The organism is Azospirillum sp. P4_B5 (assembly GCF_056402275.1).
This window is the reverse complement of the sequence record NZ_JBFUHT010000016.1, coordinates 55,947-96,639: the sequence shown is the minus strand read 5'-3', so window position 1 is coordinate 96,639 and position 40,693 is coordinate 55,947. Positions and strand designations below refer to the sequence as shown.

General features: G+C 68.9%; 45 protein-coding genes and 1 pseudogene (1 of these 46 running past the window's edge). 20 read left to right on the top strand and 26 right to left on the bottom strand.

Annotated features, from left to right (window positions below):
- Both eno and AC1DVI_RS14655 read right to left on the bottom strand, forming a co-directional pair.
- A pseudogene (eno, locus tag AC1DVI_RS14660) lies at positions 1 to 148 on the bottom strand (phosphopyruvate hydratase); the annotation flags it as partial.
- Positions 145 to 372 (bottom strand): hypothetical protein, encoded by a 228-nt coding sequence (locus AC1DVI_RS14655; protein WP_476958564.1) that lies wholly within the window; start codon positions 370 to 372, stop codon positions 145 to 147. The pseudogene eno and the gene AC1DVI_RS14655, both read right to left, overlap by 4 nt.
- Before the next feature lie 87 nt (positions 373 to 459).
- Here AC1DVI_RS14655 and pqqA point away from each other — a divergent pair, with 87 nt between their 5' ends.
- The 5 genes from pqqA (at position 460) to pqqE (ending at position 3,713) form a co-directional block, all read left to right on the top strand.
- Complete coding sequence (pqqA, locus tag AC1DVI_RS14650; RefSeq protein WP_014240199.1) at positions 460 to 540, top strand: pyrroloquinoline quinone precursor peptide PqqA; 81 nt, start codon at positions 460 to 462, stop codon at positions 538 to 540.
- A 68-nt stretch (positions 541 to 608) separates the two neighbouring features.
- On the top strand, positions 609 to 1,538 hold the full coding sequence (gene pqqB, locus AC1DVI_RS14645) for a pyrroloquinoline quinone biosynthesis protein PqqB (RefSeq protein ID WP_476958563.1): 930 nt from the start codon (positions 609 to 611) through the stop codon (positions 1,536 to 1,538).
- Positions 1,535 to 2,311 (top strand): pyrroloquinoline-quinone synthase PqqC, encoded by a 777-nt coding sequence (gene pqqC, locus AC1DVI_RS14640; RefSeq protein ID WP_476958562.1) that lies wholly within the window; start codon positions 1,535 to 1,537, stop codon positions 2,309 to 2,311. The genes pqqB and pqqC overlap by 4 nt, the downstream gene beginning before the upstream one ends.
- Positions 2,308 to 2,610, top strand: a complete 303-nt coding sequence (locus AC1DVI_RS14635; protein ID WP_476958561.1) for a PqqD family peptide modification chaperone — start codon at positions 2,308 to 2,310, stop codon at positions 2,608 to 2,610. Before pqqC ends, AC1DVI_RS14635 begins: the two co-directional genes overlap by 4 nt.
- On the top strand, positions 2,607 to 3,713 hold the full coding sequence (gene pqqE / locus AC1DVI_RS14630) for a pyrroloquinoline quinone biosynthesis protein PqqE (RefSeq protein WP_476958560.1): 1,107 nt from the start codon (positions 2,607 to 2,609) through the stop codon (positions 3,711 to 3,713). Before AC1DVI_RS14635 ends, pqqE begins: the two co-directional genes overlap by 4 nt.
- Before the next feature lie 48 nt (positions 3,714 to 3,761).
- Here pqqE and AC1DVI_RS14625 read toward each other — a convergent pair whose 3' ends face one another.
- The 6 genes from AC1DVI_RS14625 to tpiA all read right to left on the bottom strand — a co-directional run bounded on the left by AC1DVI_RS14625 (position 3,762) and on the right by tpiA (position 9,091).
- Positions 3,762 to 4,208: a ComEA family DNA-binding protein gene (locus tag AC1DVI_RS14625; RefSeq protein WP_476958559.1), complete on the bottom strand. Its 447-nt coding sequence runs from the start codon at positions 4,206 to 4,208 to the stop codon at positions 3,762 to 3,764.
- A 106-nt stretch (positions 4,209 to 4,314) separates the two neighbouring features.
- On the bottom strand, positions 4,315 to 5,142 hold the full coding sequence (kdsA, locus tag AC1DVI_RS14620) for a 3-deoxy-8-phosphooctulonate synthase (protein ID WP_145678189.1): 828 nt from the start codon (positions 5,140 to 5,142) through the stop codon (positions 4,315 to 4,317).
- Between the two features lie 102 nt (positions 5,143 to 5,244).
- Positions 5,245 to 5,943 carry a dienelactone hydrolase family protein gene (locus AC1DVI_RS14615; protein WP_476958558.1) on the bottom strand — a complete coding sequence of 233 codons (699 nt, stop codon included), beginning with the start codon at positions 5,941 to 5,943 and terminating at the stop codon, positions 5,245 to 5,247.
- Between the two features lie 142 nt (positions 5,944 to 6,085).
- A complete protein-coding gene (locus AC1DVI_RS14610) occupies positions 6,086 to 7,714 on the bottom strand; it encodes a CTP synthase (RefSeq protein WP_407824877.1) in 1,629 nt (542 codons plus the stop codon).
- Positions 7,715 to 7,874: 160 nt separating this feature from the next.
- Entirely contained in the window at positions 7,875 to 8,207 is a 333-nt protein-coding gene (gene secG / locus AC1DVI_RS14605) for a preprotein translocase subunit SecG (protein ID WP_038528272.1), read from the bottom strand.
- 128 nt (positions 8,208 to 8,335) lie between these two features.
- On the bottom strand, positions 8,336 to 9,091 hold the full coding sequence (gene tpiA, locus AC1DVI_RS14600; protein ID WP_476958557.1) for a triose-phosphate isomerase: 756 nt from the start codon (positions 9,089 to 9,091) through the stop codon (positions 8,336 to 8,338).
- Positions 9,092 to 9,307: 216 nt separating this feature from the next.
- Between tpiA and AC1DVI_RS14595 the strand changes: the two genes are divergently transcribed.
- Genes AC1DVI_RS14595 through AC1DVI_RS14585 form a run of 3 tightly spaced genes read left to right on the top strand, consistent with a single transcriptional unit; the run spans position 9,308 to position 13,548 of the window.
- Positions 9,308 to 11,194: a SurA N-terminal domain-containing protein gene (locus AC1DVI_RS14595; RefSeq protein WP_476958556.1), complete on the top strand. Its 1,887-nt coding sequence runs from the start codon at positions 9,308 to 9,310 to the stop codon at positions 11,192 to 11,194.
- A 37-nt stretch (positions 11,195 to 11,231) separates the two neighbouring features.
- Positions 11,232 to 12,743 (top strand): anthranilate synthase component I, encoded by a 1,512-nt coding sequence (gene trpE, locus AC1DVI_RS14590; RefSeq protein WP_476958555.1) that lies wholly within the window; start codon positions 11,232 to 11,234, stop codon positions 12,741 to 12,743.
- A gap of 7 nt (positions 12,744 to 12,750) precedes the next feature.
- On the top strand, positions 12,751 to 13,548 hold the full coding sequence (locus AC1DVI_RS14585; RefSeq protein WP_476958554.1) for a hypothetical protein: 798 nt from the start codon (positions 12,751 to 12,753) through the stop codon (positions 13,546 to 13,548).
- A 6-nt stretch (positions 13,549 to 13,554) separates the two neighbouring features.
- Here the strand turns inward: AC1DVI_RS14585 and AC1DVI_RS14580 are convergent, their stop codons facing one another.
- Complete coding sequence (locus tag AC1DVI_RS14580; RefSeq protein ID WP_449226035.1) at positions 13,555 to 13,761, bottom strand: heavy-metal-associated domain-containing protein; 207 nt, start codon at positions 13,759 to 13,761, stop codon at positions 13,555 to 13,557.
- A 27-nt stretch (positions 13,762 to 13,788) separates the two neighbouring features.
- Entirely contained in the window at positions 13,789 to 14,937 is a 1,149-nt protein-coding gene (locus tag AC1DVI_RS14575) for a divergent polysaccharide deacetylase family protein (protein WP_476958553.1), read from the bottom strand.
- Between the two features lie 169 nt (positions 14,938 to 15,106).
- On the opposite strand from AC1DVI_RS14575, the gene AC1DVI_RS14570 reads away from it, so the two are divergent.
- The 8 genes from AC1DVI_RS14570 to lexA all read left to right on the top strand — a co-directional run bounded on the left by AC1DVI_RS14570 (position 15,107) and on the right by lexA (position 21,257).
- Entirely contained in the window at positions 15,107 to 15,571 is a 465-nt protein-coding gene (locus AC1DVI_RS14570) for an STY0301 family protein (protein WP_476958568.1), read from the top strand.
- Between the two features lie 168 nt (positions 15,572 to 15,739).
- Complete coding sequence (locus AC1DVI_RS14565; RefSeq protein WP_476958552.1) at positions 15,740 to 16,330, top strand: anthranilate synthase component II; 591 nt, start codon at positions 15,740 to 15,742, stop codon at positions 16,328 to 16,330.
- Positions 16,327 to 17,400, top strand: coding sequence for an anthranilate phosphoribosyltransferase (gene trpD, locus AC1DVI_RS14560; RefSeq protein ID WP_476958551.1), 1,074 nt, complete (start codon positions 16,327 to 16,329; stop codon positions 17,398 to 17,400). The genes AC1DVI_RS14565 and trpD overlap by 4 nt, the downstream gene beginning before the upstream one ends.
- Positions 17,397 to 18,185: an indole-3-glycerol phosphate synthase TrpC gene (gene trpC, locus AC1DVI_RS14555; protein WP_476958550.1), complete on the top strand. Its 789-nt coding sequence runs from the start codon at positions 17,397 to 17,399 to the stop codon at positions 18,183 to 18,185. The genes trpD and trpC overlap by 4 nt, the downstream gene beginning before the upstream one ends.
- A 35-nt stretch (positions 18,186 to 18,220) precedes the next feature.
- Entirely contained in the window at positions 18,221 to 18,682 is a 462-nt protein-coding gene (locus AC1DVI_RS14550) for a GNAT family N-acetyltransferase (RefSeq protein ID WP_476958549.1), read from the top strand.
- Entirely contained in the window at positions 18,679 to 19,173 is a 495-nt protein-coding gene (moaC, locus tag AC1DVI_RS14545; protein WP_476958548.1) for a cyclic pyranopterin monophosphate synthase MoaC, read from the top strand. Before AC1DVI_RS14550 ends, moaC begins: the two co-directional genes overlap by 4 nt.
- Positions 19,173 to 20,390 carry a molybdopterin molybdotransferase MoeA gene (locus tag AC1DVI_RS14540; RefSeq protein ID WP_476958547.1) on the top strand — a complete coding sequence of 406 codons (1,218 nt, stop codon included), beginning with the start codon at positions 19,173 to 19,175 and terminating at the stop codon, positions 20,388 to 20,390. The genes moaC and AC1DVI_RS14540 overlap by 1 nt, the downstream gene beginning before the upstream one ends.
- 168 nt (positions 20,391 to 20,558) lie before the next feature.
- A complete protein-coding gene (gene lexA, locus AC1DVI_RS14535; protein WP_476958546.1) occupies positions 20,559 to 21,257 on the top strand; it encodes a transcriptional repressor LexA in 699 nt (232 codons plus the stop codon).
- A 25-nt stretch (positions 21,258 to 21,282) separates the two neighbouring features.
- On the opposite strand, the gene AC1DVI_RS14530 is transcribed toward lexA, so the two are convergent.
- Positions 21,283 to 23,460, bottom strand: a complete 2,178-nt coding sequence (locus tag AC1DVI_RS14530) for a ComEC/Rec2 family competence protein (protein ID WP_476958545.1) — start codon at positions 23,458 to 23,460, stop codon at positions 21,283 to 21,285.
- 164 nt (positions 23,461 to 23,624) lie between these two features.
- Between AC1DVI_RS14530 and gltX the strand changes: the two genes are divergently transcribed.
- The 3 genes from gltX (at position 23,625) to AC1DVI_RS14515 (ending at position 26,644) form a co-directional block, all read left to right on the top strand.
- Entirely contained in the window at positions 23,625 to 25,037 is a 1,413-nt protein-coding gene (gene gltX / locus AC1DVI_RS14525; protein ID WP_476958544.1) for a glutamate--tRNA ligase, read from the top strand.
- 94 nt (positions 25,038 to 25,131) lie between these two features.
- A complete protein-coding gene (gene gltA, locus AC1DVI_RS14520) occupies positions 25,132 to 26,445 on the top strand; it encodes a citrate synthase (RefSeq protein WP_059398731.1) in 1,314 nt (437 codons plus the stop codon).
- Positions 26,438 to 26,644, top strand: a complete 207-nt coding sequence (locus tag AC1DVI_RS14515; protein ID WP_137114360.1) for a hypothetical protein — start codon at positions 26,438 to 26,440, stop codon at positions 26,642 to 26,644. Before gltA ends, AC1DVI_RS14515 begins: the two co-directional genes overlap by 8 nt.
- 4 nt (positions 26,645 to 26,648) lie before the next feature.
- Here AC1DVI_RS14515 and AC1DVI_RS14510 read toward each other — a convergent pair whose 3' ends face one another.
- Together AC1DVI_RS14510 and AC1DVI_RS14505 are read right to left on the bottom strand one after the other, a co-directional pair.
- Complete coding sequence (locus tag AC1DVI_RS14510) at positions 26,649 to 27,257, bottom strand: glutathione S-transferase family protein (protein ID WP_476958543.1); 609 nt, start codon at positions 27,255 to 27,257, stop codon at positions 26,649 to 26,651.
- A gap of 56 nt (positions 27,258 to 27,313) precedes the next feature.
- Positions 27,314 to 28,234, bottom strand: a complete 921-nt coding sequence (locus tag AC1DVI_RS14505) for a LysR substrate-binding domain-containing protein (protein WP_476958542.1) — start codon at positions 28,232 to 28,234, stop codon at positions 27,314 to 27,316.
- Positions 28,235 to 28,356: 122 nt separating this feature from the next.
- Between AC1DVI_RS14505 and AC1DVI_RS14500 the strand changes: the two genes are divergently transcribed.
- Positions 28,357 to 28,884 carry a GNAT family N-acetyltransferase gene (locus AC1DVI_RS14500; protein ID WP_476958541.1) on the top strand — a complete coding sequence of 176 codons (528 nt, stop codon included), beginning with the start codon at positions 28,357 to 28,359 and terminating at the stop codon, positions 28,882 to 28,884.
- A gap of 6 nt (positions 28,885 to 28,890) precedes the next feature.
- Here AC1DVI_RS14500 and gloA read toward each other — a convergent pair whose 3' ends face one another.
- From gloA to pyrH, 13 genes are all read right to left on the bottom strand, one after another.
- A complete protein-coding gene (gloA, locus tag AC1DVI_RS14495) occupies positions 28,891 to 29,286 on the bottom strand; it encodes a lactoylglutathione lyase (RefSeq protein WP_149166390.1) in 396 nt (131 codons plus the stop codon).
- A complete protein-coding gene (gene lpxB / locus AC1DVI_RS14490; protein ID WP_476958540.1) occupies positions 29,283 to 30,503 on the bottom strand; it encodes a lipid-A-disaccharide synthase in 1,221 nt (406 codons plus the stop codon). The genes gloA and lpxB overlap by 4 nt, the downstream gene beginning before the upstream one ends.
- Entirely contained in the window at positions 30,500 to 31,342 is an 843-nt protein-coding gene (locus tag AC1DVI_RS14485; protein WP_476958539.1) for an LpxI family protein, read from the bottom strand. Before AC1DVI_RS14485 ends, lpxB begins: the two co-directional genes overlap by 4 nt.
- Before the next feature lie 53 nt (positions 31,343 to 31,395).
- Positions 31,396 to 32,184 carry an acyl-ACP--UDP-N-acetylglucosamine O-acyltransferase gene (lpxA, locus tag AC1DVI_RS14480; RefSeq protein ID WP_476958538.1) on the bottom strand — a complete coding sequence of 263 codons (789 nt, stop codon included), beginning with the start codon at positions 32,182 to 32,184 and terminating at the stop codon, positions 31,396 to 31,398.
- Complete coding sequence (gene fabZ / locus AC1DVI_RS14475) at positions 32,181 to 32,651, bottom strand: 3-hydroxyacyl-ACP dehydratase FabZ (protein ID WP_035673111.1); 471 nt, start codon at positions 32,649 to 32,651, stop codon at positions 32,181 to 32,183. The genes lpxA and fabZ overlap by 4 nt, the downstream gene beginning before the upstream one ends.
- A gap of 217 nt (positions 32,652 to 32,868) precedes the next feature.
- Complete coding sequence (locus tag AC1DVI_RS14470; RefSeq protein ID WP_149166394.1) at positions 32,869 to 33,447, bottom strand: OmpH/Skp family outer membrane protein; 579 nt, start codon at positions 33,445 to 33,447, stop codon at positions 32,869 to 32,871.
- A 1-nt stretch (position 33,448) separates the two neighbouring features.
- Positions 33,449 to 35,767 (bottom strand): outer membrane protein assembly factor BamA, encoded by a 2,319-nt coding sequence (bamA, locus tag AC1DVI_RS14465; RefSeq protein ID WP_476958537.1) that lies wholly within the window; start codon positions 35,765 to 35,767, stop codon positions 33,449 to 33,451.
- A gap of 80 nt (positions 35,768 to 35,847) precedes the next feature.
- Positions 35,848 to 36,981, bottom strand: a complete 1,134-nt coding sequence (rseP, locus tag AC1DVI_RS14460; protein WP_476958567.1) for an RIP metalloprotease RseP — start codon at positions 36,979 to 36,981, stop codon at positions 35,848 to 35,850.
- Between the two features lie 54 nt (positions 36,982 to 37,035).
- The gene (locus AC1DVI_RS14455; protein ID WP_476958536.1) at positions 37,036 to 38,226 is read right to left on the bottom strand and encodes a 1-deoxy-D-xylulose-5-phosphate reductoisomerase; all 1,191 of its coding nucleotides are present in this window, start codon (positions 38,224 to 38,226) and stop codon (positions 37,036 to 37,038) included.
- Positions 38,227 to 38,233: 7 nt separating this feature from the next.
- Positions 38,234 to 39,082: a phosphatidate cytidylyltransferase gene (locus AC1DVI_RS14450; RefSeq protein WP_476958535.1), complete on the bottom strand. Its 849-nt coding sequence runs from the start codon at positions 39,080 to 39,082 to the stop codon at positions 38,234 to 38,236.
- Positions 39,027 to 39,764 carry an isoprenyl transferase gene (locus tag AC1DVI_RS14445; RefSeq protein WP_476958534.1) on the bottom strand — a complete coding sequence of 246 codons (738 nt, stop codon included), beginning with the start codon at positions 39,762 to 39,764 and terminating at the stop codon, positions 39,027 to 39,029. The genes AC1DVI_RS14450 and AC1DVI_RS14445 overlap by 56 nt, the downstream gene beginning before the upstream one ends.
- Before the next feature lie 4 nt (positions 39,765 to 39,768).
- The gene (gene frr / locus AC1DVI_RS14440; RefSeq protein WP_114858465.1) at positions 39,769 to 40,338 is read right to left on the bottom strand and encodes a ribosome recycling factor; all 570 of its coding nucleotides are present in this window, start codon (positions 40,336 to 40,338) and stop codon (positions 39,769 to 39,771) included.
- Between the two features lie 3 nt (positions 40,339 to 40,341).
- Positions 40,342 to 40,693, bottom strand: partial view of a UMP kinase gene (gene pyrH / locus AC1DVI_RS14435; protein ID WP_476958533.1) — the 3' end only. 404 nt of this gene lie beyond the right edge of the window; 352 of the gene's 756 nt are visible here — the last part of the coding sequence; its start codon lies off the right edge, out of view; it ends in the stop codon at positions 40,342 to 40,344.

Sequence of the window (40,693 nt, the reverse complement as noted above, 5' to 3'; positions counted from 1 at the left end):
CCACCGCCTCGTGCGCGCCGGTCGAGGCGCCCGACGGAACGGCGGCGCGGCCGAAGGCGCCGGATTCGAGCAGGACGTCCACCTCGACGGTCGGGTTCCCACGGCTGTCGAGGATCTCGCGGGCGTGGATTTCGGTAATGGCGCTCATGTTTGTCCTTCCTCCGCGTTGCGCGCGTCCACCGGATGATCTTTCCAGGCGGATGATCTTTCCAGGCGAAAAAGAAGCGCGCGGGCTTGATAGCCTTGCCTGATGGGGGATGCAAGGCCGCTGGGGCGCAAACACTCGGGGAAAGACGCCCAGACGGCGAAGCACCCTATCCGGTTGTGCAGCGCACCTGCTTCCAAAGTCGCATAGACCATCTTGTCCAGCACTCGTAGCGTTCTAACGTTCGCTAGCGGGGACCGCCCGCTGCGGGCGGGACACACCCCAAGGCCAATCCAAGTGCGGAGGACCCATCCATGAAGACCTGGCGCAAGCCCCAGATCGTCGAAATCGCCGTCGGTACCGAAATCAACGCCTACGCCTGCGCCCGCCTCTGAGCGCCGGCCAATTTCCATGCGTGACGACCGCCGCCTGATTCGGGCCGCCTGATTAGGAAGGGCATACCATGCTGACGATCCTCGTCCTTGGCTCCGCGGCGGGCGGCGGTTTTCCGCAATGGAACTGCAACTGCGACGGCTGCCGCCGTGCCCGCTCCGGCGACCCGGCAGCCCGCCCGCGCACCCAGTCGTCGCTCGCCGTCAGCGGTGGCGACGGACGTTGGCTGCTGCTGAACGCATCGCCGGACATCGGCCAGCAGATTCTCGCCAACCCGGCGCTGCACCCGCAGACCGCTGTGCGCCACAGTCCCATCGCCGCGGCGGTGCTGACCAACGCCGACATCGACCATGTGGCGGGACTGCTGACGCTGCGCGAAGCCCAGCCGCTGGCCGTCTACGCCACCGACCGGGTGCACGGCGTGCTGGAGGCGAACGCAGTCTTCCGCGTGGTCAATCCGGAGCTTGCGCCGCGCCGCGCCATGGCGCTGGACCGCCCCTGGGTTCCCGCCGACGCCGCCGGCACGCCCTTCCCCTTCGAGATCGAAGCCTTCGCCGTGCCCGGCAAGGTCGCGCTCTATCTGGAGGACCCGTCCGCCGCCGGCTTCGGCTCGGTGGCGGAGGACACGGTGGCGCTGCGCATCCGCGACCGCAACGGCGACGGGGAATTCTTCTACATCCCCGGCTGCTCGGCCATGCCGGACTGGCTGGCCGACCGGCTGCGCGGGGCGCCGCTGGTGCTGTTCGACGGCACCACCTGGACCGACGACGAGATGATACGTGCCGGCACCGGCAGCAAGACCGGCCAGCGCATGGGCCACATGGCGATGTCCGGCCCGGACGGCTCCATCGCCGCCTTCACGGGGCTGGGCGTGCGGCGCAAGGTCTTCGTCCACATCAACAACACCAACCCGGCCCTGCTGGACGACTCGCCCGAACGGGCCGCCGCCACCACCGAAGGTTGGGAGATCGCCCACGACGGGATGGAGTTCACGCTATGACATCAGCGCTGTCGCGCGAGGACCTGGAACGCGAGCTGCGCGCCATCGGCGAGCGCCAGTACCACGACCTGCATCCCTTCCACAAACTGCTGCATGGCGGGAAGTTGAAGCGCGGGCAGGTCCAGGCCTGGGCGCTGAACCGCTTCTATTATCAGGTCTGCATCCCCAAGAAGGATCTGGCCCTGATGGCGCGGATGGACGATCCGGCGCTGCGCCGGATCTGGATTCAGCGCGTGCTCGACCATGACGGCATCGGCGAGAGCCGGCAGCGCGAGGAGGGCAAGGTCGGCGGGATCGAGCGCTGGCTGCGCCTGACCGACGGGCTGGGGCTGGACCGAGATTACGTTACCTCGCTGAAGGGCATCCTTCCGGCGACCCGCTACGCCGTCGACTCCTACGTCAACTTTGTGTCGAGCAAGTCGACGCTGGAGGCCATCGCCTCGTCCCTGACGGAGCTGTTCGCCCCGGCCATCCACCGCGAGCGCATCGCCGGCTTCGAGGCCTATTACGCCTTCGCCAACGACGCCACCCTGTCCTACTTCCGCAAGCGGCTGGACGAGGCGCCGCGCGACGTCGAGTTCGGGCTCGAATATGTGCTCGACAACGCCCGCACGCCGGAGCAGCAGCAGCAGGTGATCGCCGCGCTGCGCCACAAGGCGGAGCTTCTCTGGGCGCAACTGGACGCGCTGCACCACGCCTATGTGTCCCCCGGCCTGATCCCGCCCGGCGCCTTCGTGCCGGACGACATGGAAGCGCCGGTCTACACGCGATGACGGACGGCGTGCGCGAGGAGGACCGGGTTCGGCTGGCCCCCGGCGTCATGCTCCGCCAGGACCGGGTGCGTGGCCACTGGCAGCTTCTGGGGCCGGAGCGCGTGCTGATCCTGGATGAGGTGGCGCTGGAGGTGGTGCGGGCCGTCACTGCACAGTCTCCGGAAGGACAGCCTCCGGTGACGGTGGGCGCAGCCATCGCGACGCTGGCCGCGCAATTCGACGCGCCGCGTGAGGAGATCGCCGCGGACGTGTTGGAAGTGTTGGGCGACATGATCACGAAGGGGTTCCTGAACCGATGACCTTCTGTGGCGCCACGACCGGACTCGAACCGCCGCTGGCCCTGCTGGCGGAGCTGACGCACCGCTGCCCGCTGCGCTGCGCCTACTGCTCCAACCCGCTGGCGCTCGACCCGGCCAGCCGGGAGCTGGACACCGCCGCCTGGTGCCGCGTGCTCGACGAGGCGGCGGAGCTCGGCATCATCCAGGTGCATTTCTCCGGCGGCGAGCCGACGGCGCGCAAGGATCTGGAGGCGCTGATCGCCCACGCCACCGCGGCCGGGCTGTACGCCAACCTCATCACCTCGGCGGTTCTGCTCGACCGGACGCGGCTGGAGCGGCTGCGCGACGCCGGGCTCCAGCATGTGCAGATCGGCTTCCAGGACACGGTGCCGGCCAAGGCCGAATTCATCAGCGGCTTCCCCGGCGGCCAGCCGAAGAAGCTGGAGGTGGCGCGCGCGGTCACCGACGCCGGCATGGCGCTGACCGTCAACGCCATCGTGCAGCGCCACAACATCGACCGGGTGGACGACTTCATCGACATGGCGCTGGAGCTGAAGGCCGGCCGGATCGAGATCGCCAACGTCCAGTATTACGGCTGGGCGCTGAAGAACCGCGCCGCCCTGATGCCGACCCGCGACCAACTGATCCGCATGGACGAGCGCGTGCGCGCCCGCCTGCCGGAGCTGAAGGGCCGGCTGGTCGTCGATTACGTTGTGCCTGACTATTACGCCAAGCGCCCCAAGGCCTGCATGGGCGGCTGGGGCCGCAAATTCCTGAACGTCACGCCCAGCGGCTCGGTTCTGCCCTGCCACGCCGCCGAGACGATCCCCGGCATGACCTTCGACCGGGTGACGGAGCGCCCCCTGGCCGACATCTGGGCCAACTCCGCCGCCTTCCAGCGCTACCGCGGCACCGACTGGATGCCGCAACCCTGCCGGAGCTGCGACCAGAAGGAGATCGACTGGGGCGGCTGCCGTTGCCAAGCGCTGGCGCTGACTGGAAACGCCGACAACACCGACCCAGTATGCGACCTGTCCGAGCATCACGGCCGACTGGCGGATATCACCGGGACGGACGGCGGCACGGCCGAGGTGCCGATCACCTACCGCAGCTTCAGTCTTTAGGAGCGGCCCCCTTCCCGGCTTCGCTCGGTGAAGAGGGCCGGTTTGGCCTCATTTCTTCGGAGCGGTCGTCGCCGACGCGTTGGTCTTTGAGCCGCCGACCGCGGCTATGTGGCCCTTGATGTCGTCGTAGACGTTCTGCGGGACGATCTTCTTGCTGACCAGTTCGTCCTTGGAGCGGTAGGGGCGGTTCTTCACAATGGCCTCGGACCGCGCCTCGCCGACTCCCGGCAAGGTCTGAAGCTCATCCTTGCCGGCGGTGTTGAGGTCGATGACCTTGGCCTTCGCCGCCCCCGTGGACGAGGACGCCCCGCTGCCCATCGGCGGGGCCGTGGTGGTGCCGCTGGTGCCCGGCGGCATGGCCGGCTTGGCCTGCGGCATCGGCGTGGTCGAGTGGGTGGATGAGGACGGCGCGGTCGATTGCGCGAGGGCGGGAACGGCGATCATCGCGCCGACACTGGCGAAAGCGGCGACGGCGCACAGGCGGATCGGCTTCATGGCGTTGCTCCATGGCTTTATCCGCGGGCGCTCCACCATAAGCGCGGCGCCCACGGTGCCTGGGCAACGCCGAGACCGACACGCCGTTCCCGAACCTGTCCTTTCGTCAGGCCTTCGCCAGACGGTCGAAGGCCTGGAGCCGCGCCAGCAGGGCCGGCATGTCCTTCAACGGGACCATGTTCGGGCCGTCGCTGGGCGCGCAGTCCGGATTTTCATGGGTCTCCATGAAGACGGCGGCGACGCCCACGGCGATGGCGGCGCGGGCCAGCACCGGAACGAACTCGCGTTGGCCGCCGGAGGTGGTGCCCTGCCCGCCCGGCTGCTGCACGGAATGGGTGGCGTCGAAGACCACCGGGAAGCCGGTTTCCGCCATGATCGGCAGGGACCGCATGTCCGAAACCAGCGTGTTATAGCCGAAGCTGGCGCCGCGCTCGCACAGCAGCACCTTGTCGTTGCCCGACGCCACCAGCTTCGCCGCGACGTTCTTCATGTCCCAGGGGGCGAGGAACTGGCCTTTCTTCACGTTGACCGCCCGGCCCGTCTTCGCCGCGGCGATCAGCAGGTCGGTCTGGCGGCACAGGAAGGCGGGAATCTGGAGGACGTCCATCACCTCGGCCACCGCGGCGCACTGGTCGGCCTCGTGCACGTCGGTGATCACCGGGCAACCGAACCGCTCCTTGATCTCGGCGAAGATCGGCAGCGCCTTGTCCATGCCGAGGCCGCGCGCCGTGCTGATCGAGGTGCGGTTGGCCTTGTCGAAAGACGACTTGTAGATCAGCCCGATGCCCAGCGCGCCGGTCATCTCCACCAGCGCCGCCGCCGTCTCCAGCGCGTGGTCGCGGCTCTCCATCTGGCACGGCCCGGCGATCAGGGTGAAGGGCCGGTCGTTGGCGATGGTCAGGGTGCCGATCTGGACGGTCTTGGCGGTGGTCATCCCGTGCTCTCCAAAAAGCAATGCGAGGGGACGCATGCCGATGCCCCCTCGCGCTGCCCATTCCTTCCCAGATATCGGCGATCCCGGTCAACCGGAATGGCGTCAACCCAGATGCTGCTTGAAGAAGGCTGCCGTGCGTCCGTTGGCGAGATTCGCCGTCTCGGCGTCGAAATGGGCGCCGCCGGCGCGGGCGAAGGCGTGGTCGACGCCGGGGTAGACATGGGCGGTGACGTTCGGGTTGCCCTTCACCGCGGCCAGGATGGTCTCCCGCGCCTCCGCCGGGACGAACTGGTCCTTCTCGGCGATGTGCATCAGCAGCGGCTTGGTGATGCTCACCGCCTCGCCGGCCAGACCGTCGAGGCCGACGCCGTAATAGCTGACGTTGGCGTCGGAGTCGGAGCGCGCCGCCATCATGTAGGCCAGCCGCCCGCCCAGGCAGTAGCCGACCGACCCGGCCTTGCCGGTGCAATCCGGATTCTGGCGCAGCCACGCGAGCGTGGCCTTGAGGTCGTCCACCGCCTTGTCCTGGTCCATGCCGTTCATCAGGGCGAAGGCGCGGTTCCATTCCTCCTGGGTCTTGTCGGTGATCTGGACGCCCGGCTCCTGCCGCCAGAACAGGTCCGGGGAGACGGCCAGCCAGCCCTGGGCGGCGAAGCCGTCGCACAGGTCGCGCATGACCTGATTGACCCCGAAGATTTCCTGGATGACGACGAGCCCCGGCGCCGGTCCGCCGCCAGCCGGCTTGGCCACATAGGCGGAAAAGCTGCCGCCGTCGCCGGCGGGGATGCTGATGTCGGTCATGGTTGTGTCCCTTCCCTTGGTTTTTCCCTGGTCCGCAACGCAAAAGCGGCGACCGTTGGCTCGGCCGCCGCTGTCACTATACCCACCGAAACCCAGGAACCGGAACACGCGGGGGAGGAACTCCCTCCCCCGTATGGTCACATCAGACCAGCCGGCTCTGCTCGATCGCCGCCTTGATGAAGGAGGTGAAGAGCGGGTGCGGGTCGAAAGGCTTGGACTTCAGTTCCGGGTGGAACTGCACGCCGATGAACCAGGGATGGTCCGGGATCTCGACGATCTCGGGCAGCTCGCCGTCCGGCGACAGGCCGGAGAACAGCAGGCCGACCTTCTCCAGACGGTCCTTGTAATAGACGTTCACCTCGTAGCGGTGGCGGTGCCGCTCGGTGATGTCGGTGGTGCCGTAGACCTCCGCGACCTTGCTGCCGGGGACCAGCTTCGCCGGGTAGGTGCCGAGCCGCATGGTGCCGCCGAGATCGGTGCCCTCGGTACGCTTCTCCAGGCTGTTGCCGCGCATCCATTCGGTCATCAGGCCGACCACCGGGTTGCCCGGCTTGCCCAGCTCGGTCGAACCGGCGTCGACGATGCCGGCCATGTTGCGGGCCGATTCGATCACCGCCATCTGCATGCCGAAGCAGATGCCGAAATAGGGCACCTTGCGCTCGCGGGCGAACTGAGCGGCGCGGATCTTGCCTTCCGTGCCGCGCGAGCCGAAGCCGCCCGGCACCAGGATGCCGTGGACATTCTCCAGCCGCTGGACGGCGCTGTCGTCCTCGAAGATCTCCGAGTCGATCCAGTCGAGCTTGACCTTCACGTTGTTGGCGATGCCACCGTGGGTCAGCGCCTCGGCCAGCGACTTGTAGCTGTCGAGCAGGCTGGTGTACTTGCCGACGACGGCGATGGTCACCTCGCCCTGCGGCTTGCGCACGCGCTCGACGATGCTGGTCCAGCGCGACAGGTCCGGCTTGCCCTCAGTCGGCAGGCCGAAATAGGCCAGCACCTGGGTGTCGAAGCCTTCCTCGTGGTAGCTGACCGGCACCTGATAGATCGAATCGACGTCCAGGGCGGCGATGACGCGCTCCGGCCGGATGTTGCAGAACAGCGCGATCTTGCGGCGCTCGTTGTCCGGAATCGGGCGGTCGGCGCGGCAGAGCAGGATGTTGGCCTGGATGCCCATGCCCAGCAGCTCCTTCACGGAATGCTGGGTCGGCTTGGTCTTCAGTTCGCCCGCCGTCGGGATGTAGGGCAGCAGGGTCAGGTGGATGAACAGAGCGTTCTCCGGACCGACCTCGTTGCCGAACTGGCGGATGGCCTCCAGGAAGGGGGTCGACTCGATGTCGCCCACCGTGCCGCCGATCTCGCAGAGGATGAAGTCCTCGTCGGTCGTGTCGGCACCGATGAAGTCCTTGATCTGGTCGGTGACGTGCGGAATCACCTGCACGGTCGCGCCCAGATAGTCGCCGCGCCGCTCCTTGGCGATCACGGTCGAATAGATGCGGCCCGTGGTGATGTTGTCGCCACGGCGCGCGGCCACGCCGGTGAAGCGCTCGTAATGGCCGAGGTCGAGGTCGGTCTCAGCGCCGTCGTCGGTCACATAGACCTCGCCGTGCTGGTACGGGCTCATCGTGCCGGGGTCCACGTTCAGGTACGGGTCCAGCTTGCGCAGCCGCACCTTGTAGCCGCGCGCCTGGAGAAGCGCCCCAAGCGCCGCCGACGCCAGACCTTTGCCCAGCGAGGAAACGACGCCACCGGTGATGAAGATGTAGCGAGTCATGTCCGTCCGAAGACCTTCAGAGCCTGATCCGTTCCCCGAATTCGGACCGTCCCCCGGGCGCTGCCCAGATCGACGATCCTCAAAAGAAAGAGGCGGCTTCGGGGGAGGCCGCCTCACGTCCGACCCGGCCGGAGCCGCGTCGCGTTTTGCCGGTCCGCTGTTACTGGGCGACCGGCGGAGCGGGCTGCGCCGGCGCGGCCGGCTGGGCGGGGGCCGCCGGGGCGACGGGCTGGGCCGGCATCGTGTCGATGATCGAGGTCGGCGCCCTGTGCGCGCCCGCCAGGACCGCCAGGACCAGGCTGGTCGCCATGAAGCAGCCCGCCAGGATGCCGGTGGTCCGCGTCAGCAGATTGGCGGTGCCGCGGGTGGACATCATACCCCCCATATTGCCGCCGCCGATGCCGAGACCGCCGCCTTCCGAACGCTGGATCAGGATGACCCCGACGAGCGCCAGGGCGATCAGCAGGTGAATGACCAGAAGCACCGATTCCATGCAACCCGTTCCCTTGATCCCTTCCCGGAGCGATCCGCAGGGACCGCCCAAACCAACAGCGCGCCACGGACCTTGGCAAGGGCCCGTGGCGCGCGCCCACTGTTTTTAACGCGGTCCTGCGCGATATGCTAGCGGCAACTGGTGGCGATCGCCCAGAAATCGTCCGCCTTCAGCGCGGCGCCGCCGACCAGCGCGCCGTCCACATTCTCCACCGCCATCAGTTCCGCCGCGTTGCCCGGCTTGACCGAGCCGCCGTAGAGGACGCGCACCGCGTCGGGATCGGCGGTCTTGCCGGCCAGCTCCGCCCGGATGTGGGCGTGCATCGCCTTGACGTCGTCGGGCGTCGCGGTCTTGCCGGTGCCGATGGCCCAGACCGGCTCATAGGCGATGACGGTGTTCGCCGCGGTGGCGCCCTCCGGAATCGAGCCCTTGAGCTGGCTGGCAACGACGCTGTTCGCCTGCCCGGCGTCGCGCTGGGCCTCCGTCTCGCCGACGCAGATGATGGCGACGAGGCCCGCCTTGTGGGCGGCGGCGGCCTTGGCGGCGACCTGCGCGTCGGATTCGGCGTGGTCGGCGCGGCGCTCCGAATGGCCGAGGATGACGTAGCGGCAGCCGGCGTCGGTCAGCATGGCCGGGCTGACGTCGCCGGTGTGCGCGCCGGAGGTCTTGGCGTGGCAGTCCTGCGCGCCCAGCGCCAGCGGGCTGCCGGAAATCGCGTCGCCCACCGGGAACAGCAGCGGGAAGGGCGGGCACACCAGCATGTCGAAGGCGACCGTCCCGGCCCCCGTCAGGCGCCCGGCGAGATCCGAGGCCAGATCCAGCCCGTCGGCCTTCAGCCCGTTCATCTTCCAGTTTCCGGCAATCAGTTTGCGGCGTGCGGCCATGGCGTTTTCGTCCTCCGGCTCTCGTTTGTTGGTGCGGGTGTTCGTTGGCAAAGTGCGCCCCCTGTCTAGCAAGGAGCGCCGGGCATTTCCACCCGTCCAACGGGTTCTTTCCAATGGCGAATCGCGGGGGAAATGGGGTGTTGCCGGGCTTTCGCGGGGTGCCTATGATGCCGCCCCGGCCGCAGGGCCGCCCATTGCGCACTCACTTCGGGTCCCATGCTTCAGTTCATCCGCACTTACGCCGGTTCGTGGGTCGTCAAGATCCTGTTCGTGCTCCTCATCGTCAGCTTCGCGGCCTGGGGCATCGGCGACATGATCCGCACAGGCGGAATCTCCAGCACCGTCGCCTCCGTCGGCAAGGTGGAGATCGATCGGGCGGAGCTGGACCAGGAGTTCCGCCGCCAGATGGAGCGGCTGCGCCCGATGGTGGGCGGCAACCTGACGACGGAGCAGGCGCGCCAGTTCGGTCTGCTCGACCAATCGCTGTCGGCGCTGGTGCAGCGCGCGCTCTACGATCAGGCGGCGCGCGACGCCGGGATCTCGGTCGGCCCGGACGTGGTGCGCCAGCGCATCGCCGAGGAGCCGGCCTTCCGCAACGCGCAGAACCAGTTCGACGCGGCCCAGTTCCGCAGCGTGCTGCGCAACAACCAGTTGACCGAGGACGGCTACGTCGCCCTGCTGCGCCGCGAGACCGCGCGCGAGCTGGTGGCCGGTGCGGTCGGCGCCGGGGTGACCCCGCCGAAGCCGCTGGTCCAGGACCTCTACCGTTTCCGCGGGGAGCGCCGCGTGGCCGAGGTGGTCACCCTGCCCAACGCCGCCATCGGCGACGTCGGCGTGCCCGACGAGGCGGAGCTGACCCGCTATTACGAGGACCATCAGGTCCGCTTCACCGCGCCGGAATACCGCGCGCTGAGCATCGCCCAGCTCTCCGCCGACGAGATCGCCAAGGACATCCAGATCCCCGACAACGAGCTGCGCGCCGCCTACGACGAGCGCGCCGACGAACTCGGCACGCCGGAGCGCCGCACGGTGGAGATGGTTCTGGCCGACGACGAGGCGAAGGCCAAGCAGATCGCCGAGGCCGCCAAGACCAAGGGCCTGACCGCCGCCGCCAAGGACGCCGGGACCGACGTCATCACGCTCGACAACGTCACCCGCAACGAGCTGCCGGAGATCGGCGACGCCGCCTTCGCCCTGGCCCAGGGCGCGGTCAGCGACGCGGTGCGCAGCGGGCTGGGCTGGCACGTCCTGACGGTCACCGCCATCCAGCCGGGCGCCACCAAGAGCTTCGAGGAGGCCCGCGACCAGCTCCTGGCCGAGCTGCGCAAGGAGAAGGCGATGGATTCGCTCTACTCCATCGCCAACCGGGTCGAGGACCAGCTCGCCAGCGGCGCCCCGTTGGAGGAGGTCGCCCAGGCCCAGTCGCTGCCCATCGCCAAGATCGCCGCGGTCGACAGCAGCGGCAAGGCGCCGGACGGTAAGGACGCCGCCCCCGGCCGCCCGAACTTCGCCGCCATGGTGCAGACCGCCTTCCAGCTCGCCTCCGGCGCCACCTCGAACCTGACCGAGGCGCCCAACAACGTCTTCTACGCCGTGCGCGTCGACGGCGTGACGCCGGCCGCGCCCAAGCCGCTGGCCGAGGTGCGCGATCAGGCCGTCGCCGGCTGGCAGGACGACAAGCGCGCCAAGCTGGCCGCCGAGAAGGCCCAGGACATCGCCGCCAAGCTGAAGCAGGGCTCGGAGGCCGCGGCGCAGGACGTCGCCAGCCAGTCCGGCGCCAGCTTCGCCATGACCACGCCCTTCACCCGCGACGCCCGTTCGGTCGAGGGCCTGCCGGGCGATCTGGTGCGCAAGCTGTTCGAGGTGAAGCCCGGCGAGACGGTGACCGGCGCCACCGCCGACAGCCAGGTCGTCGCCCGCCTGAAGGAGATCATCCCGGCGGACCCGGCGGCCAGCGACGCCACGCTGGCGACCGTGGAGAGCACCGTCGCCCAGGGGCTGGAAAGCGACATCATGGCCCAGTTCGGCAACGCGCTGCGCAACAGCTACCCGGTCGAGGTTCACCGCAACCGCATCGACCAGTTCTTCGCCAGCGGCAACTAACCACACTCAGTCGCCCCACTCACTCGAGGCCCGTCCCGTGAAGGTTCAGCCGGAATTCGCCGCCTTCCACACCGCTTATGAGGCCGGCAAGCCGCAGGTGGTGTGGACCACGCTGGTCAGCGATCTGGAGACCCCCGTCTCCGCCTACATGAAGCTGGCCGACGGGCGGCCCTTCGGCTTCCTCTTCGAGTCGGCGGAGCGCGGGGCGGGGTCGCGGCGCGACCGCTACTCGGTGATCGGCTTCAAGCCCGATCTGGTGTGGCGCTGCCGTCGCGACCGGGCGGAGGTGAACCGCAACGCCCTGCACGACCGCGACGCCTACGAGTCCATCGACACCGCCCCGCTGGAGTCGCTGCGCGCCCTCATCAACGAGAGCCGCATTGACCTGCCGGACGCGCTGCCGCCGATGGCTGCCGGCCTGTTCGGCTACCTGACCTACGACATGGTCCGGCTGATGGAACGGCTGCCGGACGACAACCCGGACGAGCTGGGCATCCCCGACGCCATCCTGTCCCGTCCCAGCATCGTCGCCATCTTCGACAGCCACACCGATTCGGTGACGCTGGTCACCCCCGTCTGGCCGAAGCCGGGCGTCGATGGCAACGCCGCCTATGGCGACGCCCGCGAGCGGCTGATGGACGCGGTGGCCGATCTGGAGCGCCCCCTGCCCTACCGGCGGGAGCCGCGGACCAAGGACGGGCTGCCGCTCGCCTGGACCTCCAACACGACGCGCGAGGAGTATCACGCGATCGTGGAGCGGGCGAAGGAGTACATCCGGGCCGGCGACATCTTCCAGGTCGTGCCGTCCCAGCGCATCCGCTTCCCCTTCAAGCCGTCGCCGCTGGCGCTGTACCGCACGCTGCGCCGCCTGAACCCGTCGCCCTTCCTGTTCCACTGCGACTTCGGCGAACTGTCGGTCGTCGGCTCCAGCCCGGAGATCCTGGTGCGCGTGCGCGACGGCAAGGTTACCGTCCGCCCCATCGCCGGCACCCGCAAGCGCGGCGCCACGGCGGCGGAGGACCAAGCGCTCGCCGAGGATCTGCTGAGCGATCCCAAGGAACTGGCCGAGCATCTGATGCTGCTCGACCTCGGGCGCAACGACGTGGGCCGCGTGGCGCGCACCGGCACCGTCAAGGTGACGCAGAAGATGATCGTGGAGCTGTACAGCCACGTCATGCACATCGTCTCCAACGTCGAGGGCGACCTCGACCCGAAGCATGACGCGCTGGACGCGCTGATCGCCGGTTTCCCGGCCGGCACCGTGTCGGGCGCGCCGAAGGTCCGCGCCATGCAGATCATCGACGAGCTGGAGAAGGCCCGCCGCGGCGTCTACGCCGGCTGCGTCGGTTATTTCGGCGCGTCGGGCGCCATGGACACCTGCATCGCGCTGCGCACCGCCGTTCTGAAGGACGGCATGATGTATGTGCAGGCCGGCGGCGGCGTGGTCGCCGACAGCGATCCGGAGGCCGAGTATCAGGAGACCGTCAACAAGTCGATGGCCCTGATCCGCGCCGCGGAGGAAACCGTCCGCGAGACCTCCGCCCGGTAAGGACCGAATGCCCCTCGATGCGCTGCTGCTGCCGCTGCTCGTCAAGATCGTGGCCGCGGCCCTGGTCGTCGTCGCCGCCTCGCTGGCGGCGGAGAAGGCCGGCCCCTTCTATGGCGGCATGATCACCGCTCTTCCCGTCTCGACCGGCCCCGCCTTCGTGATGCTCGCGATGGAGCATGGCGACGGCTTCGTCGCCGACGCCGCCCTGTCGGGGATGGTCGGGAACGCGACGATCGTCCTCTATCTGGCGCTTCTGGTGCGGATCGCCCCGCTCTGGAGCATGCCCGCGACGGTCGTCACCAGTTCGGCCTTCTGGATCGTCGTGGCGGCCACCCTGCGCTCCGCCGTCGACTGGACGCTGCCGCTGGCGCTGCTGCTCACGCTGGCCTGCTACGGGATCGCCGCCTGGGCGGTGTCCGCGCCGATCCCGCAGGACAAGACGGTCCGGGTGGCGCGGTCGCGCTGGTACGACATCCCGGCCCGCGCCGGTCTGGTCGGCCTGCTAGTCGCCACCGTGACCACGCTCAGCCACAGCATCGGCCCGGCGGCCACCGGCATCGCCGCCGTGTTCCCCATCGCTCTGACCAGCCTGACGGTGATCCTGCACGGCCGCCTGGGCGGCGGCGTGGTCGCCGCGGCGATGCGCAGCGCGCTTCTGACCAACCCCGGCCTCGCTTTGGCGCTGACCACCGCCCATCTGCTGGCCGAACCCGCCGGACGGTTCGCGGCGCTCGGCGTCGCCCTGGCGGTGTCGCTGTCCTGGGCGGGCGGCCTGCTGGTGTGGCGGCTGCGCCGTCCCGCCTGACGCGCTTTAGCCGGCCTGACCGCCGAAGTCGAAGCCGGCGCCTTCCACGGCCGTCTTCACCGTCTCCGGGGCGACTCCGCCCTCCACCGCCACGGTGCCGGCGTCGAGGTCCACCGTCACGGCGGCGCCCGGCGCCAGCTTGCCGATGGCGTTGGTGACGGAGCGGGCGCAGCCGCCGCAGGTCATGCCACCGACCTTGTAGGTGTCAGCCATGGAACTCTCCTCAAGCGGGACCGGCGGTCACCCGCCGGTGTGATGGGCGCGCACGACGGCGCTGACCGGAACCAGGACGAAGCCGCGTTTCTGCACCTCCGGCATCCAGGAGGCCAGTGCGTCGATTGTCGCATCGTGCGGGTGGCCAATGGCGATGGCGTAGCCCTGCTTGCGCGCCACCTGCTCCGTCTTGGCGAGCTGTCCGCGCACCGCCGACACGGTCATCTCGTTGTCCAGGAAGATGTCGCGTCCGGCGAAGGGCATCTGAAGTTCCCGCGCGAGGGTCAGGCCGGCGCTCTTCGCGGTGGTCCGGCTGTCCAGCCACAACAGCCCGCGCCGCGCGATCTCCCCCAGCACGGGCGCCATGGCTGCCGAGTCGGCGGTGAAGCGGCTGCCCATGTGGTTGTTCACTCCGACATAACCGTCGAAGCTGTCCAGCGCCGCCTTGGTCCGGCGCAGGATCTCCCCCTTGTCGAGCGACACGCGCAGCGCCAGCGGCCCCGGATCGGCGGAGCCGCTGGGTTCCATGGGAAGATGCAGCATCAGCTCGTGCCCGGCGGCGCGGGCGGCGCGGGCCTGGGCCGGCAGCTCGTGGGCGTAGGGCAGCCAGGCCAGCGTCAGCGGCGCCGGCAGCGACACCGTGCGGTTCGAGCGCTTGCGGTCCACGCCCATGTCGTCGATGACGATGGCGATGGCCGGCTTGCCCGGCGGGGCGCGGAAGGGCAGCGCGTTCTTCTTCCACAGCGGCGAGCCGGGAGCCACCTTGGGCGGGTCCAGCGGGGCGACGGGAGGCGGCAGCATCGCCACCACCGGCTTCGGCGTCAGGGCCGGCGGCGGGGGTGGTGCGGGGACCGGAACGGGTGTAGGGGCCTCGGTCACCTGCGGAGCCGGCGCGGGAACGGGCGCCGGAGCGGGTTCGGCCTCGCGAACCGGCGGAGGCGGAGGCGGCGCTTCGGCGACCTTGGGCGGCGGCGCCTTGATCGGCGAAGCGGGGGCGATGACCGGCGCCTCCCGCTCGACCACGGTCCCCGTCTCCGGTGCGTCGCGCCCGATGATGAAGCGCGCGCCGAGCGCCACTGCGAAGACCGCGATCACCCCGGCCAGCGCCAGCAGGATCGGGGAGACGGCGCGCCCCGGCGCCGGCCGTGCGGGTGCGGCGGCCGGTGTTTTCGGCAATGGCTTCCGTGCCGCCGCCTTTTGGGGCTTGCGCGGCGATTTTCTGGCCATGGGAAGGAATCTCGAACCCTGGTTTCCGGTTTGTGCGCAAGGTGGCACCCCCGCTCCGTCCCTGCAACAGCGGAGCGGGGTGGAGGCCTCCACCGGCTGGGACTATGCTGTGACCGCCATGCTCCGCACCCTGATCCTCCTGACGGTCCTCGCCGCCGCCACCGCCGGCCCCGCCCTCGCGAACGAGGTCCGCTGCCCGCCCAACCTGACCGTGCAGGCCCAGCCGGAGGCGCCCGGCGGCTGGTCGCCCTACCCGGCGAAGGACCAGCACGCCTTCGCCGGCGTCTCGCTGGTGGAGGGCGACCGGGCGGCGCAGATGTCGTCTCCCGCCCTGGCCCCCGCCCCGGCAACGCTGGAGCCGGACCGCAGCCTGCGGCGGGGTCGCTCGGAAATCCGGCAATGGGATTTCCCCGCCGCGCGGCGCTACAACGTCTTCCTGATCTGCCGCTACGGCGGGACGCAGGCCACGCTGGCCATCGACCTGCCGCGCACCGTGCGGCGCTGCCAGATCACCGAGGAGACCGACACGCGCGGCGTGGTTCTGGACAAGCCGGCGACGGCGCCGCAGTTCCTCTGCCGCTGATTCTCCGCCGAGTCGAGGTTCGGACGGGCTGGAAATCCACCGCTCCAGCCGCTAGGGTACCCGCCTTGGAACAAGGCCGGAACGGTGTTCTGGGACGATCGGGCCGGGAACAATGACCCGAGACCGACGGACCGGAAACGACAGGCCGGAAGGATGCCGGGGCGCCCCATGCTGCTGCTCATCGATAATTACGACAGCTTCACCTACAACCTCGTCCATTACCTGGGCGAACTGGGCGCCGAGTTGGACGTCCGCCGCAACGACAGCCTGACGGTGGAGGAGGCCATGGCGCTCCGCCCCGAGGGGATCGTGCTGTCGCCCGGCCCCTGCGACCCGGACAAGGCGGGCATCTGCCTGCCGCTGATCGCCGCCGCCGCCAAGGCCGGCGTTCCGCTGCTGGGCGTGTGCCTGGGCCATCAGGCCATCGGGCAGGCCTTCGGCGGCACGGTCCTGCGCGCGCCGGTGCCCATGCACGGCAAGGTCGACCGGATGTTCCACCAGGGACGCGGCGTCCTGAAGGACCTGCCCTCGCCCTTCCGGGCCACCCGCTACCATTCGCTGATCGTCGAGCGCGCCACCCTGCCCGCCTGCCTGGAGGTGACCGGCGAGACGGAGGGCGGCCTGATCATGGCGCTGTCCCACCGCGAGCTGCCGATCCACGGCGTGCAGTTCCACCCGGAAAGCATCGAGAGCGAGCATGGGCACAAGATTCTGGAGAATTTCCTGAACACGACCCGCCGGCTGGAGACCGCCGCATGAGCACGCCGTCCGCGCCGCACGGCGACCTGACCGACATGAAGGCCATCCTCGCCAATGTCGCCGCCGGCAACGCCCTGAACGAGGCGGAGGCCTCGCTCGCCTTCGACATCATCATGTCGGGCAACGCCACCCCGTCGCAGATGGGCGGCTTCCTGATGGCGCTGCGCGTGCGCGGCGAGACGGTGGACGAGATCACCGGGGCCGCCCGGGTCATGCGCGCCAAGGCGATCCCGGTGGAGGCGCCGGACGGCACCATCGACACCTGCGGCACCGGCGGCGACGGGTCGGGCACCTACAACATCTCCACCGCCGCGGCGGTCGTCATCGCCGCCTGCGGCGTGCCGGTGGCCAAGCACGGCAACCGCGCCATGTCGTCCAAATCGGGCGCCGCCGACGTGCTGGGTGCCTTGGGCGTCAATCTGGACTGCGACATGGGTCTGGTGCGCAAGGCCCTGTGGGACGCCCGCATCGGCTTCCTGATGGCGCCGCGCCACCACCTCGCCATGCGCAACGTCGGCCCGACCCGCGTGGAGCTGGGCACCCGCACCATCTTCAACCTGCTGGGCCCGCTGTCCAACCCGGCCAGCGCCAAGCGCCAGCTCCTCGGCGTCTACGCCAAGCAGTGGGTGGAGCCGCTGGCCCACGTGCTGAAGCGCCTGGGGTCGGAGGCCGCCTGGATCGTCCATGGCTCCGACGGGCTGGACGAGATCACCACGACCGGCCCGACCACCGTCGCCCAGCTCAAGGACGGCGAGGTCACCGTGTTCGAGATCGAACCGGAACAGGCAGGCATCTTCCGCGCCCGGCCGGAGCTTCTGAAGGGCGGCGACGCCCATGTGAACGCCGAGGCCATCCGCGCGCTGTTCGACGGCGTCCAGGGCGCCTACCGCGACATCGTGCTGCTGAACGCCGCCGCCGCGCTGCATGTGGCGGGCAAGGCCGGCGACCTGAAGGAGGGCGTCGAGCAGGCCCGCCACGCCATCGACAGCGGCGCCGCCCGCGCCGTGCTCCAGCGCCTCGTGTCCATCACGAATTCGTCCATTACCAACGAACCGGTTGCCGCGCCATGAGCGACGTCCTGACCCGCATCTGCGACGACAAGCGCGCGCTGGTCCAAGCCCGCAAGTCCGCCCGCCCGCTGTCCGCGGTGGAGGACGCCGCCCGCACCGCCGACCCGGCGCGCGGCTTCATCCGCGCGCTGCGCCGCACGGTGGACGGGGGCCGCTACGGTCTGATCGCCGAAATCAAGAAGGCCAGCCCGTCCAAAGGGCTGATCCGCCCGGACTTCGACCCGCCGTCGCTGGCCCGCGCCTACCGCGAGGGCGGCGCCACCTGCCTGTCGGTGCTGACCGACGAGCCCTATTTCCAGGGCTGCGACGACTATCTGCTGGCCGCCCGCGCCGCGGTGGACCTGCCGGTGCTGCGCAAGGACTTCATGGTCGATCCCTACCAGATCGCCGAATCCCGCGCGCTGGGCGCCGACTGCATCCTCATCATCATGGCGGCGCTGAGCGACGCGCAGGCCGCAGAGATCGAGGACGCCGCCATCGCCTGGGGCCTGGACGTGCTGGTCGAGGTGCACAACCGCGAGGAGCTGGACCGCGCGCTGGCGCTGAAGACCCCGCTTCTCGGCGTGAACAACCGGAACCTGAAGACTCTGGCGGTCGACATCGCCACGACCGAGGAACTGGCCGCCCATGTGCCCGCCGACCGCATGCTGGTCGCCGAAAGCGGTCTCTACAGCCCGGCGGACCTGTCGCGCATGGCGGCGGTGGGCGCGTGTTGTTTCCTGGTCGGTGAATCGCTGATGCGGCAGGAGGATGTGACCGCGGCCACCCGCGCCCTGCTCGCCTGATATCAAATAAAAAAGCAATGGGGAGGAGCGACGCCGTGCCGAACGTGACCATTGCCCGTGAAAGCCCGCTCCAGGACGAGGTGGTCCAGCTCATCGAGGAGTTGGACCGCTATCTGGGCGACTTATACCCAGCCGAGAGCAACCATCTGCTCGACCTGCAGTCGCTGGCCAAGCCGGACATCCGCTTCCTTGTCGCCCGGCGTTCCGGAACCGTGGTCGGCTGCGGCGCTATGCGCATCGACATCGAGGGCGGCTATGGCGAGGTCAAGCGGATGTTCGTCCAGCCGACCGCGCGCGGTGGCCAGATCGGGCGGCGCCTTCTGGAACGCATCGAGGACGAGGCCCGCGCCGCCGGCCTGTCCCTGCTGCGGCTGGAAACCGGCGTCTATCAGGACGAGGCCATCGCGCTCTACCGCAAGCAGGGCTTCGCCGACCGCGGTCCCTTCGGCCCCTACGGCCCGGACCCGTTGAGCCTGTTCATGGAGAAACCCCTATGACCGACCAGCCCGCAAGCGGCTTCACCCATTTCGACGCCGAAGGCCGCGCGGTGATGGTGGACGTGTCCGGCAAGGCCGACACGGAACGCACGGCGACCGCCCGCGGCTCCGTCCTGATGCAGCCGGAAACGCTGGCGCTCATCCTCCAGGGCGGCGTCAAGAAGGGCGACGTGCTGTCGGTGGCCCGGCTGGCCGGCATCATGGGGGCCAAGCGCACGCCGGACCTGATCCCGCTGTGCCACCCGCTGATGCTGACCTCGGTCAAGGTGGACCTGACCTGCGACCCCGAGCGCAACGCCGTGGACATCACCGCCACCTGCAAGCTCAGGGGGCAAACCGGCGTGGAGATGGAAGCGCTGACCGCCGTGTCGGTCGCCGCACTCACCGTCTACGACATGTGCAAGGCGGTGGACCGCGGCATGACCATCACCGAGGTCAAGCTGCTCCACAAGGCCGGCGGCAAGAGCGGCGAATGGGGGAGCGCGGTCTGATGCTGCAGGTCGGTGAAGCCCGCGCCCGCATTCTCGCCGCCTTCACCGCCCTGCCGGCGGAGACGGTGCCGCTGCCCGACGCGCTGGGGCGCGTCCTGGCGGAGCCCGCCGTCGCCCGGCTGACCCAGCCGCCTTTCGCCGCCGCCGCCATGGACGGCTGGGCCGTCCGCGCCGCCGACATCGATCCGGCGTCGGCGGATGCGCCGGTCACGCTGCGCCGGATCGGCGAGTCCGCGGCCGGCCACGCCTTCGCCGGAACGGTCGGCGCCGGCGAGGCCGTGCGCATCTTCACCGGCGCCCCACTGCCCGCCGGGGCCGACGCCGTGGTGATGCAGGAGGATTGCGAAGACGCCGGGGACCGCGTGCGCGTCGGGCGCGCCGTGCCCGCGGGCCGCTTCATCCGCCCCGCCGGTCTGGACTTCACCGCCGGAGAGAACCTCCTTCCCAAGGGACGGCTGCTCACCGCCCGCGACGTCGCCCTGGCCGCCGCGGCCAATCTGCCCTGGCTGCGCGTCCACCGCCGCCCGCGGGTCGCCGTGCTCGCCACCGGAGACGAGATCGCCCTGCCCGGCGATCCGCTGGGGCCGAGCCAGATCGTCAGTTCCAACGCGATCGGCCTGTGCGCACTGGTCGCCAGCCAGGGCGGCGTCGCGCACAATCTCGGCGTGGCCAAGGATGACCCGGAGCATCTCGCCGCCATGGCCGTCGGGGCGGCCGGCTGCGACCTGCTGGTGACCACGGGTGGCGCCTCGCAAGGTGAGCACGACCATGTGCGCGATGTGCTGGGCGGGCTGTCTCTGGACTTCTACCGGGTCGCCATGAAGCCCGGTAAGCCGTTGATTTTCGGGACGGCGAACGGCGTGCCGCTGCTCGGCCTGCCCGGCAATCCGGTGTCCACCGGGGTGGCCGCCGTGCTGTTCCTGGTGCCTGTCCTTCGCCGTCTCCAGGGGCTGCCCGCCGAGAACACCACGCTCACGGTCCGGCTCGGCGCGCCGCTGAGGGCCAACGACGACCGCACGGATTTCCTGCGCGCCACGCTGTCCATCGGACCGGACGGCGAGCCGGTCGCCACCCCCTTCCCGCGCCAGGACAGCGCGATGATGTCCCGGCTGGCCCAAGCCGACGCTTTGATCGTCCGCGAGCCTCAGGCCCCCGCCGCAACCGCCGGCGACCGCGTGACGGTGATCCCATTGAGCGGCGGTGTACTGTCGCTTTAATCCATTCTGCACCCCCAATCCCTTTGGCAATCGCTTTGGGAGTCCTGTCCGTCGATTTGCGATTGATTTCATCCGTAGGGCTTGACGGGGGTTAAGAACCAAACTAGAACATAAGGGAACGTTTTGCTTTTGTTCCATATCTAGTGCGGAACCGGTCGGGAGGCACAAATGCTCACGCGCAAGCAGCATGAATTGCTGCTTTTCATCAACGAGCGGCTCGGACAGGGCGGTGTGTCCCCTTCCTTCGATGAAATGAAGGACGCTCTCAACCTGAAGTCCAAGTCGGGTATCCACCGTCTGATCACCGGGCTGGAAGAGCGCGGCTTCATCCGCCGCCTGCCCCACCGCGCCCGCGCGCTGGAGGTGCTGCGGCTGCCGGAGGGGCTGGAGACTGCCCGGACCCGGCCGCCGCGCGCCAAGTTCCAGCCCAACGTCATCAAGGGTGACTTCAGCTTCGCGGGACGGGAGGCGAACCCGGCGTCCGAATCGGTGCAGCTTCCGCTCTACGGCCGCATCGCCGCGGGCACGCCCATCGAGGCGCTGCGCGACGGTTCCGCCTTCGTTGACATTCCCGCCGCCATGCTCGGCATGGGCGACCACTACGCGCTTGAGGTGGCCGGCGATTCGATGGTGGAGGCCGGCATCCTCGACCACGACACGGTGGTCATCCAGCGCTGCGACAGCGCGGACAACGGCTCGATCGTCGTCGCCCTGGTGGACGACGCCGAGGTCACGCTGAAGCGCCTGCGCCGCAAGGGCAACACCGTGGCGCTCGAACCGGCCAACGCCGCCTACGAGACCCGCATCTTCGGCGCCGACCGCGTCCGCGTGCAGGGCCGCCTTGTCGGTCTGGTGCGGAAGTACTGACGGCGGGATGCTCCGGGGCGGCGGTTCAGCGCGCCCCGGTCTTTCCATCGGAGAGCGTTCCTCCCATCGTCCACGGGCGGTCGCCACGCTGGCCACGCACGCTCTCGACGCGGATGCCCTTGTCCGTCAGGGTGAGCGCGTGCGCGCCCTCCCGCCGCAGGCGCCAGCGGTCGATGACCAGCGGCGCCCGACATCCGCGCGACGGGACCACGGTCACCACCGCATCGGCCAGCGCGCAATCCTCCGGCAAGGCGTCCGGCTGGCGCAGCAGCGCCACCGTCTTGCCCTGTGCACGGTAGAGGCATCCCAGAGCGTCACAGCGCAACCGCCCGTCCAGACTGACCCCGGCGAGCGGCCAGACATCCTGACCGCCCTTCTCCTCCGGCTTCTCCATGCCGTCACGCCGCCGCCAGCTGTTGGCGACCCGCCCGTCGCTGACGGTGGAGAGGCTGAGAATCCCCTCCGCGCCGCGCACGGCCATCAGCTTTCCGTCCTCCGACACCAGAATGTCGGGCCGCGACGCAAAGACCGGGGCGACCAGTCCACCGGTCAAGGCGACCAGCCCCAGCCAGCGCCAGCGCCCCGTCCAAATCGCCAGCCACAGACCGCCCAGCGTGACGGCGGCGATGGCGGCGTCGGGCATGGCCGGCAGAAACGCGGTGGCGCCGGGCAGCGCCGCGGTTCGCTCCGCCGTTTCGATGACCAGCCGGACGCCCCAGCTCATCGCCGTCACCGCCGGCCCCTCCAGCCCGAAGGGCAGCAGCAGGTAGGAGAGCAGGCTGAAGGGCATGATCCACACCGTCGTGATGGGGATCGCCACCATGTTGGACAGCACGCCGTAAAAGGCGACCTGCTGGAAATGGTAGAGCCCATAGGGCGTCGTCGCGACCGTCGCCACGACGCTGGAAAAGGCGATGCCGCCCAACGTCATCGTTCCTCGGCCGAGCCAGCCCAGCTCGCGCCGCCGACGCACCGCCCAGGGCGTGAACCGCTCGAAGGCCGCGATCAGGGCGACGACCGCCGCGAAGGACATCTGGAAGCTCGGCCCCAGCATTCCTTCGGGATCGTACAGGACGGTGACGATGCCGGCGAAGGCGACCAGCCGCATGCTGATCGGCGACCGGTCGGCGATGACCGCGCCCATGACGAGGCCGGTCATCAGCACCGACCGCAGCGTCGGCAAGGGCGCGCCCACCAGCAGCGTGTAGAGGATGGCCGACAGGATGCCGGCCAGCGCCGCGATCTTCTTGATCGGCCAGCGCAGGGCCACCCAGGGAACCAGCGCCAGAAGCGCGCGCACCACCCAGAAGACGATCCCCGCGGCGATGCCCACATGCAGGCCGGAAATGGACAGGAGATGCGCCAGCCCGCTGTCGCGGAAGGCGTCCATCATCGGCTCGGGAATCGCCGCCGCGTCGCCGTTCAGCAGGGCGGCGGTGACGCTGGCCCCCGCGGGGTCGGTCACGACGGCACGCACCCGCTCGGCGATGGCAGCACGGGCCCGCTCGAAAGCCACGGTCACCCGGCGCCAGCCACCGGGCAGTGGCGCCTCCTGTGCGACGGGAGCGCCCATGACGAAGCCGACCGCGCCGAAGCCTTCGAAATAGGCGCGCCGCTGCAGGTCGAACGCTCCCGGCTCCGCCGGGGCGGCCGGCGGGTGGAGCATGGCCCGCAGCTGGACCACCGTCCCGGCCTCCGGCGGAGTCACCTTGGCCGGCAGATGCAGTCGGACCCGCGCCGGTGTCGCCTCCGGAGCCAGCCGCTCCACCGTCGGTTCCCCGATCATCAGCCGCGTGCCGGTTGGTTGCCGCTCGACCGCCAGCACCCGCCCGGTCACCTGCACCGGTCCAAGCTCGCGCGTCAGCATCGGCGCCATCGCCGCCACGCTGTGCAGTTGCGCCGCGGCGAAGCCCAGAGCGACGCTCAGCAGCCCCAGCAGCAGGACGACCGGCGCCAGACGCCGCCGCGCCAGCCACAGCAGAGGCAGACAGCCCGCCGCAGCGCCCGGCCCCAGCCAGAGCGGGGGCTCGGCGGACAGGCCGAAATACAACGCCACGCCCGCCCCGGCCCCCACCGGCAGCCACAGCGCCCAGCGCTCCCGCTCCGCGGCGAGGCACTCCAGTGCCGCCGCGGAAAGGCGCGCGCCGACGCCGCGACGGACAGGACCGGCATCGCCCTCCTCCGCCGCCAAACCCCCGGCCATGCCCTCTTCAACCCCGTGGGCCATACTGTCGCCTATGCGCGCAAGGCAAATGCCTCCGGCGCCGTTAATGTGTTACACCACCGCACCACCGCAGTCGCACCGCCGCAGCCGCCGCGCGGCCGCCGCAGCACTGTAGCAGCGCCGAACCCGGAATTGAGCCACCCATGACCGTCGTCACCCGTTTCGCCCCGTCGCCCACCGGCTTTCTCCACATCGGCGGCGCCCGCACCGCGCTGTTCAACTGGCTGTACGCCCGCCACCACGGCGGCACGTACCTGTTGCGCATCGAGGACACCGACCGCCAGCGCTCGACGGACGCCGCGGTGGACGCCATCCTCGACGGTCTGTCCTGGCTCGGCCTCGACTGGGACGGCGACGCGGTCAGCCAGTTCGCCCGCAAGGACCGCCACGCCGAGGTGGCGCAGCAGATGCTGGCGGCCGGCCGCGCCTATCACTGCTACGCGAGCCCCGAGGAGCTGGAGGAGATGCGCGCCGCCCAGAAGGCCGCCGGCCAGCCGGTGCGCTACGACGGGCGCTGGCGCGACCGCGACCCGTCCGAGGCGCCGGCCGGCGTGAAGCCGGTGATCCGCCTGAAGGCGCCGCAGGAGGGCGAGACGGTCCTGAAGGACCGCGTCCAGGGCGAGGTGACGGTGCAGAACGCCCAGCTCGACGACCTGATCCTGCTGCGCGCCGACGGCACCCCGACCTATCTGCTGGCGGTGGTGGTGGACGACCACGACATGGGCGTGACCCACGTCATCCGCGGCGACGACCATCTGACCAACACCTTCCGCCAGATCCAGATCTACAACGCCATGGGCTGGGACCTTCCGGAGTTCGGCCACATCCCGCTGATCCACGGTCCGGACGGCGCCAAGCTGTCGAAGCGCCACGGCGCGCTCGGCGTCGACGCCTACCGCGACATGGGCTACCTGCCGGAGGCGATCCGCAACTACCTGCTGCGGCTCGGCTGGGGGCACGGCGACGACGAGATCATCGCGACCGAACAGGCCGTGGAGTGGTTCAACCTGGAAGGCATCGGGCGCTCCCCCTCGCGCTTCGACTTCGCCAAGCTGGAGAATCTGAACGCCCACTACATGCGGCAGGCCGACGACGCCCGCCTCGTGGGTCTGGCCGCCCCGCGGCTGGAGGCCGAGCTTGGCCGCGCGCTGACCGAGTCGGAGCGCGACCTGCTGACCCGCGCCATGAACGGGCTGAAGCAGCGCGCCCGCACCGTGGTCGATCTGGCGCAGAGCGCCCGCTTCTACCTCGCCGCCCGTCCGCTGGCGATGGACGAGAAGGCCGCCGCGCTGTTGGACGAGAAGGGCCGCGGCGTCCTGACCGACCTCGCCGCCCGCTTCGAGGCGGAAGCGGACTTCACCGCCGCCACCCTGGAAGGGCTGGTCCGCGCCTTCGCCGAGGAGCGGGGCGAGAAGCTGGGCAAGATCGCCCAGCCGCTGCGCGCGGCGCTCACCGGTTCCACCGTGTCGCCGCCCATCTTCGAGGTGGCGGAACTCCTCGGCCGCGCGGAAACGCTGGCCCGGATGAAGGATGCCGCAACTGCAGCACGGGGATAACTTCCGTGCGTTGATATCCGCCCGGCATAGAACTATGCTGCGCGCATTCGAAAAGGGCGTTAAGCCCCAACCCTAAAGATAAGGACGTGCCGAGATGACCCAAACCGCGGACAAGGCCGATACCTTCACCCTGATCGACAACCGGACTGGCAAGCAGGTCAGCCTGCCCGTGATGAAGGGAAGCACGGGTCCGGACGTGATCGACATCCGCAAGCTCTACGCCGAGACCGGTTGTTTCACCTACGATCCGGGTTTCACTTCGACGGGCAGCTGCGAGTCCAAGATCACCTACATCGACGGTGACGAGGGTATCCTGCTGCACCGCGGTTATGCCATCGACGACCTTGCCGAGCACGCGACCTTCCCGGAGGTCTGCTTCCTCCTTCTCAACAACCACCTGCCGAACGCCGCCGAGAAGGAAGAGTTCGAGGGCATACTGCGCGGCCACTCGATGGTGCACGAGCAGCTGACCCGCTTCTACAGCGGCTTCCGCCGCGACGCCCACCCGATGGCGGTTCTCTGCGGCGTCGTCGGCGCGCTGTCGGCCTTCTACCACGACTCGACGGACATCGAGGACCCGGTGCAGCGCAAGATCGCCGCGCACCGCCTGATCGCCAAGATCCCGGCGATCGCCGCGATGGCCTACAAGTACTCGGTCGGCCAGCCGTTCATGTACCCGCGCAACGACCTGTCCTACGCCGAGAACTTCCTCTACATGACCTTCGGCACGCCGTGCGAGCCGTACAAGGTCAACCCGGTCCTGTCCAAGGCCATGGACAAGATCTTCATCCTGCACGCCGACCACGAGCAGAACGCTTCCACCTCGACCGTCCGTCTGGCCGGTTCGTCGGGCGCCAACCCGTTCGCCTGCATCGCCGCCGGCATCGCCTCGCTGTGGGGTCCGGCCCATGGCGGCGCCAACGAGGCCGTGCTGAAGATGCTGGAGGAGATCGGCTCCGTCGATCGCATCCCGGAGATCGTCCGCCGTGCCAAGGACAAGAACGACAACTTCCGTCTGATGGGCTTCGGCCACCGGGTCTACAAGAACTACGACCCGCGCGCCCAGGTCATGCGCAAGACCTGCCATGAGGTTCTGGCCGAGCTGGGCATCAAGGACGAGCCGCTCCTCGACATCGCGATGGAGCTGGAGAAGATTGCCCTTGAGGACCCGTACTTCGTCGAAAAGAAGCTGTACCCGAACGTCGACTTCTACTCGGGCATCATCCTGAAGGCGATGGGCTTCCCGACCAGCATGTTCACCGTGCTGTTCGCCGTGGCGCGCACCGTCGGCTGGATCTCGCAGTGGAAGGAGATGATCGAGGACCCGGTCCAGAAGATCGGCCGTCCGCGTCAGCTCTACACCGGCGCGACCAAGCGGGACTTCATCCCGCTGGCCGAGCGTGGCTAACCGGCCGACAGCACACATCGGGACGGGTGGCTCCGACGGAGCCGCCCGCAGCCCGGCTGCGTTCATCGTTCCGGCGCGGCGGGTCCGTCAGGGCCAGCCCGTCGCGAACGACAACAAGCCGCCGCTGTCGCGGCGGCTTCGCCGCATCCTCTTCTATGCGGTGATTGTGGCGATGATCGCCGCGGTGGTGCTGATCTGATCGTCTAGCCCTGGGTGATCGGGATGTGCGGCCCTTCCGCCGCCACACGCTCCATCCATGCGCGCACCGCCGGATAGCCGGACAGGTCGAACCCACCCTCCTCCGCCACATGCGTGTAGGCGTAGAGCGCGATGTCGGCGACGCTGAAGCGCTCGCCCACGAAGAAGCGTCGCTCCGCCAGATGCCCTTCCATGACGCCCAGCGCGTCGTAACCGAGCCGGCGCTTGGTCACCAGCCCCAGCTTGCGCTCCTCCGTCATCTCCACGTGGTGCGTGATCCAGAAGCGCACGGTGGCAATGTTCGGTTCGTGGCTGTACTGCTCGAAGAACATCCATTGCAGGACCCGCGCGCGTCCCTCCCGGTCGTCGGGCAGATAGGGCGTGCCTTCCGCCAGATACCAGAGGATCGCGTTGGATTCCGGCAGGTGGCTGCCGTTTTCCAGTTGCAGGGTCGGGATGCGGCCGTTCGGATTGCGGGCCAGGAATTCCGGAGTGCGGGTCTCCTCCCGGTCGATGTCCAGCTCGACCCGTTCATAGGCAAGGCCCAGCTTGTGGAGCAGCAGCCGGCACTTGTAGCCGTTTCCGGAAGACAGGTTGTCGTAAAGGCGCAGCATGGGGGCGTGTCTCCACTCCAAATCCATCCGATGGCGGATATAAACACGAAACGGAGTCAGGTGCCAGCGTGGCCCTGCGGAAGCAGTATGCCGAGCCGCTCCAGCCGCGCCCGATCCGCAGCGGCCTCCGCCAGCAGCCAGTGCCGGAAAGCGCGGAGCACACCACGCCCGCACCCTTCGGCCGGCGCCGTCAGCAGGTAGCGGTCGCCGCAGGGCACCGCGGGCCCGAAGGGGCAGACGAGCCGTCCCGCTTCCAGCGCCTCCAGCACCAGCGACGGGCGCCCCAGCGCGATCCCCTGCCCGGCCATGGCCGCCTGGATCACCATCACCGATTCCGAGAAGCTCAGGCCCCCCGCCCCATCCAGTTCCACCCCGCTGCCAGCGCGCCAAAGGCTCCAGTCCGGAGATGCCTGATAATGCAGCAGCGTCTGGCGGAACAGGTCGGCCGGTCCGGACAGCCGTTCAGCCAGCGCCGGAGCGCAAACCGGAAACAGCGGCTCTTCCGACAAAAGCGCCCCCGCGGGGCCGGGATCGCCGCCGCGCACGTAGCGGATGACCGCCCAACCCGCCTCGGCCTCCGACGCGCGATCGGTGTTGCCCCCCTCGATGTCCAGCCGCAGGCCCGACCGGCCGTCCAGGAAGCGACCCAAGCGTGGCACCAGCCACAAGGCCGCCCAGGTGCGCGGCGCAGCGATGCGCAGCCGTTCCGGCCCTTGCCCGGCGATGCGGTCCCAGCTTTCCTGAACCCGCCCCAGCCCCGCGGTGCAGGCCTGTGCGAGGTCGCGTCCGGCGTCGGTCAGGTGAAGCCCCTGCGGGGTGCGGTCGAACAGACGGACCTTCAGCCGCTTTTCCAGATCGCCCACCTGACGGCTGACCGCGCCGTGAGTCAGGCCAAGCTCGTCGGCGGCGCGCGTCATGCTGCCGTGGCGGGACGCCGCTTCGAAAGCGGCCAGGGCGGTGAAGGGAAGGCGCGGCATCGGCGGCGTCTCTGGAGGTCGATGTGAGGATTCCTCACACCCATGCCCTACGAAGTCAATTGTGGACCGCGGGAGCGGCGGGCAGGCTTGGGCGCAGAAACCGAACCATCCCGGCACCTCACATGACGATGACCTTGTCCATCACCGACATCTCCACTCTCGATGACGGACGCCTGCGCGTTGAACTGGAAGCTCTTCTGGAGGACGCGGTGAACAGCGGCGCTTCAGTGGGGTACCACGCCCCGCTGGCCCCTTACTGGAAGCGGGCCTTCTGGGACGGTGTGGCCGGGCTGCTGTCCGGCGGTGCGCACCATCTGCTGATCGCGCGAGGACCAGCGGGAGAACTGTTGGGAAGCGTCCAGTTGGCACTGTGCACCAAGCCGAACGGTGCGCACCGCGCCGAGGTGCAGAAACTGCTCGTCTTCACCCGCCACCGGCGGAGCGGAGTCGCGCGGCGGCTGATGGCGGCGGTGGAGGACACCGCCCGTGGTCTGGGGCGGTCGCTTCTGGTGCTCGACACGCTGAAGGGCGACCGTGGCGAGCCCTTCTATGAAGCGACGGGCTGGCGGCGGGCCGGGGTGATCCCCGGCTACACGGTGGAAGCGGACGGCGCCCTTCACGACACCGTCCTCTTCTACAAGACGCTGTGAGACCGGTTACTTCGTCTCGATCAGCTCGACCTTGTAGCCGTCCGGGTCCTCGATGAAGGCGATCACGGTGGTGCCGTGCTTCATCGGGCCGGGCGGACGCGGAATTTTGACGCCTTCCTTGGCGAGCTGCTCGCAGGTGCCGTAGATATCGGGAACGCCCAGCGCGATGTGGCCGTAGGCGGTGCCGATGGCGTAAGGCTCGGCCTGGTCCCAGTTGTGGGTCAGTTCCAGGACGGCGGTGTCCTTCTCGTCGCCGTAGCCGACGAAGGCCAGCGTGAAGCGGCCGCCCTCATAGTCGTTGCGGCGCAGCAGCTTCATGCCGAGCAGGCGGGTGTAGAAGTCCAGCGACTTCTCCAGGTCATAGACCCGGAGCATCGTGTGCAGCAGACGGAATTGGCTCATGGTCTCTTCTCCCAAGCGGGTTCTTGCGCTCTCGTCTTATCCGGCCTCGCCTGATCCAGCTGGCCGGCGGCAACCTCCAGCACGACCTGGGCGGCGCGTTCGCTGGGCGGCGTTCCGCCCTGCCCCAACCAGCGCGCCACCTCCGCCACCCCGTCGATCTGCGTCGCGCGGGCCGCGGGATCGTCGAGCAGGCGGCCCAGTTCAGTGGCCAGCCGGTCCGGCCGGCAGTCCTCCTGAAGCAGTTCCGGCACCAGCATGCGGTCGAGCATCAGATTGACCAGATTGACGTATTTGACCCGGATCAGCCGCCGGTACAAGGCCACCGTCACTGGGTTGAGGCGGTAGGCGATTACCGTCGGCAGGCGCGCCAGCGCCAATTCCAGCGCCACCGTCCCGGACGCCGCCAGCGCAGCCTCCGCCGCCGCGAAGGCGTCGTACTTCGGGCCGTCGCCCTCGACGAGAATGCTGCGCATGGGCCAGCCTGCCACCTCCGCCGCAACGCGTTCGCGCACCGTCGCCACGGTCGGCACCACGGCGACCAGCCCCGGATGGTTCGGGAGCAAGCGTTCCAGCGTGGCGCGGAAGTCGGGGAGAAGGCGCGACACCTCGCCTTTCCGGCTGCCCGGCAGAACGGCGACGATGCGCGCATCCGGGGTCAGCCCATGGGCGGCGCGGAAGCGCTGCGCATCGCCATGCCCGGCGCCGCTCTCCACCACCGAATGGCCGACGAAGGTGCAGGGAAGCCCTTCCTTCTCGAAATAGGGCGGCTCGAAGGGCAGGATGGCCAGCAGGTGATCGTAGATCGCCGCGTATTTGGCGGCGCGCTTCGGCTTCCACGCCCAGACGGTGGGCGCCACGTAATGAATCAGCGGGATGTCCGGCGCCTGCGCCTTGACCCGCTTGGACACCCGCACGGTGAAGCCCGGCGAATCGATGCCCACCACCGCGTTGGGGCGCAGCCGCAGGATCTCGGCGACCGTCTGGTCGATGCGGCGCAGCAGGTTCGGCAGATGGGGCAGCAGCTCGAACACGCCGAACAGCGTCAGTTCGCCCATCGGGAACAGGCTGTCCAGCCCCTCCGCGACCATCTTCTCGCCACCAATGCCGGCGAAGCGCACCCGTCCGCCGGTCAACCGCTTGCAGGCGGCCATCAGCCGCGCGCCCAGCGCGTCGCCGGAGGGCTCCCCGGCGATCAGGAAAATCAGCGGATCGCTCACAGCCGATGCTCCGATGAAACGGTGATGCCGACCACGAACAGACCCAGCCGGTCAGCGACCTCGGCCACCGCGCCGCGGTCCACCAGCAGGCTGCCGCCTGCCTCCACCGCGATGCCACGCAGACCGGCGCGGGCAGCGTTCTCCACGGTCGTCACCCCCATGGTGGGCAGGTCGAGGCGGCGGTCCTGCTGCGGCTTCTTCACCTTGACGAGCACGCCGCCCGGCCCGGGCCGCGCCAAGCCGGCGCAGCGGGCCAGCATGGCGTCGGTGCCCTCGATGGCTTCGACGGCGAGCACGATCCCCTGCTGCACCACGGCGCCCTGCCCGACGTCGAGCGTACCGAGCGCGCGGGCGACCTCGACGGCGCGGGCGATGTCGCGCTCCGCCTCGGCGTCCGGCCGCAGCCGTCCCACCGGCCCCGCCGGAGTCAGAAGCTCGCCGAGGAGATCGTGCAAACCAACGACGCGGAACCCCTCCCCTTCGAGTTCCCGCGCGACGGAGCGCAGCAGCCCGTCGTCTCCGAGCGCGCGGGTGCCGACCTTGGCGAGGAACTTGGTGGTGTACCAGTCGGGAAGAAGCTCGGTGAAGGACGGCCGGCGCACCGGCCCGGCAAAGACCAGCTCCGCGACCTTTTCCCTCTTCAGCCGGTCGATGATGCTGCCGGCCGCACCGAAGCGGCTCCACAGATGGGGAAGGCCCTCGACGGTGGCGGGATCGGTGTGGCCGTTGAAGGCGACGACGAAGACCTCGCGCCCCTGGCCGCGCACCGCGGCGGCGATGCGGGCCGGCAAGGTGCCGCCGCCCGCCAGGATGCCGAGCTTGGGAAGAGGCTGCGACATGGCCGGGACTCTCCCAGACTACGGAACAGAAGAAACCGGAGCGCGACCGCTCCTCAGCCCTCGCGCGGCTGGCAGAGCGACCGCGAGGCCCGTGCGAAGGTCAGCACGTCGGCGACCAGCGTCTGCTGCCCCATGTCTCGCCCGACCTCCTCCATGCGCTCGGCGAAGGTTCCTTCGTTGCCGAACAGCAGGCGGTAGGCGGCGCGCAGGGCGTGGATCTCGTCCTTCTGGAAACCGCGGCGCTCCAGCCCGACGAGGTTCAGACCGGCCAGACGCGCCCGGTCGCCCATGACGAGGCCATAGGGGATCACGTCCTTCTCCACACCGGACATGCCGCCGATCATGGCGTGCGACCCGATGCGGACGAACTGGCGGACCGCCGACAGCCCGCCGATGGTCACGAAATCGCCGAGTTCCACATGGCCGGCCAGCGTGGCGTTGTTCGCCAGAACCGCGTTGTTGCCGACGACGCAGTCGTGGGCAACATGGACGCCGACCATGAACAGCCCGTTGTCGCCGATCCGCGTGACCATGCCGCCACCCTCGGTGCCGGGGCTCATGGTGACATGCTCGCGGATCTGGTTGTTGCGCCCGATGATCAGTTCGGACGGCTCGCCCTTGAACTTCAGGTCCTGCGGGCGGTGGCCGATGGACGCGAAGGGATAGATGACCGAGTCCTCGCCGATGCGCGTGCGTCCCTCGACCACCACGTGGGAGGTCAGGCGCACGCGGTCGCCAAGTTGGACATCCGGACCGACCACGCAAAAGGGACCGATGGAAACGCCTTCGCCCAGCCTGGCGGCCGGATCGACGACCGCCGTCGGGTGAATGGAAACGCTCATTTCTCGTCCAGGATCATGGCGGAATAGACGGCTTCAGCGACCAGGACACCGTTGACCTTGGCCTCGCCCTTGAACTTCCACACGTTGGCGCGCTGGCGCTGCTTGGTCACGTGGATGTGGATGGTGTCGCCGGGTGTGACCGGACGGCGGAAACGCGCCTCGTCCACGGTCATGAAATAGACCAGCTTGCCCTCGGACTCCTTGCCCAACGTGGCGACCACCAGCACGGCGGAGGTCTGCGCCATCGCCTCGATGATCATCACGCCCGGCATCACCGGTCGCGACGGGAAGTGCCCCTGAAAGAACGGCTCGTTGATGGTGACGTTCTTCACGCCGGTGGCGCTCTCGCCCAGAGTGATGTCGATCACCCGGTCGATCATCAGAATCGGATAGCGATGCGGGATCATTTCCATGATCCGCATGATGTCGAGGTCGGCTATCTTCTTGTTGTCCGCCGTCACATCCATGGTCCGGCCGCCCGCCTTTCAAAATCCACGAAAACGCCCCGCGCCACGCCTGCGGCGGCCCGGGACGAAGCCCCTTGTGCCCCATTTCCAGGGATTTGGCAATCCCGACGCCGCCAGGGTTCCAGCCTCGCTTGCGTCCGGCGCATACGAGAAGCCGCCACGCCTCCCTGAGGAAGCGTGGCGGCTCGGCCGCTGATTCCTTGCCGCCGTTCGTGCCCTACTGCTTGGGAACGGTCAGCGCGACCTGGGGCAGCTTCTTGTTCACGCGCTCCAGCACCACGTCGGTGACGTCGAGCTGGGTGTCGACCAGGACGAACTGCTGACGGGCGAGGACCAGGTTGGCCCCGCGCTCGCGCGCGACGTCGGCGACAATCTCCACCATGCTCTTGTGGACAACGGCCATCGCCTCGTTCAGCGCGTTTTCCAGGGCGCGCTTGCGGCTCTGCACCGTCTTCTGGACCTCACCGACCTGCTTCTCGAAGTCGCGGCGCTTGTTGGCCAGCGCGTCCGGAGCCAGCACGGTCTGCTGCTTGCGCAATTCCTCCTCGGACTTGCGCAGCTTGTCCTCGAGCGAGGCGATTTCCTTCTGATAGGTCTCGCGCAGCGATTCGAAGGACTTCGAGACGCCCTTGGAGGCGTTCGACTCCTGCATGATCTTCTGAACGTCGACCACGGCGATGACCGGCGCCTTGAGGTTGTCGGTCGGCTTGTCCTGGGCGAAGGACGGCGTCGCCATCGCGACGCCCGCCATCACCGCACCGGCGGCGACCAGCGCCCTGAGCTTGCTGAACTGCATGTTAGAACCTGGTTCCAAAGCTGAAGCGGAAGATCTCTTTCTTGTCGTAATCTTCCTTGAGAATCGGGACCGCAAAGTCAAGGCGGATCGGCCCGAAGGGCGAGCGCCAGGACAAGCCGGTGCCGACCGACAGGCGGACCGATTCGTCGTCGGGGACGAGCGGATCGTTGATGTCGACCTTGCCCAGCGTGCCGACGTCGGTGAAGGCGTGCCCCTTCAGCCCGAACTCCTCGGGCAGGCCGACCGGGAAGCTCATCTCGACCGACCCGCGGTAGTAGCGGGTGCCGCCCAGGGCGTCGCCGGTGCGCAGGTCGCGCGGGCCGATGCCGGCGGTGTTGAAACCACGCAGCGTGTCACCGCCGATGAAGAAGCGATCGGACAGGGCAATGCCGTCGTCACCGATGCCGACGATGTAGCCGACCTCGCCGGTGGCGCTGACGACCCAGCTCTCGTCGAACAATGGCAGGTAATAGCCAGCGCCGAGACGGTTGCGCAGGAAGCGCGCGTCGCCACCCAGGCCCGCGAGATCGTTCGTCAACCGGATATAATAGCCTTCGGTCGGGTTCAGGCGGCTGTTGCGGCGGTCGTAGGTCAACTCCTGCCCGATCAGCGAGGTTAGGCGTGCGCCCTTCTGGTCCTGGATGTACTGCGACGCGCTGCTCGGGACGCTGGTGATATCGGTGTTCTGGAGCTGGTAATAGACGCGCTGGCGCAGGTTCTCCGTCAGCGGGTAGCCCATGCGCAGGGCCATGCCGGTGCTCTTCTCGTCGAAGGAGCTTTCGTCCTGATAGTCGCGGGTGATGCGGAACAGGTCGAAACCGGCGGACAGGTCGCGGTCGAGGAAGTACGGCTCGGTGAAGGAGACGTCGTATTCCTGGCGGCTGCCCGACACGGTGGCGCCGAAGCGCAGATCCTGGCCACGGCCCAGCAGGTTGCGCTCGCGGATCGAGAAGTCGGCCAGCGGACCGTCGGAGGTCGAGTAACCGGCGCCGATGGAAATTTCACCGGTGGACTGCTCGGTCACCTCGACGTTCATCACCGTGCGGTCGGGCGCCGAGCCTTCCGCGGTGGTGATGTTGACGCGCTCGAAATAGCCGAGATCCTTGATGCGCTGCTCGGAGCGGCGCAGCTTGGTCGTGCTGAACGGGTCGCCTTCGGACAGCAGCATCTCGCGCCGGACCACCTTGTCCAGCGTGCGGACGTTGCCGGTCACGTCAATGCGCTCCACGAAGACGCGCGGTCCCTCGACGATGTCGTAGACGATGTCGATGGTCTGGTTCTCGCGGTTGCGCGAAATCCGCGGCCGGACGTCCACGAAGGCGTATTGCAGATCGCCGACCGCGTTGGACAGCTTGGTGATGGTGTTCTCCACCTCCTGCGCGTTGTACCAGTCGCCCTCGCGCGTGGTCAGCACGCTGCGCAGCTGCTCCGGGTCCAACGCCTTCAGAGAGGTGCTGATGTCCATCTTGCCGAACTTGTAGCGCTCGCCCTCGTCCACCGTGAAGGTGATGACGAAGTCCTCGCGGTCCGGCGTCAGCTCCGCCACGGCGGAGACGACGCGGAAGTCGGCGTAGCCTTCCTTGAGGTAGTAGCGGCGCAGCAGGTCGCGGTCGTAGTTCAGGCGGTCGGGATCGTAGTTGTCGTCCGACGTCATGAAGCGCCACCAGGCGCTTTCCCGCGTCTGGATCGCCTCGCGCAGCGTCCCGTCGGAGAACTTCTCGTTGCCGATGAAGGCGATGCTGCGCACGCCGGTGCGCACACCCTCGTTGATCTCGAACACCAGATCGACGCGGTTCTGGTCGAGCTGGATGATCTTCGGCTCGACGGTCGCGGCGAAGCGGCCCTGGCGGCGGTAGATGTCCAGGATGCGCTGCACGTCGCTCTGCACGCGGGTGCGGGTGTAGACGACGCGGGGACGGAGCTGGATTTCCTTCTCCAGGTTCTCCTTCTCGATGCGCCGGTTCCCCTCGAAGGCGATGCGGTTGATGATCGGGTTTTCCGCCACCTGCACCACCAGCGCATCGCCGTCGCGCTTCAGCACGACGTCGGCGAACAGGCCCGTGTTGAACAGGGCCTTCAGCGACTGGTCGATGCGATCAGGATCGAAGGGATCGCCGGGCGCCACCGCGAGGTAGGAGCGGACCGTCGTCGGCTCGATGCGCTGAACGCCCTCCACCCGGATGTCCCGGATGGTGCCGCCCGAGAACATCTGGGCGACCAGCGTCCCGTCGCCGAACGCGGCGGATTTCGCCGCGCCCGGTTTGGGCGCGCCCGCCTGGGCCCAGGCTGCGTGGGAAAGGGCAAGAGAAACCGTCGTCATGGCGCACCCGGCCATCAGGCCGAACGCCAGAACCCTGCTCGACACCCGCAAAGCTCGCTCCCTGGCTTTGGGGGCATCCCTCAGGATATCAGCCCCCTAAAGAAATCCACCACGCGAAGCTGAACGAGATCGTTCCACGTGGCGAAAACCATGAGCGTTAATACCAAAGCAAGACCGATGCGGAAACCGTATTCTTGCGCTTTAGGTCCGAGAGGACGCCCACGGAGTCCTTCCAGGGCGTAAAACATCAGATGGCCGCCGTCAAGCAGCGGAACCGGAAACAAATTGATCATGCCGAGGTTCACCGACAGGAACGTCATGAACCAGATCAGCGGGTACCAGCCGGATTGGGCGACCTCGCCGGACATCTGGGCGATGCGCAACGGCCCACCCAACTCCTCGGTGCCGCGCGAGCCCTCGATCATCTGGCCGAGCGCCACGAAGGTGCCCGACACCATCCCGACGACCTCCCGGCCCGCCTGCCATGCGGCGGTCAGCGGGTCGTGACGCTTCGTCTCCGCTCCGCCGCGCATGATGCCGAGCTGGCCGATGCGGTGGGTGTTGCCGAGTCGGTCGGTAACCTCGCGCACATCCGGAGTCGCCGTCAGATTGACCGGGCGCCCGTCGCGCTGCACCACCATCTCCAACGGCGCCCCCGGCTGCATCGAGACGATCTGCCGGATTTCCTCGAATCGCTGGATGCCGCTGCCGTTGATCGAGACGATCAGGTCGCCCGGCTGCAGCCCGGCGCGCTCCGCGGCGCTGCCCGGCTGCACGCCGCCGACGTCCGGCGGGGTGAAGGACTGGCCGGCGGTGGCGAAGAGGATGGTCAGGGCGACGATGGCGAACAGGAAATTCGCGATGGGTCCCGCCGCCACGATGGCCGCCCGCTGGCCGAGCCGCTTGTGGTGGAAGGACACCGCCTGCTCTTCGGCGCTCATGCTCTGCGTGTGGGCGCCGGGCGTGCTTGCCGGGTCGGCGTCGCCGAACATCTTCACATAGCCGCCGAGCGGGATGGCGCTGAACTTCCAGCGCGTTCCGGCCCGGTCGGTCCAGCCGAACAGCTCAGGGCCGAAGCCGATGGAGAAGACCTCGATCCGCACGCCGTTGCGGCGCGCGACGAGGTAGTGACCGAGTTCGTGCACAAACACGAGCACGGTGAGGACCAGCAGAAAAGACAGAAGCGTGGTCCCGAAGCCGCCCATGACGTCCATCACATCCTTTGCATCCCGGAACGGCTCCTTCGCGGTCCGCGTCCGGAAAAAGACTCAGCGTGCCAGCGCCGCGACCCGGTCCGCCGCCACGCGGCGCGCCTCGGCGTCGGTGTCGCGCACCGCGCCCAGGTCGCGGAGCGGTCGGTGCGGCAGCGTGCCCAACACCCCCTCGACGATCCGTTCGATGTCGAGAAAGCCGATCCGGCGGTCGAGAAACGCCTGCACGGCCACCTCGTTGGCGGCACTGAGAATAGTAGGAGCGCCCCCACCGCTTTGCAAGGCGGCCCGGGCGAGCCTCAGGGCTGGGAATCGCTCGGGGTCCGGCGCCTCGAAGGTCAGGGTGGCGGCCTTGACCAGGTCCAGCCGTTCGGCGGGCGTCGGGATGCGCGCCGGCCAGCCAAGCGCGTAGGCGATCGGCGTGCGCATGTCCGGCGTGCCGAGCTGCGCCAGGACGGAACCGTCCACATACTCGACCAGCGAATGCACGACCGACTGCGGGTGGACCAGCACGTCGATCTTCTCTTCGGGAACGCCGAAAAGGAAATGCGCTTCGATGATCTCCAGCCCCTTGTTCATCATGGTGGCGCTGTCGACGGAGATCTTGGCGCCCATCTCCCAGGTCGGATGGGCGACCGCCTGCTCGCGCGTCGCCGCGGCCATGAAGGCGCGGTCCCTGGTCCGGAAGGGGCCGCCGGAGGCCGTCAGGATCAGGCGCTGGACGCTGTCCAGACGGTCGAAATCGAAGACCTGATAGATCGCCGAATGCTCGCTGTCGACCGGCAGCAGGTTGGCGCCGTGGCGGCGCACCTCCTCCATCATCAGGGCGCCGGCGCAGACCAGAACCTCCTTGTTGGCGAAGGCGACGCAGGCGCCGCGGCGCACCGCGGCCAGCGTGGGCTCAAGCCCGGCGGCGCCGACGATGGCGGCCATCACCCAGTCGGCGGGACGCTCCGCGGCCTCGGCGACGGCCTGCGGCCCGGCGGCGGCCTCCACGCCGGTTCTGGCCAGCGCCTCCTTGAGGTCGGCGTAGGCCGCAGGGTCGGCGACCACGGCCAGCTTCGGGCGGAGCTGCCGCGCCTGCTCGGCGAGAAGGGCGACGTTGCGGTTGGCGGTCAGCGCCTCCACCGGGAAGCGCTCCGGATCGCGGGCGACGAGGTCCACCGTCTGAGTGCCGACCGACCCGGTCGAACCGAAGATCGTCACACGGCGCGGCGCGTCCCCCGCCCCTTCTGACTTCACAACCATAACCCCGTCACCACCATGCGATTGCCGTGCCGATGGTCGCGTGGAACAGGGCCAGCACCGGGGCGGCGGCGAGCAGCCCGTCGATGCGGTCCAGGATTCCGCCGTGACCAGGAATGAGATGGCCGCTGTCCTTCACGTTGTAACGGCGCTTGACCGCGGATTCGAAGAGGTCGCCCGCTTGCGCCACCACGGCCAGGACGGCGCCCACCGCAAGAGCCAGCAGCGGCCGTTGCGCGCCCGCCGCCAGAGCCACGCCCCACCCCACCAGGGCGGAAGAGGCCATGCCGCCGATCAGCCCGGCCCAGGTCTTCTTCGGGCTGATGCGCGGGGCCAGCTTCGGCCCGCCGATGGTGCGTCCGGCCGCGTAGGCGCCGATGTCGGTCGCCCAGACCCCGAGCATGGTGAAGAGGAACAGCGCGAGGCCGGAGTCCGGATCGTCGCGCAGCCACATCAGGCCAGCCAGCCCGGCCACGACGTAAAGGATCCCGCCCCCGGACAGACCGCGGTCCGGCCCGCCCGAGGCCACGGCCACACCAGCGGTGGCCAGGATGGCGACGACGACGGCCGCCCACGGCCCGGCGGCGATCTGCGCCGCCAGCGCCAGCAGGACACCGGCCACCGATAACGCGATGGCAGCAGCCTTGCGGCGGCAGGGTACGAGGTTGCTCCACTCCACGGCGGAGGCCACGGCGCCAAGCGCGATCAGAACGTGAAACACCCAACCGCCGGCCCAGACGGCCGCCAGGACGAGCGGAGCCAGGACGAGCGCCGAGATGGCGCGCGTCTTCAGGTCGCCGGATTTAGCGGGTGCCGGTGGTTGCGCCGAAGCGACGTTCCCGTCGGTGGAACTCTTCAATCGCCGCCTCCAGGTCACGCTTGGAAAAGTCAGGCCAGAGCGTGTCCACGAAGACCAGCTCGGCATACGCCGCCTGCCAGAGCAGGAAGTTGCTGATGCGCTTCTCGCCGCTGGTGCGGACGATCAGGTCGGGGTCCGGGATGTCGGCGGTGAACAGGCGTTCGGACAGCCGGTCCTCGGTGATGTCCGCGGGATTGAGCGTCCCCGCCTTCACCTCCTCGGCCAGACGCCGCGCCGCCAGCGTGATCTCCTGGCGGGAGCCGTAGCTCAGCGCCACCACGAGGGTCAGCTTGCGGTTGTCGCGCGTGAGATTCTCGGCGTTGTCGATCAGGCCGACAATGTCCTTGGACAGGCGGGCCCGGTCGCCGATGACGCGCAGGCGCACACCGTTCCGGTGGAGGTCGGCAATCTCGCTGCGCAGGTAGAAGCGCAGGAGCTGCATGAGGTCGGACACCTCCTCCTCCGGCCGACGCCAGTTCTCGGACGAGAAGCTGAAGATCGTCAGATAGCCGATCCCCAGTTCACCCGCGGCTTCGACCGTCCGGCGGACGGCGTCCACGCCCTTTTTATGGCCGGCGGTGCGGGGCAGTCCTCTGGACTTCGCCCAACGCCCGTTGCCGTCCATGATCACGGCCACGTGCGCGGGCGGGCGCAGGGGGCGGCTGTCTTCCGCGTCGCGCATGCCGTCAGACCTGCATGATGTCCTTTTCTTTCGCCGCAAGCGCATCGTCGACCAGCTTGATGTACTGGTCGGTCAGCGCCTGGACCTTCTCGCCGAGCCCCTTGTGCTCGTCCTGCGAGATGTCGCCGGCCTTCTCGGCCTTCTTCAGGCCGTCCATGCCGTCGCGGCGCACGTTGCGCACGGCGACGCGGGCCTGCTCGGCGTATTTGTGGGCGACCTTGGCGAGTTCCTTGCGGCGTTCCTGCGTCAGGTCGGGCAGCGGCACGCGGATCGATTGGCCTTCCGTCTGCGGGTTCAGGCCGAGGCCCGAGTCGCGGATGCCCTTCTCCACGGCCTTGACCATGCCGCGGTCCCACACCTGCACGACGATCAGGCGCGGCTCCGGCACGCTGACGGTGCCGACCTCCTTGAGGTGCATGCGGGCGCCGTAGGCCTCGATGGTGACGGGCTCAAGCAGGCTGGCGGAGGCACGGCCGGTGCGCAGACCGCTCAATTCCTTGCGAAACGCCTCAAGCGCTCCTTCCATGCGGCGCTTGAGATCCGACTGGAGGTCCGATGTGTCAGGCGCAGCCACGGCTCACTCCGTTTCTTCGTTGATGATCGTAAACTTGCCCCGGCCCTGCATCACCTCGGCAAAGGCGCCGGGGGTGTGGATCGAGAACACGAGTATGGGGATGTGGCTCTCGCGCGCCAAGGAGATCGCGGAAGCGTCCATCACCTGCAGATCGTTCGCCAGGACGTCCAGGTAGCCCAGGCGCTCGTAACGCTCGGCGTCCTTCACCTTCTTCGGGTCGGCGGTGTAGACGCCGTCCACCTGCGTGCCCTTCAGCAGAGCGTCGCAGCCCATCTCCGACGCGCGCAGAGCGGCGGCGGTGTCGGTGGTGAAGAAGGGGTTGCCGGTGCCGGCGGCGAAGATCACCACGCGGCCT

What these genes read in the sequence shown, in the direction of transcription:
- AC1DVI_RS14625 (WP_476958559.1), bottom strand. Translation starts at nt 4,208, where the DNA reads ATGAAGCCGATCCGCCTGTGCGCCGTCGCCGCTTTCGCCAGTGTCGGC.
- AC1DVI_RS14500 (WP_476958541.1), top strand. Translation starts at nt 28,357, where the DNA reads ATGACGATGACCTTGTCCATCACCGACATCTCCACTCTCGATGACGGA.
- AC1DVI_RS14615 (WP_476958558.1), bottom strand. Translation starts at nt 5,943, where the DNA reads ATGACCGACATCAGCATCCCCGCCGGCGACGGCGGCAGCTTTTCCGCC.
- pqqE (WP_476958560.1), top strand. Translation starts at nt 2,607, where the DNA reads ATGACCTTCTGTGGCGCCACGACCGGACTCGAACCGCCGCTGGCCCTG.
- AC1DVI_RS14505 (WP_476958542.1), bottom strand. Translation starts at nt 28,234, where the DNA reads ATGCCGCGCCTTCCCTTCACCGCCCTGGCCGCTTTCGAAGCGGCGTCC.
- AC1DVI_RS14540 (WP_476958547.1), top strand. Translation starts at nt 19,173, where the DNA reads ATGCTGCAGGTCGGTGAAGCCCGCGCCCGCATTCTCGCCGCCTTCACC.
- AC1DVI_RS14565 (WP_476958552.1), top strand. Translation starts at nt 15,740, where the DNA reads ATGCTGCTGCTCATCGATAATTACGACAGCTTCACCTACAACCTCGTC.
- gltA (WP_059398731.1), top strand. Translation starts at nt 25,132, where the DNA reads ATGACCCAAACCGCGGACAAGGCCGATACCTTCACCCTGATCGACAAC.
- AC1DVI_RS14455 (WP_476958536.1), bottom strand. Translation starts at nt 38,226, where the DNA reads ATGGTTGTGAAGTCAGAAGGGGCGGGGGACGCGCCGCGCCGTGTGACG.
- AC1DVI_RS14510 (WP_476958543.1), bottom strand. Translation starts at nt 27,257, where the DNA reads ATGCTGCGCCTTTACGACAACCTGTCTTCCGGAAACGGCTACAAGTGC.
- lexA (WP_476958546.1), top strand. Translation starts at nt 20,559, where the DNA reads ATGCTCACGCGCAAGCAGCATGAATTGCTGCTTTTCATCAACGAGCGG.
- kdsA (WP_145678189.1), bottom strand. Translation starts at nt 5,142, where the DNA reads ATGACCACCGCCAAGACCGTCCAGATCGGCACCCTGACCATCGCCAAC.
- AC1DVI_RS14530 (WP_476958545.1), bottom strand. Translation starts at nt 23,460, where the DNA reads ATGGCCGGGGGTTTGGCGGCGGAGGAGGGCGATGCCGGTCCTGTCCGT.
- AC1DVI_RS14570 (WP_476958568.1), top strand. Translation starts at nt 15,107, where the DNA reads ATGCTCCGCACCCTGATCCTCCTGACGGTCCTCGCCGCCGCCACCGCC.
- fabZ (WP_035673111.1), bottom strand. Translation starts at nt 32,651, where the DNA reads ATGGATGTGACGGCGGACAACAAGAAGATAGCCGACCTCGACATCATG.
- AC1DVI_RS14445 (WP_476958534.1), bottom strand. Translation starts at nt 39,764, where the DNA reads ATGCGCGACGCGGAAGACAGCCGCCCCCTGCGCCCGCCCGCGCACGTG.
- AC1DVI_RS14470 (WP_149166394.1), bottom strand. Translation starts at nt 33,447, where the DNA reads ATGCAGTTCAGCAAGCTCAGGGCGCTGGTCGCCGCCGGTGCGGTGATG.
- AC1DVI_RS14580 (WP_449226035.1), bottom strand. Translation starts at nt 13,761, where the DNA reads ATGGCTGACACCTACAAGGTCGGTGGCATGACCTGCGGCGGCTGCGCC.
- AC1DVI_RS14610 (WP_407824877.1), bottom strand. Translation starts at nt 7,714, where the DNA reads ATGACTCGCTACATCTTCATCACCGGTGGCGTCGTTTCCTCGCTGGGC.
- rseP (WP_476958567.1), bottom strand. Translation starts at nt 36,981, where the DNA reads ATGGACGTCATGGGCGGCTTCGGGACCACGCTTCTGTCTTTTCTGCTG.
- lpxA (WP_476958538.1), bottom strand. Translation starts at nt 32,184, where the DNA reads ATGAGCGTTTCCATTCACCCGACGGCGGTCGTCGATCCGGCCGCCAGG.
- AC1DVI_RS14635 (WP_476958561.1), top strand. Translation starts at nt 2,308, where the DNA reads ATGACGGACGGCGTGCGCGAGGAGGACCGGGTTCGGCTGGCCCCCGGC.
- bamA (WP_476958537.1), bottom strand. Translation starts at nt 35,767, where the DNA reads ATGACGACGGTTTCTCTTGCCCTTTCCCACGCAGCCTGGGCCCAGGCG.
- gloA (WP_149166390.1), bottom strand. Translation starts at nt 29,286, where the DNA reads ATGAGCCAATTCCGTCTGCTGCACACGATGCTCCGGGTCTATGACCTG.
- secG (WP_038528272.1), bottom strand. Translation starts at nt 8,207, where the DNA reads ATGGAATCGGTGCTTCTGGTCATTCACCTGCTGATCGCCCTGGCGCTC.
- pqqB (WP_476958563.1), top strand. Translation starts at nt 609, where the DNA reads ATGCTGACGATCCTCGTCCTTGGCTCCGCGGCGGGCGGCGGTTTTCCG.
- trpD (WP_476958551.1), top strand. Translation starts at nt 16,327, where the DNA reads ATGAGCACGCCGTCCGCGCCGCACGGCGACCTGACCGACATGAAGGCC.
- tpiA (WP_476958557.1), bottom strand. Translation starts at nt 9,091, where the DNA reads ATGGCCGCACGCCGCAAACTGATTGCCGGAAACTGGAAGATGAACGGG.
- gltX (WP_476958544.1), top strand. Translation starts at nt 23,625, where the DNA reads ATGACCGTCGTCACCCGTTTCGCCCCGTCGCCCACCGGCTTTCTCCAC.
- AC1DVI_RS14485 (WP_476958539.1), bottom strand. Translation starts at nt 31,342, where the DNA reads ATGTCGCAGCCTCTTCCCAAGCTCGGCATCCTGGCGGGCGGCGGCACC.
- pqqA (WP_014240199.1), top strand. Translation starts at nt 460, where the DNA reads ATGAAGACCTGGCGCAAGCCCCAGATCGTCGAAATCGCCGTCGGTACC.
- pqqC (WP_476958562.1), top strand. Translation starts at nt 1,535, where the DNA reads ATGACATCAGCGCTGTCGCGCGAGGACCTGGAACGCGAGCTGCGCGCC.
- moaC (WP_476958548.1), top strand. Translation starts at nt 18,679, where the DNA reads ATGACCGACCAGCCCGCAAGCGGCTTCACCCATTTCGACGCCGAAGGC.
- AC1DVI_RS14595 (WP_476958556.1), top strand. Translation starts at nt 9,308, where the DNA reads ATGCTTCAGTTCATCCGCACTTACGCCGGTTCGTGGGTCGTCAAGATC.
- AC1DVI_RS14585 (WP_476958554.1), top strand. Translation starts at nt 12,751, where the DNA reads ATGCCCCTCGATGCGCTGCTGCTGCCGCTGCTCGTCAAGATCGTGGCC.
- trpC (WP_476958550.1), top strand. Translation starts at nt 17,397, where the DNA reads ATGAGCGACGTCCTGACCCGCATCTGCGACGACAAGCGCGCGCTGGTC.